The sequence below is a fragment of the Pseudoflavonifractor sp. 60 genome (assembly GCF_009911645.1).
Classification (GTDB): Bacteria; Bacillota; Clostridia; order Oscillospirales; family Oscillospiraceae; genus Lawsonibacter.
This window is the reverse complement of record NZ_QWKI01000127.1, coordinates 1-42,552: the sequence shown is the minus strand read 5'-3', so window position 1 is coordinate 42,552 and position 42,552 is coordinate 1. Positions and strand designations below refer to the sequence as shown.

The following is a 42,552-nucleotide window of genomic DNA, read 5'->3' as shown; positions in this document are numbered from 1 at the left end:
TCCCTCGTCCCGCCCGCAGGCGGCCTGGCCCCTTTGAAAAGGGGCTCCGCGAAGCGGTGGGGATTGACTGGCTGGCATTACTTCGACTTGAAATCTGAGGTAGAGGACAGTGCCCCCAGGGACAATCCCCCGCCCCAGTGTGTACACTGGGCATCCTTACAATTTAAGCTCCAGCTTTTCCAGCGCCTCCAGGGCCCGCCGGGAAATTTCTGCGTTTTTATTCCGCTTCCCCTTCACCCGGTAGCCCAACTGGGGAATGAGGCCAAAATTGATATTCATCGGCTGAAAGTTTACCACACTCTGGTCACTGATGTAAAGAGCCAAAGCGCCCATTGCAGTCTCCCGAGGAAAATCAATGGGCGGTTTTCCCTCCAGCCGCCGGGCCAGCTCCAGAGCCGCCAGACACCCGGAGGCGGTGGACTCCACATAGCCCTCCACTCCGGTGATCTGCCCGGCAAACATCAGCCGCTCCCGGCCCTGTACCCGGTAGTAACGGTCCAGCAGGCGGGGGGAGTCCAGGAAGGTGTTTCGGTGCATCACTCCATAGCGCACAAACTCCGCGTTTTTCAGGGCGGGAATCATGGAAAACACCCGCTTCTGCTCCGGCCACTTCAAGTGCGTCTGAAAGCCCACCATATTGTAGATGGACCCCTGGGCGTTGTCCTTGCGCAGCTGGACCACGGCAAAGGGCTCCTTCCCCGTCTTGGGATCCCGCAGGCCCACCGGCTTCAGGGGCCCGTAGCACAGGGTATCCCGCCCCCGCCGGGCCATCACCTCCACTGGCATACAGCCCTCAAACACCCCCGCGTCCTCAAAGCCGTGGACCTCCGCCTCCTGGGCTGTGGTCAGCTCCGTCCAAAAGGCGTCGTACTCCTCCCGGGTCAGGGGGCAGTTGATGTAGTCCGGCGTCCCCCGGTCGTAGCGGGAGGCGAACCAGGCGCTGTCCATGTCCACACTGTCAAAGGTGACCAGGGGGGCGGCGGCGTCAAAGAAATTGAGGTATTTGCTGTGGGGGAACAGTTTCCCAATCTCCTCCGACAGCGCCTGAGAGGTCAGCGGCCCAGTGGCGATGATGACCTGCCCCTCCGGGGGAATTTCCGTGACCTCCCCCTCCGCCACGGTGATGTTGGGGTTGGTCCTGATTGCTTCGGTGATGGCGGCGGCAAAGGCGTGACGGTCCACCGCCAGGGCGCCCCCCGCCTCAACCCGGTGGGCGTCGGCGCAGGCCATAATCAGGGATTTGCACTGGCGCAGCTCCTCCTTCAGCAGGCCCACCGCGTTCTCCAGCTGGTCGGAGCGCAGGGAGTTGGAGCACACCAGCTCTCCGAAGTACGCCGTGTGGTGGGCGGGAGTCATTTTTTGGGGTTTCATCTCCCGCAGCTCCACCGGAATCCCTCGCCGGGCCAGCTGCCAGGCCGCCTCGCTCCCCGCCAGACCCGCGCCGATGACAATTACTCTGTCCATGTCGGTTCCTCTTTTGTAAAATCACAATGGGGCGGCTGGCCGCCGCCCCACATGTTTAGTCTTCCAATGTGGTCTGCAAATCGTTCAGAAGGGCTTCCAGCATTTTCTGCTTCTTATCTGGGTCAGTCTCAGCAATCGCGTCCTTCAAATCCCGGATAATCACTCTCAGAAACCCATTAAACTGCTTATCTGTCTGTCCCATGTTGTCAGTCCTCCTTGTATCAGAATAACAGTATTATACACGCTAACACGTTTCCTGTCAAAGGAAATGATAATTTATTCCGCTTTCTTCTTGGCGGTGGTCTTTTTCGCGGCCGTGGTCTTCTTGGCCGTTGATTTTGCAGCCGCCGTCTTGGCAGCGGGCTTTTTTGTTTTCTCCGCGGCGGCCTTAGCGGTCTTCTTGGCGGCGGTCTTTTTGGGCTTCTCCTCCGCCGTCTCTGCCTCCCCCTCCGCGGGCTGGGCCGCCGGCTTCCGCCAGCCCCCCCGCTTCTCCTCAGGGGTGAAGTTGGAGCAGGTCTCGTTAATGCAGTAGGGCTTCTTGGCCCCCCGGCCCGCCTTCTTGAACATGGTGTGGCCGCAGAAAGGGCAGTTGTCCTTGGTGGGCACGTCCCAGGTCATAAAGTCACACTTGTTGGTCTCCTCCTTGCCGGTGTGCCGCTCGCAGCAGTAGTAGGTGTACTGCTTGCCCGTCTTCTTGCTCTTGCCGGTGCGCTTCAGCAGCCGCCCGCCGCACTCCGGACACTTGCCCGGCATCTCCACCACCAGGGGCATGGTAAAGTCGCACTCCGGCCAGCCGGGACAGGCCAGGAAGCGGCCAAAGCGGCCCGACTTGATGACCAGATTCTTGCCGCACTGGGGACAGATCTCCTCTGACACCTCGTCGGGGACCTTGATGCGCTCGCCGTCCAGGTCCTGCTCCGCCTGCTTCAGCTCGGCGTCAAAGTCCTTATAGAAGTCGCTGAGCACCGCCTTCCAGTCGGCGGAGCCCTCCTCCACCTTGTCCAGCCGCTGCTCCATCTGGGCGGTAAAGGCGTAGTCCACAATGTCGTTGAACTTCTCCTTCATCAAACCGGTAACCACCTCCCCCAAAGGGGTTGGCCGCAGGGCCTTGCCCCCCTCCTTCACCACATACTCCCGGTTCAGGATGGTGGAGATGGTGGGGGCGTAGGTGGAGGGCCGGCCAATACCCTGCTCCTCCAGCGCCCGGATGAGGCTGGCCTCGGAGTACCGTGCGGGGGGCTGGGTAAAGTGTTGGTCCTTTGTCAGCTTCTTGTGGGTCAGCGGCTCCCCTTCCTTCAAGTCGGGCAGAGGTGAGGTCTTCTCCTCCTCTTCCTCGTCCTTTCCCTCCTCGTACACAGCGGTGAAGCCGGAGAATTTCAGGGAGGAGTGGCTGGCCCGGAAGATATAGCCGCTGTTCTCCACGTCAATGGACAGGCTATCATAGACGGCGTTGGCCATCTGGCAGGCCAGGAACCGGGACCAAATCAGCTTGTACAGCTTGAACTGTTCGGTGGTCAGGTCCTTTTTAATATCCTCGGGGACCAGGGTCACGTCGGAGGGACGGATCGCCTCGTGGGCGTCTTGGGCGCTGCCCTTGGTCTTATACTTCCGGGGCTGGGCGGGGCAGTAGGATGCGCCGTACCGCTGGCCGATAAAGCTCCGGGCGGCGGTCAGCGCCTCGTCAGACAGGCGCAGGGAGTCGGTACGCATATAGGTAATCAGACCCACCGCTCCCTGGCCGGCGATGTCAATGCCCTCATAGAGCTGCTGGGCAATGGACATGGTGCGGGCGGGGGTCATGTTCAGCTTGCGGCTGGCCTCCTGCTGGAGGGTCGAGGTGGTAAAGGGAGGGGCGGGCTGGCGGTTCTTCTCCTGCCGCTTCACCCTGGCCACCGACCAGCGCCCCGCCGCCACGGCGTCCACCACCGCCTGGGCCTCTTCCTCGCTGTGGAGCTCCATCTTCTTCTCTCTGCCGTGGAACTGGGCCTGGAAAGCGCCCAAATTTGGGGCAACCCGCTCCAAATCCGCCTGGATAGACCAATATTCCTGAGGATTGAAGGCTCGGATCTCATTTTCCCGCTCCACCACCAGGCGGGTGGCCACCGACTGAACCCGCCCGGCGGACAGTCCCCGGCGGATCTTCTTCCACAGCAGGGGTGAGAGCTGATAGCCCACGATCCGGTCCAGGATGCGCCGGGCCTGCTGGGCGTCCACCAGGTTCTGGTCGATGGCCCGGGGGGAGGCGATGGACTGGTTCACCACGTTTTTGGTGATCTCGTTGAAGGTCACCCGGTAGGTCTTGTCGTCGGGGATGTTCAACAGCTCCTTCAGGTGCCAGGAGATGGCCTCCCCCTCCCGGTCAGGGTCGGTGGCCAGATAGACCTTGCCGGAGCGCTTGGCCGCCTTTTTCAGGTCGCTGATTACGTCCTCCTTTCCCTTGATGGGCTGGTAGTTGGGGACAAAGCCCCCCTCGATGTCCACGCTCAGCTTACTCTTGGGCAGGTCCCGGACATGGCCCATGGACGCCTTTACCTCATAGCCCGGCCCCAGATATTTGCCAATGGTCTTGGCCTTGGACGGGGACTCCACAATCACTAAATCTGTCTTATTCGCCACTTTGGATTTACCTCCAGAGAATTACTTATTGAACCCTTCCAGCTCCACCAGTGCCCGAAACCGCCTGCCAGGCCGCTCCTCCACCGCGCCGTCCACCTGAAGCATGGTGAGGGCGGTGAGGACCCGGCGGGCAGGGATTTGCGTTTTTTCCACCAGCTCGTCGGCGTTGAGCTCTCTCTTTGCCAGGGCGGCCAGCAGCTCCGTCTGGTCGTCGGTAAAGCGCTCCCGCTGCTCCTGCCGGGAGATCACCGGCTGACGGGGCGGCGGCTTCTCCTGACTGTGCTCCTGGGGCTTGTCCGTCTGCCGGGCCGCCCGCTGCTCCGGAGACAGGGCGGGCCGCCAGGTCAGCTTGTCGGGGCAGTGCTCCCAGAGCTCCTCTAAAATATCCCGCTCGTCCTCCACCAGCTTGGCCAGCTTGCGCTTAATCAGCCAGTTGGTCCCTCTGGCGCACCGCTCCTCCAGGCCGATGGGAACAGCGTACACCTCCCGGCCCTGCTCCAGGGCGTGGTTGACGGTGAGCATGGTGCCGCTGTCCCGCTCACACTCCACTGCCAGCACTCCCAGAGTCAGACCGCTGATAATGCGGTTCCTGGGCTTAAAATGCTCCCCTCTGTGGGGCGTCCCCGGCGGATACTCTGAGACAAGAGCCCCCACGGCGGCCACGTCGTGGTACAGGTCTTGGCTCTGCCTGGGGTAGGGGATATCCGCGCCTCCGGCCAACAGAGATACCACCGGTCCGCCCGCCATTAGAGCGCCCCGGATGGCGCTGCTGTCGATCCCCTGGGCAATACCGGTCACCACCAGCGCTCCCCGGGAGGTCAGGCCCATGGAAAAACGCTCCGCCCGCACCTGGCTGACCTGGGCGGGGCTCCGGCTCCCCACAATGCCGATGGCCGCCTCCTCATCAAAGCGGAAGACCCGCCCCTTGATATACAGCACCGCCGGAGGCTGGGCAATCTGCCGCAGCCGCTGGGGGTAGCGGGCATCCTGGAGGGTCATCACTTCAATGCCCAGCCGGTCACAGTCATCCAGGATGCGCTTGGCCCCGTCCAGACTCTTGTCCAGCAAGGCCTCTCTGGCCTCGGGGGACAGAGGCAGGTCCTCATAGTCCTCTCTACGCCCGTAATACGCCCGCTCCGGCGTGTCAAAGCAGTCCAGCACGGTCAGCAGGCCCTCGCGCCCCAGTCCCTTCCGGGTCGTCAGCCACAGCCAATATACTACCATTGTTCCACCCCTCCGCACACTGTTCCCCCGGTGGAGAGCCCCTTTTTCTCTAAAATCGCTCTTTACAAATCTTCCCGTTCACGGTATGGTTATACTCTAGGAAAGGGAGCGATCTTATGTCTTCACGTCAAGCCCTCCGCCCCTGGCTGGTCTGCCTGGGCGGGGCCATTATGCTGTTCTCTGTGATGGGGCTGGGGAGCAATGTCTACTCCGTCTATCAGCCCTTTATCATCGCCCAAAACGGCTTTACCAACACCCAGGCCGCCTGGATCATCACGACTCGCAGTCTGTTCATTGTGCTGGGAATGCTCACCGCCAACGCCCTCTGCGTCCGGGTGGGTATCCGCCCCGCAGTGACGGGGGCCATGCTCCTGCTGGCGCTGTCCCGCTTCCTCTTCGGCGCGACCGGCTCTCTGCCCGCCTATCTGGTCGCGGCGGCCACTACCGGCTTGGCCTACAGCTGGGCGGGAATGATCCCCTTGTCTCTGCTGATTAACAACTGGTTTCAGGACCGGAATGCCTTCGCCCTGGGACTGGCCTCAGCGGGCAGCGGTCTGGCCACTATTCTGGTCCCCACCCCTCTCACCTGGCTCATCCAGACCGGAGGCTTAAAGGCCGCCTTCTGGACCGAGGGGGTCTTTGTGCTGGCGCTGGCCCTGCTGGTACTGATACTGGTGCGGGATGAGCCCGGATCTCTGGGCCTGGCGCCCTATGTTCAGGGCGGGACTGCCGGCCACCCCCCTGTCCACCACCCCGCCCCCGGGGGGATGACTCCCCTGTACTGGGGACTGTACCTCACGGCGGTCTTTCTCACCGGAGCCCCTACCGGGATCGGCATCAGCAATGTGGGGGTCCTCTACCGCACTGAGGGCTACAATCCAAGTACGGTGGCGGCTCTGGTCTCCTGCGTGGGGCTGGCCCTGATGGCGGGCAAGATCCTCTATGGTGAGCTGGCCGACCGTCTGGGGGGCAGGCTGGCCAGTTATATCTTATATGTGGTGGCCCTGGCGGCCTACGGACTGCTCTGTCTGGCCCCCAACGGCAGTGAGCTGTGCGCCTTTGGGGCCGCCGCCCTCTTCGGCCTGGCCCTCCCCCTGAGCAATGTATCCTACTCCATCTGGGCCAAGGATTTTCTGGGGGACGCGGGTTTCTCCAGGGGGCTGAAGTGGAGTCAGAGCCTCTACGCCCTGGGCATTGTGGTCTTCGGCCCCGTCCCCGGCTGGCTGGCCGACCGGACGGACAGCTATGTGGCCTCCTACCAGCTGTTTCTGGGAATGATGGCCCTGTCTTGGCTGTTCATCATCCTGGTATACCGCAGGACCGGGGCCGGCGGGCGGCCTACAGCTTCCCCCGCCCCATCTCCCACAAAATAACCGCCGCCGCCACCGCCGCGTTCAGGGACTCGCAGCGCCTGGACATGGGGATTTTCAGCGTCCCGGCGCAGGCCGCCAGCACCTCCCGGGAGACCCCCCGCCCCTCGCTGCCGATGACCACGGCGGCGCTGGACAGGTCCGCCTCCCGCACATCGGCGGTATTCTCCCCCAGGGCGGCGGCGTACAGGGGGATGCCGGCTTTGCCCAGCAAATCGGTCAGCTCCTCCAGGGTACACTGGTAAATGACCTGGCGGAAGTGGACCCCCATGGCGGCCCGGACGGCCTTGGGGCTGTTGGCGTCGGCACAGCCGGGGAGGAGAAACACCGGGCCGCAGTTGAAGGCGTCCGCCGTGCGCAGAATGGTGCCCACGTTCCCCGGGTCCTGGACGCCGTCCAGCACCAGGCACTGTCTCCAGGTCAGATAGCGCTCCGACTCCCGCTTCAGCTCCCCGGGCAGGCGGAGGGTCGGGGCCGCGCAGGAGAACACAACCCCCTGGGGGGTCTTCATGGGGCTGACCGACTCCATCACGCTCTCGGTGACCTGGATCTCCCGGGCCGTGCAGTCGTCGTAGACAGGCAGCTTTACCCCCTGGGTGTAGAGGACGGTGTGGATGCGATGTCCCCCCCACAGGCTGGCCTCCTCCAGCAGCTTGGGGCTGTCGCACAGCATCTCCCCCGTCTCCTCCCGATAGGCCCGGGAGGAGGCCAGCTTGCGGAAGTGGGTACAGATGGGATTCTTCCGGCTGGTAATTTGTTCCACGTCGGTCCCTCCTTTGGAGATTCTTCCTTATCATAAAGGTATCCCCCCCGGTTGTCAAGGGAAGTTTTTTGACAAAACACTGGAAATCCGCCCCGGCGGCCCAGCGCCTTTATGCCATTTCCCCCTGAAATACCGTGCGGGCGGGACCGGTCATCAGGACCCGATCTCCCCGCCGCTCCAGGGTCAGAAAGCCCCCGGGAAGCTGGGCCTTCACCCGGTTTTCACAGCGGTTTTCCCCCAGAGCGGCCCCAAAAACGGCGCAGGCTCCGGTGCCGCAGGCCAGGGTAATCCCGCTGCCCCGCTCCCACACCCGAATGTTCAGCCGTCCCCGGTCCGGCACACTGGCAAACTCAATGTTCCGCCGCTCCCCCAGGGCGGGGCTGCACTCCAGAAGGGGCCCCAGCCGCGCCAGGTCAATTTCATCCGGGTCTCCGCAGAAAATAACCCCGTGGGGGTTTCCAGCCTGGGCGGGAATCACGGAAAAGGTCTCCCCCGCCGCCTCCAGGGTCATGGCGGGAAAGATCTGCACCGGCCCCATGTCCACCGTCACCCGGTCCACCTGGCCTCCCAGAACGTGGAGCTCCAGCCCCCGGGGGCCGGCGTCGGTGTCGATGGTGAGGCAGGTCTTGCGGGTCAGCCCTCTGTCGTACACATACTTGCCCACACAGCGGATGCCGTTGCCGCACATATTTCCCCGGCTGCCGTTGGCGTTGTACATCTCCATGGTGAAGTCGCCGTCCTGTCCCGGCTTGATACAGATCAGTCCGTCCGCCCCCACGCCAAAGTGCCGGTCAGACAGCCGGCGGGCCAGGCCGGGCAGGTCCTCCGGACTCCCCTCCAGGCAGTCCAGATAGATGTAGTCGTTGCCCAGGCCCTCCATTTTCGTAAAGCGCATGGCTCGCGCCCCCTTTCGCTGTCAGCCTATGCGTACAGCTCTCCAGAAAGACCGGGGGCGGCTGCGCCGCCCCCGAAAGAATGCTCAATATACCACTAAATATTTTTCCAGCTCCCAGCTGGACACCCGGGTCTGGTACTCGTCCCACTCCTTGGTCTTGCCCTCGATGTAGTGCCGGGCCACATGCGCACCCAGCACATCCAGAATCAGGGCGTCCTTCTCCATCTCCTCCAGGGCGTCCTTCAGGGTGTCGGGCAGACAGTAGATGCCGTGGCTCTCCCGGGTCGCGTCGTCCATGGAGTAGATATCCCCGGTGATCTCAGGGGGCGGAGTCAAGCCCCGGGCGATACCGTCCAGACCGGCGGCCAGGCACACGGCCACCGCCAGATAGGGGTTGCAGGAGGGGTCGGGGCTGCGCAGCTCGACCCGGGTCGCCTGGCCCCGGGCGGCCGGGATGCGGATGAGGGCAGACCGGTTGGAGGCCGACCAGGCCCGGTAGCGGGGGGCCTCATGTCCCGCCCCCAGCCGCTTATAGGAGTTCACCAGAGGGTTAGTAATGGCGGTAAAGCCCTGCACATGGTCCAGCAGGCCGGCGATGAAGGAGTAGGCCGTTTGGGACAGCCCCCGCTCTCCGTTGGGGTCGCAGAAGACATTTTTGCCGTTTTTGAACAGGGACATATTCAAGTGCATTCCGTTGCCGGCGATATCGTAGATGGGCTTTGGCATGAAGGTGGCGTGGAGGCCGTTTTTCCGGGCCAGACTCTTGGTCATCAGCCGGAAGGTCATAATCTTGTCGGCCCCGTCCAGGGCGGTGGTGTACTTGAAGTCGATCTCGTGCTGGGCCACGGCGCACTCGTGGTGGCTGGCCTCGATCTCATAGCCCATCTGCTCCAGGGTGTGGCTGATCTCCCGGCGGGTCGCCTCCCCGTGGTCCAGGGGGCCCAGGTCAAAGTAGCCCGCCTCGTCCTTGGTTCGAGTGGTGGCGTGGCCGTCCTCATCGGTCTCAAAGAGGAAAAACTCCAGCTCCGGGCCAATGTTGAAGTCGTCAAAGCCCATGGACTCCGCCCGGCGCAGGACCCGGCGCAGCACACCCCGAGGGTCGCCCACGAAGGGGGTCCCGTCGGTATTGTACACGTCGCAGAACATACGGGCGGTGCGGCCCCCGCTCACATTGTCCGGCAGGATGATGAAGCTGTTCAGGTCGGGATACAGGCACTGGTCCGACTCGTGGATGCGGGTAAAGCCCTCGATGGAGGAGCCGTCAAACATGATCTGGTTGTTCACCGCCTTCTCCACCTGGGAGGCGGTGATGGCCACGTTCTTCATCTGGCCGAAAATATCGGTAAACTGCATCCGGATAAACTCGATCTGCTGCTCTCGGACGATGCGGATAATGTCTTCCTTGGAATAGGCCATAAGCTGAAAACCCTCGCTTTCCTTTTATTGGTTCTTAGTATGGCATTTCCGCCCCGGGATTGTCAAGGAAATTTGTTGACAAACCGGCAAAAAAAAGATAAACTGTCTCTTGCTTTATTGACTGAAAAGGAGCTGACTGCACCGATGAAACAACCCTTTGTAACCCTGGAGCAGCTCCAGGAGATGGTAAAAACTTACCCGACCCCCTTCCACCTCTACGACGAGAGGGGCATTCGGGAGAACGCCCGGGCGCTGCGCAGCGCTTTCGCCTGGAACCCGGGCTTTCAGGAGCACTTCGCCGTGAAAGCGACCCCCAATCCCCAGATCTTGAAGCTCCTCCGGGAGGAGGGCTGCGGCGTGGACTGTTCCTCCCTCACCGAGCTGATGATGTCCCAGCGCTGCGGCTTCGCCGGGGAGGAGATCATGTTCTCCTCCAACGACACCCCAGCCGAGGAGTTTGCCCTGGCTCACCAGCTGGGCGCCACCATCAACCTGGACGACATCACCCATATCGACTTTTTGAAGAATACCATTGGGACGATTCCGAAGAAAATTTCCTGCCGGTATAATCCGGGCGGCGCCTTCACCCTGGGAGAGAGCAAGGAGGGCTTCCAGGTGATGGACAACCCCGGCGACGCCAAGTACGGCATGACCCGGCCCCAGATGACCGAGGCGTTCACCCGCCTGAAGGAGCTGGGGGCGGAGGAGTTCGGCATCCACGCCTTCCTGGCCTCCAACACCATCTCCAACGAGTACTACCCCGCCCTGGCCGCCATCCTCTTCCGGCTGGCGGTGGAGCTGAAGGAGGAGACCGGCTGTCATATCACCTTCATCAACCTGTCCGGCGGCGTGGGAGTCCCCTACCGCCCGGAACAGCCCGCCAACGACATCGCGGTCATCGGCGAGGGGGTCCGCAGGGCCTACGAGGAGATTCTGGTCCCCGCCGGCATGGGAGACGTGGCCATCCACACCGAACTGGGCCGGTTCATGCTGGCCCCTTATGGCCATTTGGTTACCCAGGTCCTCCACCAGAAGCACATCCACAAGGAGTATATCGGCGTGGACGCCTGCGCCGCCAACCTGATGCGCCCCGCCATCTACGGGGCCTACCACCATATCACCGTCATGGGCCGGGAGGACGCCCCCTGCGACCATAAGTACGACGTCACCGGTTCCCTGTGCGAGAACTGCGACAAGTTCGCCGTGGACCGGATGCTGCCTGAAATCCACATCGGCGACCTGCTGGTCATTCATGACACTGGCGCCCACGGCCACGCAATGGGCTACCAGTATAACGGTCGCCTGCGCTCCGCCGAGGTGCTGCTCCAGGAGGACGGCTCTACCCGCCTTATCCGCCGGGCCGAGACCCCCGAGGACTACTTCGCCACCGCTATCTGGGACTGACCTGCCGCCGCCCCAGGGCATCCAGCTCTTGGACCAGATCCAGGGCCGCCTGAAACAGGTACGCATGTTCCATGTTGCTCTGCTCCATGACCTGGTCCAAGAGCTGATCCAGTTCCTCACGCTGACTGTCGTTCAGAAAGGACACCACCCGCTCCTCCTGTAATTCCGCGGCCAAACAGCACGCCCTGTACCGTTCATCCTCCATCAGGCCCTTCATGCGCCGGTCCAGCACAAACTCATACAGGCATTGAGTTAAGTCGTCCATCATAGTCCTCCGCCTTTTTCGCCCCAAACAGGGTGATTTTGTGCTATATCATAATCGCCCCATATGGGCTTGTCAAGGGGGTAAATGAAAAATGTTGAAATTACCTGAGCAACTTCATTCTCTTCGTAAGGAACGAAATCTGCGACAGGAGGACGCTGCCAAGGAATTGCATATCTCTTTAAATTCTTACTGCCGCTATGAGCGCGGAGAGCGGGAGCCTAATGCCTCTGTTCTGGTCCAAATGGCGGACTTCTACAACGTCACGCTGGACTATCTGGTGGGGCGCAGCGAGGAGAGGTGAGGGCATGAGCATCATGGCACAAGCGGCAATCGTGTTTGGCCTCTGTCTGATCTCTGAGGGCATCGCCGCGCTGCTCCCCGTGTCCTTCCCGGCCAGCGTCATCGCCCTGCTTCTGCTGGGGCTGCTGCTGTTTTCCAGGGCGCTCAAGCCGGAGCACATCCAACAGCTCAGCACCTTTCTGGTGGCCAACATGGCCTTCTTCTTCCTCCCCTCCTGCGTGGAGATGATGGAGCACGCCCCGGCCATCCTGCGCCAGCTGCTCCCCTTTCTGCTGGTGGTGCTGGTGACCACGCCGGTGGTCTACGGCGTCACCGCATGGACAGTTCAGCTGCTGGTGCGGCGTCTGAGAGGAAGGGGGGTCCGCCGGCATGTCTGACGCGCTGCTCACCTCCCCCTTTCTGGGGCTGACCCTCTCCGCCGCCGCCTGGTGCGCGGGGTGCTGGCTGCAAAAAAAGACGGGGCTGCTGCTGTGCAATCCTCTTCTGGTGGCCGCCGCCCTAATCATCGGAGTGCTGGCTCTGTTCCGGGTCCCCTACTCCGCCTACGCCTTGGGAGGCGACTTTATCAAGCTGATGCTGGGGCCGGTCACCGCCGTATTGGCCCTAAACATCTATAACCAGCGGGAGATTTTAAAGGAAAATTTCCTCCCCGTATTGGCCGGATGTCTGGTGGGCAGCCTCACCAGCGTGGGCAGTGTGCTGCTACTGTGCCGGCTGTTCCGGGTCGAGGAGGCCCTCACCGCCTCCCTCCTGCCCAAGAGCGTCACCACCGCCATTGCCATTGGCATTGCGGAGAGCCAGGGCGGCGTGGGCGGCATTGCGGCAGCGGCGGTGATTATCACCGGACTGGCGGGGGCGGTGCTGGCCCCCCTCTTCGCCAAGCTCTTCCACATCACCGAACCGGTGGCGGAGGGGCTGGCCATCGGCGCTTGCAGCCACGCTCTGGGCACGACCCGGGCCATGGAAATCGGCCAGACCCAGGGCGCTATGAGCTCCATCGCCATCTGCGTCTGTGGAATTTTCACCTCCCTCCTCGCCCTCTTTCTATAAGCATAAAACCGCTCTGCAATCCAGCAGAGCGGTTTTTATGAAGGATTCAGCGCCTCTTTTTACTGAAAATATCCTCCAGGATCTTCCAGTCATCATCCTCAATGGCGGGCTTCAGGGGTTCGGGGATGGGCTCCGGCTCGACAGTGGGCTGCTCCATAACGGGCTCCGGCTCCGGAGTGACAGGAGCAGGGACGGCGTCAGATCCCTCCGGCGCAGGGATGGGGATGGGCTGGTTCTCCGCAAAGCCGGTTGCAATAACGGTGACCCGAATCTCGTCCTCCAGACTCTCGTCGAAGGTGGTGCCAAAAATCACGTTGTCCGTCTGGGCGGCCTCACCTACCAAGTTGGCGGCGATCTCTACCTCCTCCAGACCGATATCCATAGCGCCGGTAACGTTAATCAGCACGCCGGTTGCGCCGCTGATGGCCGTCTCCAGCAGGGGGCTGGAAACCGCCATACGCGCGGCCTCCTCCGCCTTGTTTTTGCCGGCGGCCCGCCCCACACCCATATGGGCGCGGCCCGCATTTTTCATAATGGAGGACACATCGGCAAAGTCCAGGTTCACCATACCCGGCACGTTAATCAGGTCGGAGATGGACTTGACCGCCTGCATCAGCACATCGTCTGCAATCTCAAAGGCGTTGGCTAGGGTGATTTTCTGGTCGCTGGCCAGCTTCAGCCGTTCGTTGGGGATAATGACCAGGGAATCGACCCGGTCCCGCAGCTCGGTAATGCCCGCCTCAGCCTGGCGCATCCGCTTGGCCCGCTCGAAGTGGAAGGGCTTGGTCACCACGCCCACCGTCAAAATGCCCAGCTCCTGGGCCACCTCCGCCACAATGGGCGCCGCGCCGGTGCCGGTGCCGCCCCCCATCCCGGCGGTGATGAACACCATGTCGGTGCCCTCCAGCGTCTCAGAGATCTGCTTGCGGTTCTCCTCGGCGGCCTTGCGCCCAATCTCAGGGTTGGCCCCTGCGCCCTTGCCGCCGGTCAGCTTCTCGCCGATTTGGATCTTGATGGTGGCGCTGGAGGTCATCAGCGCCTGCTTGTCCGTGTTGACCGCAATAAATTCGACCCCCTCGGTCCCCGACTGCACCATACGGTTGACCACATTGTTTCCGCCGCCGCCAACACCGATCACCTTAATATTGACTACGCTCTCCGGGCCGATATCCAATCCAAACGCCATTGCCTTTCCTCCTATGTAAAAGCGGGTTCATCCCAACTGCTTGTGGGGTTCCCCATCGAGTTTACAAGATTTTGTTTCATTGTATCGCAGTTTTTTCCTCAGGTCAAGAGGAAATCCCTAATCCGGTAAAAGTTTCCAACATTTTTTCTCCGCAATTTCCCCTTTCTTTCCCTCGGTCCGGCTTGTTTTTCCTGCAATCTCAGGGTTTCCGGTGATTCCGCCCAAATTCTGAAATTTCACTGCGCAGGGGCGTATACCGCGTTGTAGCGCTCCTGGGTCAGGTCGATGGACCCGGCCGCCTCCGTGCTGTACTGCTCCTCAATTTGGAGGCGCACCGCCTGCATCAGCCGCACGTCGTAGTTAAAATCGGCGTTCAGCTTCATCTTGACGTCAAAGCGATCCAAATAGCGCAGGGTCAATTGAGTTTTTCCCAGCTGAATGGAGGACACCTGTCCCAGCGCCTCCTCCTGCACCAGCGCCTCCAGCAGGCCGGTCAGTGCAGCCAGCCGGGTCTCCTCCGACTCCGCCGTCTCCAGCATCCGCCCCGCCTCCGGCGCTATGGCGGTCAGGCCGGTGACCGTAATGGCCTTGCTGTCCGACGGGGCGGGCTCCAGCAGCTTGCCCTTCACGCTAATCAGCCAAGCCTCTCTGGCCAGAGGGGGCGGCTCCCCCTTGGGATTCTGCTCCGCCAGCTCCTTCTGAATGGCAATGGCCTCGTTGGGGTCGGGGACCGCGATTTTGGCCACCGCCTCCCACTCGGTCACCGCAATGGCGATGGTGTTGGGCAGCCGCCGGTCAATGGTCAGGTTGCCGATATAGGGCAGGCTGGTGCGGATATTCTGATCGATGCGCACCTTATTCAGACCATAGAGGTTGTCGCCCAGCTCAATACCGGAGGCCGCGATAATCTCCTCGTCGGTGTAGCGCTGATTGCCTGTCACCTCCACTGCCTCCACCCGGAAAAACACCGTAACCCCTACTGTCAGCGCAACCCCCACTGCTACAACGCAAAGGAGCTTGAACAACGGCCCAAACCGGCCCCTGTTTCTTCTGCGTGTCCTGCTGCGGTGGCTGTATCTTGCCATGGTTCTCTCCTTTGATCCCCCGCCCGGAGGCGGGAGATCATGGTATTTGTCTAATGTCTGCCCCCAAGGTGCGCAGGTTCCGGTCCAGCGCCTGGTAGCCCCGTCGGATATGGCGCAGCTCCGAGACCTGACTGGTGCCCTCGGCGGCCAGAGCGGCCACCACCAGCGCAGCTCCGCCCCGCAGGTCGGTGGAGCGGACGGCCGCCTCATGGAGCTTCCCGACCCCGGAGACCATAGCAGCCCTGCCCGCAATCCGGATATCCGCACCCATGCGGCGCAGTTCATCCACGTGGCGGTAGCGGCTGTCAAACATGTTCTCCACAAACAGGGTGGCCCCCTCGCCCCCTGCCAGCGCGGCCATCAGGATCGCCTGGGCGTCGGTGGGGAAGCCGGGATAGGGGGCGGTACGTACTGTGGAAATGCCGTGCAGCGGGCCGCAGCTGGTCAGGACAGCCCAGTCCGGCCCAGTGCGCAGGGTACAGCCCGCCTCCCGCAGACAGGAGAGCACAGCGGTCAGGGTCTCGGGCGGGACGCCGGTCACCTCCACCTCTCCTCCCGCAGCGGCTGCGGCGCATAAGTAAGTGACGGCGGCAATGCGGTCCCCCATGACCCGGTACTGGGCCGGGTGGAGGGGCGCTCCCCCCTCAATGGAAAGCCGTTCCGTGCCCGCCCCCGTCACACGGGCCCCCATGGCCTGGAGGAAGCCCTGGAGGTCGATGATCTCCGGCTCCTGGGCAGCCCCCACAATGGTGGTCACCCCTGCGCACCCGCAGGCGGCCAGCATAGCGTTCTCGGTGGCCCCCACACTGGGAATGGGCAGGTAAATCTCCCGTCCCTCCAGCTTTTCTCTGCCCTGGCAGCACAGGACTCCCTGCTCCTCCATAATCTCCGCCCCAAGGGCCCGCAGGGCGGTCAGGTGCAGGTCGATGGGCCGGGGTCCCAGCTCGCAGCCCCCGGGGTAAGACAGCTCCGCCTCCCCCAGCCGCGCCAGCAAGGCCCCCAGGAAAATCACCGAGGAGCGCATTTCCCGCATGAGGCACTCCGGAATGTCGCAGCGCGTCAGGCCGGTGGTATCAATGACAACGGTGTCCCCCTCCCGGTCGGCCCGGCACCCCAGCAGCCGCAGGATATCCAGGGTCGTGGACACGTCGGACAGGTCGGGACAGTTTTGGATCACACTCTGCCCGGAAGCAAGCAGGCAGGCGGCCAGAATGGGCAGCACGCTGTTCTTGGCCCCGTGGATGGCCAGGGACCCGGACAGGGAACGGCCGCCCGTAATTTCATAATAGCTCATGGGATAGCCTCCTAGTTCAGGATTCGGGCTATCCTATGCAAAATTGCGGCATTCCGTGCGTGGCGACCGTTTCAGCCTACCTCATGATCCCCCGCAGGGTCTCATAAATCTTCTCCGCCGCGTTGGGGACGGCCATAGCACGCAGAGCGGCGGCCATTTTCTCCCGGCGGTCCCGCTCCCGAAGGAGGAGGACGGCCTCGTCATACAGGGTATTGTCTACACAGTCAGCCTCCCGCAGCAGCACCGCCGCCCCCTGGTCCGCCAGGACCCGGGCGTTTTTCTCCTGGTGGTTGGCGGTGACATTGGGAGAGGGCACCAGCACGGCAGGCTTGGCAATGGCGGTGAGCTCCGAGATGGTGGAGGCTCCCGCCCGGCACAGCACCAGGTCGGCGGCGGCCATCACCAGGGGCATATCGTAAATATACTCCCGGACCTCAACGCCGTTGTCCCCCAGCTTCAGCCCCCGGCGCAGCAGCTCCTCCTGCATCCAGGGGTAGTCCCGGCCTGCGCCGTGGATGTGCCGCCAGGGCGCGCCCTCGTAGCACTCCTTGGCGATAAAGTCTACCATCTTCTGGTTCATCACCTCTGCCCCCAGAGAACCCCAGTAGGACAGCAGCAGAGGCCGGTCGTCGGGGAAGCCCAGCTTGGCCCGGGCCTCCTGCCTGGTGTACCGGAAGAAATCACCCCGCACAGGGGTCCCGGTGACCACCACCTTCTCGGGATCCTCGTAGTGGCTGCGGCTCTCCTCAAAGCCCACCATCACCCGGTCCACCACCTTGGCCAGAGCCTTGGTGGTCAGCCCGGGAACGGCGTTGGACTCATGGACGGCGGTGGGGATACCCCGGCGGGCGGCCTCGTTGACCACCGGGTAAGAGGCGTAGCCCCCTGTCCCTACCACCAGGTCGGGCTTGAACTCATCCAGAATCACCTTGGCCTGCTTATGGGACTTGTGCATATTCATCAGCGTCCCCAGGTTGTGGGCCACGTCCGCCGGAGCCAGGGAGCGGTGGAAGTTGGTGATGGTCACCGTTTTGATTTGGTAGCCCTCCTTGGGGACCAGCTTGTTCTCCATGCCCCCGTCCGCCCCCACAAAGAGGACCCAGCAGCCGGGGTGCCGCTCCTGGAAAATGTGGGCCAGCGCTACCGCCGGATTGACATGGCCGGCAGTGCCGCCGCAGGTAAACAGTACATTCATACACTACACCTCGATTCAGATAGGAGATATTTCCGTCCGCTTTCCCCCTATCTCTTATCTCCCTCAGTCCTTGCGCGGAGCCGGTATTTGCCGCGCAATGCTTAAAACAATTCCCATTTCGCCCAATTGTATCATCAGGGCGGTGCCGCCGTAGCTGAAAAAAGGCAGAGAGATACCGGTATTGGGGATCAGGCCGGTGACCACGCCGATGTTGAAGAACACCTGGGCAGCCAACAGAGTAATGATACCCACAATGGTCAGCATTCCAAACTTATCCCGGGCGTGGAGGGCCAGCCAGTATCCCCGGAGGATCAGCAGGGAAAAGAGCAGCAGGATCAGGCAGGCCCCCACAAATCCCAGCTCCTCAACCCCAATGGAGAAGATCATGTCGTTTTCCGGCTCGGGAACAAAGCCATATTTCTGATTGCTCTCCCCCAGTCCCCGCCCCAGCAGGCCGCCGGAGGCGATGGAGTAGATCCCCTGGCGGAACTGGTAGCCGTCGCTCTGGGCCTCCGCCCCCCAGGGGTCCAGCCAGATGGTCAGCTTGCGGGTGAGGTAGTTGGTCTGTGTGGCAATAATCCACAGGCCCAGGCCGCCCACGCCGCCGGCCAGGAAAAACCACCGCAGACTGATGCCCGACACCAGCAGCACCGACGCCGCCCCCAGAGCGATGAGGATGGTACCCGACATATGAGGCTCAAAGACCACCAGCACCAGCACCAGCAGCAGGGTCACGCCGTAGGGGACCAGCTCCAGAAAGCCCACCTTCTCCAGAAAGTTCAGGGCCCGGCCCGTATTGGTGCGCCGGGTGAAGCGCAGCTGCTTCTCTGTGTCCCGCTTGCTCAGCCGGGCGGCAAAGAAGAGCACCACCGCGATCTTTGCCACCTCCGAGGGCTGAAAGGTGGGGCCGGCCACCAAAAACACCTTCAGCCAGCGGCGCACATCGTTGATCCGCACCTGGATGCCGGGCACATAGCACAGCACCAGCAAAACAATGGAGATCCCCAGCAGAATTGGAGCCATCCAACGAAAGCGCTGGTAGTTGATCTTGGAGATGACATACATTCCAAGCAGTCCACCCCCGGCGTACATGGCCTGGCGGGTGATGTAAAAGTAAGGATTGTTGTTTACCGGGGGCTTGGAATCCCGCAGCGCCGTATAGTAGGAAGCAGAGAAGAGCATAATCAGCCCAATGCCCAGCAGCATCAGCACCAGCATGAGAAAGGGCAGGTCCAAGGGCCCACGGGCCAGCTGCTCCTCCATGGTCAGATCACGTTTTGCTTTGCGCGCCAACAGGCGGACACCTCCTTACATCGCATCAATTCATTCTGCCCACAACGACTCGGCGCTTCTGGCCTCGCTCCGGTCCATCCGCACTGTTCACGACGGCTCGGGCGCTTCTATTTTGTCACGCCTCGCCTGTTCGCTACGCGCGGCTTCCCTGCGTCTCGGGACACAAACCCAATCGCTCCGCAGGCTCCGCGCTTCTGGGTTTGTATCCCTCGCTCCGGTCCATCCGCGCTGCTCACGACGGCTCGGGCGCTTCTTTTTACATCGGATACCGATACATGACGCCCAAAAATCCCAGGCAGCACAGGGCCAGGGTGACCCCGGAGAAGACACAGAACAGCTTGGTCTCGCTCCAGCCGCCCATCTCCAGGTGGTGGTGGAGGGGCGCCATACGGAAAAAGCGCTTGCCGTGGGTCTTTTTGAAATAGGCCACCTGGATGATGTCGGACAGCACCTCAGCCACATAGACCAGTCCAATAATAGGGATCACCAGGGGGATATCCAGGGCGAAGGCCAGGCCGCACACCATCCCCCCCAGGAACAGAGAACCGGTGTCACCCATAAAAATCTTGGCCGGATGGAAGTTATACAACAGGAAAGCGGCCAGTCCCCCCGCCAGCGCCGCTGACAGAATGGCCATATCGCTGCGGCCAAACCAGGCGGAGGCTGCCATATAGAACAGAGCCACAGGGATGGTGACGCCGGTGGCCAGGCCGTCGATACCGTCGGTGAGGTTGACGGCGTTCACCGTTCCCACCATCACGAAGGCGGCAAAGACCATGTACACAACCCAGGGCAGAGGGATGGTCACGCCGATGAAGGGGACAAACAGGTTGGGAGTCAGGTAGCCCTCCCCCCGCATGAGCACCGTGAAGGTAATGGCCGCCGCCAGCTGGAGCAGGAATTTCTGGGCGGCAGTGAGGCCCTCGTTGGCGTGGTGGCGCAGCTTCTGAAAGTCGTCAATGAAGCCGATCACCCCAAAGACCAGGGCAAAGAGGAACACATACAGGTGCTTATAGTTGCCCCCTCGGATCTCCTCCCAGCCCGCCACAACACAGGCCGCTCCAATGGCCGCAATGAACATGATGCCCCCCATGGTGGGGGTACCCTGCTTGGACATATGCCAGCTGGGTCCATCCTCCCGAATGGACTGCCCCGCCTTCAGCCGCCGCAGCAGCGGAACCAGCAGCTGGCCCAAAATCGCCGCTACTCCAAAGGCCACAATGAAGCTGAGAATGAACGTCATATCTGAAATCCTCCCGGTCTTTCTCTTTTGAAACGCGCAGCTCCCTGCGCAAGGCACAGAATTATATCACATCCGCGGGGACTTTTCCAGTCTTTTCTTGCCGCGTTCTGGCGGTTTGGAAATATTCCGCCACAATCTCCCGCTCATCCATATGGTATTGCACGCCATTGATCTCCTGGTAGGTCTCGTGACCCTTACCCGCCAGCACAATGACGTCCCCCGGCCCTCCCCGATCCAGGGCCCAGCGGATGGCGGCGGGGCGGTCGGCCTCCACATAAATGGGAGAATTTCCCTCCTCCATACCGCTCAGGATATCATCTATAATGGCCTGGGGGTCCTCGGTACGGGGGTTGTCAGAAGTGACCACCGCTAGGTCGGCCAACTCCCGGACCACGGCCCCCATCACAGGCCGCTTGGTCCTGTCCCGGTCGCCGCCGCAGCCGAAGACGCAGATCAGCCTGCCGGCAGTGAAATCCCGGGCAGTATTGAGGATATTCTCCAGGGCGTTGGGGCTGTGGGCGTAGTCGATAATCACGGTATAGGCCCGGGGGACGGGGACCACCTCCACCCTGCCCTTAACCCCATGGAGGTTGGGCATGACCCGGGTCATCTCCTCCAGCTCCAGCCCCAGACACAGCCCTGCGGACAGGGCGGCCAGGGCGTTATAAATGGAGAAGCCGCCGGGGATAGGCAGATGGACCCGGGAAAGCTTGCCCAGAGTCAGGGCCTCAAAGTCCACATGGCTGGGAAAGAGGCGGATATTTTTGGCGGACAGGCCGGCCCCGGTTTTGTTCTCGGAGTAGGTAAAGATGGGGCAGGCTACCCGCTGGGCGTACCACCGGCCCGCCTCGTCATCCAGGTTGAGCACAGCCCGGCGGCACTGGTCAAAGAGCAGCCCCTTGGCGTCCCGGTACTCCTCCATGGTGTGGTGGTAGTCCAAGTGGTCCTGGGTCAGGTTGGTAAACACTCCCACGTCGAAGGTGAGCCCCGCCGTGCGGTGCTGGACCAGGGCGTGAGAGGAGGCCTCCATGACCACATGGGTACAGCCTGCGTCCGCCATCTGGCGCAGAAGAGCCTGGAGCTCATAGCTGTCCGGGGTTGTACGGTGGGCGGGCAGCTCCAAGGGCCCGATCATGTTCCGGTTGGTGCCAATGAGCCCCACTCTGGCCCCGCTGGTTCGTTCCAGCAGCTCCTTCAGCAGACTGGTGGTGGTAGTCTTGCCGTTGGTGCCGGTAACGGCGGTCAAGCTCATGGAGTCCCCCGGCCGGCCAAACCAGTTGGCAGAGATGAGGCCGAAGGCCAGGCGCGGGTCCTCCGCCGTCAGCCAGGGCCCGGGGCAGTCCGGGGGATGCTGGCACAGTACGGCGGCGGCCCCTCTGTCTAGGGCCTCCTGGATGAAGCAGTGGCCGTCTGTCTTGTCTCCGGACAGGGCCGCGAAAAGCGCTCCAGGATGAATGCTTCGGGTGTCGCAGGATATGGAAGAAATTTCCATTTCCTGTTCGGGATTCCCCCCCGTGAGGGGGACGCCGGCCAAAAGGTCGCGCAGTTTCATGGTGTCACCCCTCATGGGTGAGTTTCATTCTTTATAAGTTTTGCGTTTTGTCCTCGCCGGACAGGCGTTACTTTTTCCTCGCTCTGACCGATCCGCAATTCCGCAGGTACTCCACCCGGTAACGCAGACGCCTCTATCTCATATATCCTGCGTATCTCACGCTCAGTTGTCCCGCACCGCGTCAAAGAACCTGACGTCGATGACACTGCCGATGGCGGCCACGTCCCCTCCGTCCACGCTCTGGCGTTCGGCGGTGGTGCTGTTGCTGTAGTAGACAGATACGCCGGACGCCCGCATAAAGAAGCCGGCCTTTTCCAGGGTACTCTTGGCGGCCTCATAGGTCATGCCGGTGACATTGGGCACAGGAGCGGACTCCTCTGGGACGGCGTCCCCCAAATAGAGGATCACGGTAGATCCGCCTGGGATACTGGTTCCGGCGGCCGGGATCTGCCGGGAGACGGTATCCCCTGACCCGATGGTGCGGAATTTCAGATTCCTGTCTTTCAGGGCCGACTCCGCCTCCCCCACCGGCACACCGGTCACCTTGGGCATGGATACGTCCACGGCGGCGGACTCGTCCGCATTGTAAATCTTCTCAACGCCCATATAGTCCAGGATCTGGGCAATGAGGGAGCCCGCCTTGGGGGCTGCCATGTGGCCGCCGCTGATGTACACGCCGGTGGTGGAGAATTTCCCCCCCGGCTCACTGGGCTGGGGGCAGTCGTAGGCGATCAGGACGATCACCTGGGGGTCGTCGGCGGGGGCATAGCCCATGAAGGAGACCAGGGTACGGTCCTTGATGCCCGTCTCAGAGGATCCGGTCTTGCCGCCGATGCGGTAGCCCGCCACGTAGGCGTTCTTGCCGGTCCCCTGGGAAACCACCCGCTCCAGAATATCCGCCGCCCGCTGGCTGGTCTGCTGGCTCACCACCTGGCGGACCACCTCGGGCTGGGTGTTCTGGACCACAGTGCCGTCCCGGGTGCTGATGGACTGGACCACATAGGGCTTGACCAGATTGCCCCCGTTGATGACGGCGGCAAAGCCACAGATCATTTGCAGGGGGGTCACCTCAAAGTTCTGTCCGAAGGAGGCCACCGCCAGGTCCACATTGCTCATTTTATTCCGGTCCCAGATGGAGCCTGCCAGGCTGGCCTCACCGGGCAAATCAACCCCTGTCTTCTCACCCATACCAAAGGCCAGGTAATAGTCGTAGAATTTGTCGATGCCCAGGCGGCTGCCGATTTCAATAAAGGCGGGATTGCAGGAGTTTCCCACCGCCTCGGCCAGGGTCTGCTGCTTGTGTCCGCTGCGCTGGGAGCAGTGGATGGGCTCGTCATAGCCGGGGACCATCACTGATCCGGAGCAATAAAAGGTGTCGCTCTCGCTGACCACTCCCTCCTCCAGGGCGGCGGCCAGCACCAGGGCCTTGAAGGTGGAACCGGGCTGATACCGGGAGTCGATGGCCCGGCTGCGCCACTGGGTATTCAGGGCGTCGGACTTGGCCTGACTCTCCGCCTTCTCCATCAGCTCGCTGTCGGGCAGATTTTCCTCGTTGTTGGCCTTCAGCTTTTCAAAGATCTTTTGGGCGTTGGGCTCCAAATTCTCCAGAAGCAGGTCGTTAATAATAGTAGAGTAGTTGTTTGGGTCGAAGTCCGGGGAGCTGGCGATACCCAGAAGGGCCCCCGTCTTGGGGTCCATGGCAATGCCGAAGGCCCCCTCCCGCACGTCAAACTCCTCAATGCCCTCCTCCAGGGTTTTTTCCAAATAGGACTGGATGGTGGTGTCGATGGTAAGGGTCAGGTCGTAGCCGTTAATGGCGTCGATGTAATTGGCGTAGGCGTTGTACCGCTCGGTGCCGCCGGCGGTGCGGGTCGTGGTGACCCGGCCCGCGGTCCCCTCCAGTACGTCGTTATACACCGCCTCAATGCCGTAGGCCCCCCCCTTGCTGTTCACAAAGCCCAGCGCCTGGGCGGCCAGGCCGGAGTAGGGGTAGTAGCGCTTGGTGTCGGGCTCCTGGTAGAGGAAAGTGGAGGATTTGTGCTCCACAATGTACTCCTGGAGGGTCTTGTGCTCCTCCTCTTCAATGCCCTTCTTCACGACCCAATAGTAGGACTTGGTATTGCGGACCTGCTTCTCCACCGTCTCCCGGTCCAGGTCGGGGAAAAGGGCCATCAGTTCTCCCACCATCTGGTCCTGACGGGCAGAGACCTTGGCCTGATAGACGTCGTCCTCCAGGGGCTTGCCGTCCTCGTCCTTGTTGGATACGCTCTTCACCAGGTCGTTGGCGGAAAAAATCAGGTTATACACCGTGGCTGACATGGCCATCACGTTGCCGTTTCGGTCGTAGATGTTGCCCCGGTCGGCGGTGATGGGGTAGTCCAGGGTCTGCTGGTCACTGGCTTTCTTTTGGAACTCGTCATGGTGGACGATAGCAATGTCATACAGCTTCCAAACCAGAGGGACAAACATCAGCACGCCGCACAGCACCATCAGGAAAAAGGTGCGGTTGATAATGGAGCGCTTGGAGTGGGTCCCACGGGTCGCTCCAGTGGGGACGGCCATACGGCTCATGGAGCGCTCCCGTCCGTTTCTCATAAAAGGTCCTCCTTTCCGGGTTCTTCACATAAAGAGCGCAAGAAATTTTCTTTCTTGCGCCCTCATTTCTTCTATACCGGGCTAGCCGCTGCCCTCCGGCGTCAGGCACACCCCAACTATATGGCCGCTTCAGCGGAAATATTCTATAATGCCGTCAAACATATCCCGAATTCCGTCCCAGAGGCCCCGGAAGCCCGCGTTCAGTCCCTCCTCCTGGTAGAGGGTCACGGTATCGGGGGCGGAGAGATCGATATAGACCACCTGATCGCTGGTGGGCCGGACCATGCTATCCCCCACCGCCTCCTGGATGGTGGCCAGATCGAAGACCTTCTCATACTCGGCGGACAGGGTGCTGTTCCGGCTCTGCAAATTGGACAGCTCCTTGCGCAGGGAGACCATTTCGTCGTTGGCCACCGTCAGCTGCACATAGCTGGTAATCAGCATGGCCGCAAATATGACCACCGCCAAAAAGCCCACCACCGCGAAGGGGGCCACCTGTCCAGCCTGGCGCACACGGGCCTGGATACGCTCGTAGCGCTGGACCGGCTGGCGCTGTTTGGGCTTGGGAGCCCGGCGGAGCTCCTCCTCCCTCCGGGGGGCGCGCACCGCGTTCCCGTCGTAGGCCGGGGAGTAGGCCGCGCCGCCGTAGGCATTGTATCCGGTTGTGCTGCGGCGTCGGTTGGCGGCCATAGATTCTTCCCCTTCTTGTACAATATTCCCTCAGCGAGGGTCCTTCAGCTTCTCCGCAGCCCTCAGCTTAGCGCTGCGGGCCCGGGGATTTTCCGCAAGCTCCCGCGCAGTGGGGAGGATGGGTTTCTTATTCACTAACTTGATCTCCGGCGTTTTGCCGCACACGCACACAGGAAAATCAGGCGGGCAGGTGCAGCCTCTGGCAAAATCAGCCAGGCCAGTTTTCACAATGCGGTCCTCCAGGGAGTGGAAGCTGATGACCGCCAGCCGCCCGCCCCGGTTCAAACGGGGGACGGCCCGCCGCAGCATCCGTTCCACGCTGGCCAGCTCGTCGTTGACGGCGATGCGGATGGCCTGAAAGGTGCGCTTGGCGGGGTGCTGCTTCTCCCGCAGGGCCTTGCCGGGCATGGCGCCTCGGATGACCTCCACCAGCTCCAGGGTCGTGGCGATGGGCTTGTCCTCCCGGCGGCGAACAATGGCGGAAGCGATTTGGGGGGCATAGCGTTCTTCCCCAAATTGAGAAATAATTCGTCTTAACTCCTCCTGGGACCAGCCGTTTACAATGTCCCCGGCGGTCAGCCCCTCGCTGCGGTCCATGCGCATATCCAGGGGGGCATCCGCCAGATAGGAGAAGCCTCGGGACCCGTCGTCCAGCTGGGGAGAGGAGACGCCCAAATCAAAGAGCATTCCATCCACTCCGACCAGGGACAGCCTGTCCAAAATCTCGTCGATCCGGTCAAAGTTGCTGTGAACCAGAGTCACCCGGCCCATCCAGGGGGCAAGCCGCTCCCGTGCTGTGTCCAGGGCCACCTGATCCCGGTCCACACAGATAAGCCGGCCTGTGGTCAGCCGCCGGACAATCTGCTCGCTGTGGCCTGCCCGGCCCAGCGTGCCGTCCAGATAGACGCCCTCCGGAGCAATGCGCAGGGCCTCTATGCACTCCTCCAACAGAACGGGGCGATGGATCAATTCACTCATATCAGAACCCCAGCTGAGCCATACAGGCGGCCATCTTCTCCGGGGTCATCTCCTCCTCTTCCTGGGCGTTCCAGACGTCCGCGGACCAAATCTCCGCCCGGTCGTGGACGCCGATGATTACGGTCTCCTTCTCCAGACCGGCGTATTTCCGCAGCTTCTGGGGAACTACAATCCGCCCCTGACTGTCCAGCTCGCACTTGGCGGCGTTAGCAAAGAGAGGGCGCATTACCTTGGACTGGCTCATGGGCAGGGAGGCGAATTTCGCGGTGAAGCGGTCCCAGGTGGACTGGGGGTAGATGGCCAGGCAGGCGTCCACGCCCATGGCCAGGTAGAAGGTGTCTCCCAGCTCCTCCCGGAGCTTGGCAGGGATGAACAGCCGGCCCTTGGCATCGATATTGTGCTCGTATGTGCCGGTCACCGCCCTCCACCTCTCCTCCACTTCAATGCAGCAGAAGGGGAAATTCCTCCACTCCGCCCCACTCTGTGTTTCAGTATAAATCCTGTTGACATAAAAAGCAAGTTCTTTTTTCTTTCATTTTTGTCCTAAATATCGGGTTTTACATGAAAATCTTTTGTTTTTCTCCTGTAAAACGTATGTTCTATTTTGTTTTTGCTGAAAGGGGCGTCTCTCAATACCACAATATATTCTTTATTTTTTTATTTTAAACACTATATATTGTATCCCGCTGGGCATTCCCTCCCCTGCGCTCCCGGAGTGGGGGAGAAAAAACATGAGCAATAAGTGCCAGAAAAAAATTTTCTCCAGAATACCCCCTTTTCTGACAAAGCGGCCTGTGGTATACTGGGGGCAGCTCAGCGGAAACCCGGAGTTTTAAGGAGGAAGCAATATGCTGTATACAAATTGGGAGGAGCTGGAACAGGCCTGTATGTCCTGTCAGAAGTGCGCCCTGGCCGATACCCGCCACAACGTTGTCTTTGGTATGGGCCCCCGGGACGCAGAGGTAATGTGCATCGGCGAGGGCCCCGGCGAAAACGAAGACCTCCAGGGAAAGCCCTTTGTGGGCCGGGGAGGCAAGCTGCTGGACGATATGCTGGAGATGATCGACCTGAGCCGGGAAAAAAATGTGTACATCGCCAACATGGTCAAGTGCCGCCCGCCTCAGAACCGCGACCCCCTGAACACCGAGCAGGAGGCCTGCATCGACTATCTGCGCAGCCAGACCGCCCTGATCCGGCCCAAGATCATCATCTGTCTGGGCCGCATCGCCGCCTGCAAGCTGATTAAGGAGGACTTCAAGATAACCCGGGAACACGGCCAGTGGTTTGAGAAAAACGGCGTGTGGATGACCGCCCTCTTCCACCCCGCCGCCATCCTCCGGGACCCCCGCCGCCGCCCGGAGACCTTTGAGGATTTAAAAGTCATTCAGGCAAAAATTCGAGAGATCTGCGACCATACTTATTAAAAGGAGAACCCGCCGCCCGCGTATATCCCCGGACGCCCTGGGCCATACTAGGTCCGAGGTGATAATATGGATGTGAATATGAACGCGGCGGTAACCTTTGGGGAGCTGCTCCAGAAAAATCCTCAGGCCTCCGCTTTCTACGACCGCTGCACCCCGGACCAGCGCCAGGCCATCCTGCTCCAGCTGGGGCAGATGACCAGCCAGTCCCAGCTGCGGGCCTTTGTGGACAACCTGCCCAGCGCCGCCCTGTAAAAATTCAGCCGCCCGCCTCCCTGAGAGGCGGGCGGCTTCCGCTGTCAGCCCCAGCCGCCGGTAAAGGCGGGGATGCAGTCAGTGTCCTGGACCACAAAGATCTCATAGAGATGGGACAGGGCGTCCCAGGTGGCGGTGTCCATACAGCCGGTCTGAGGCAGGCCCGCCGCCCTTTGCAGCCAGCGGATATTGCCCGCCGACGCGGGGCCGTTGCAGCCGTCGGCCTGGCAGGGTATAATGCCCTCAAACTGCTTGGCCAGAATATTGAACATGGTTTGGGGCACAATCAGATACTCCTTGGACTCCCCCTCGTGGACCTGAATGCCCTCGGAGGGAAAAATGCGGGTGGCCCGGGCGTAGCTGTTCTTGGACTCCTGAGCCAGCCAGGCGTCCCGGATTTTGTCCCAGGTGGCCTGGTCCACAATCCCGGTGACGGGCAGTCCCGCCTCCCGCTGAAAGCGCATCACCGCCTCCAGGGTACGCTCTCCAAACACGCCGTCCACCACCAGCTGGGGCAGAAATTGATAGGTCGCTGACAGCTGCCGCAGCATATATTGCAGACTGCTCACCGGATTGGCCAGCATCTCCCGCTCCAGCAGCTCCTGGCCCAAATCGAAATTCATGCGCTCACTCCTCTCTGTCCGTTTTTCTGGCCGTCCGCCTGGCCCAAATTCAGGGGACTGCCCTGATACTGGCCCAGCCGGGGGGTCTCGGCCCAGCGGTCCGGCTCCTGCTCCGGGGCCGCAGGCGCCATAACGGGGACGGCGTCCTCTCCCAGAGACTGGGCCCGCACGGTGTCCCGGCTGAGGGAGTAGTTAGCGGTCACGAAGCTGTCATAGATGGAATTCCAGGTCCGGTCATCCACCACGCCGCTGGGAGTGATGCCGGCCCAATTCTGATAGGTGCGTACCGCCCGGCTGGTGACGGGACCAAACACACCGTCCATGGCCGGGGCGTACAGCGTGTCGGAGAACTGGGCCAGCAGAGAGAGCATATACTGCAAAACCTCCACCTCCGGGCCGGAGTCCCCCTCCTCCAGCCGGCCGGGAAACTGGAACTGGACGGCGTAGTAGGTCTGACCCTTGCTCACCAGCTCCGCCAGCTGGAGAACGCCCACATAGAGGTATACCATCTTATACCAGGTGGCCTTGCCCACAATGCCGTCCACCGTCAGGTTGAATATCCTCTGGAACGCGCGCACGGCACTTTCGGTGGCCTCGCCGAAGGCGCCTGTCGAGGGCACCTTGGGAATGGCGGGGTAATTTTGGGAAATACGGTTGAGCATGGCCTGGACCACCGACACATCCGGCCCCGCCGACCCCCGCCGCAGCGGGGTCCCGGGGTAAGAGGAGGTGAGGTCTTGAATGGGGGCGTCCACCACCAGCTCAATGTCGTTCCCGTAGTAGTGGTAGAGAATATCCATGGAGTTGGCCCCCTGCTGGGCCATCTCCTGGCTGCCCCACTGGGACAGGCCGTTGCAGGTGGAGGTGGTGCCGTTGCAGAACTTAGCGGCCAGCGGCTCCACAAAGCCCTGGCGGCGGATATAGTCGTTAAAAATCTCGTCCACCATCTGGCTGATGTTCTCAAACACGTTCCGCCCCCGGACGAAGGCCTGATCGTACTGGGTTGTGGAGGTGATTTGGAAGTCATAGCCCTGGCTGGGGTAAAACTCGGTGTAGACCCGGTTCAGCGCAAAGGAGATGATGGCCAAAATATTGGCCCGGATGGCAGAGGGCTCCCAGGTGGGGTAAATTTCGCTGGAAGCCACATTTTTTACGTAGTCCGGAAAGGTCACCGTCACGTTTTCCGCCCACTGGTCGGGCAGGCCCAAGTGAACCGTAATGGTGCGGGGGACATATGGAATGATGACAGGCATACCTTCACCTCACAGGGACTGGGCCGGGATATCCCGCTCCCCCCGCTGCTGAAGGCTGCAAAGCCCCTGGGGCAGGGGAATCAGCTCCATATCCTGTATGGTCTCCACACCGGGGAAAATCTGCACGCCGGCTACCTGGAGCATGGCGTAGCCCGGCTGCTCCGCCCACACGTCGCACAGGGCGAAGGGGGCGCCGTTCCCGGGCAGACCGCCGGGCGAGGTGCTCTCCCCCAGGGCGGGGGCGTCGATGGTCACCGGGCGGATCAGTCCGCTGCTGTCGGTGCTCTGTATGGAGAGCAGCTTGTATTTGCCCTCCTCCCCCGGCGCGGCCACCACCACGGCGGCCCCCTCCAGGGGAATCTGCGCCTGGGAGGTGTACACCCGGACGCTTAGTGTTCCTGTTGCTTGCATTGTGATACCTCCTAAAAAACGGCGAACTGCTTCCGCCGTTTATCCCATCCTATGCGGAGGGTCGTTTCCCGGTCCCTGCTTGCAAACTCTCCCTTGCCTGTGGTATAATAAGAAAAAGTGCAAAAGGAGTGAGACGTATGGCTCTGCCCCAGGAGGAACACTACACCTACGCCGACCTGCTGTCCTGGGAGGACGACCCAACCCGCTATGAGCTGTATGACGGCCAGCTCAGGGCGCTTTCTGCCCCAACCCACATCCACCAAATGATTCTGACCGAACTGCTGACGCAAATCCACGCCTATTTAAGGAATAAACGCTGCAAGATTTACCCCGCTCCCTTTGACGTCCGCCTGTTCGAGGAACCGGAAGACGTCCCAGGCACTGTTTACACCGTGGTCCAGCCCGACCTCTCCGTTGTGTGTGACAACGACCGCCAGGTGGACCGCCGGGGCGTCCACGGCGCGCCCGACCTGATCGTTGAGATTCTGTCCCCCTCCACCAAGCAGTATGACTGCCTGGTGAAATATAAGCTGTACCAGCAGGCTGGGGTCCGGGAGTACTGGATTGTGGACCCGGACAAAAAGCTGGTGCTGGTCTATACCCTGGTGGACGGCCAGTACTACGTGCCGGAGGTCTACACTGCCAAGGATACCGTGCCGGTGGGGGTACTGGAGGACTGCCATGTGGATCTGAGCTCCGTTTTTTCGGAGGAATAAGCCAGCGGGGGCATAAGCTCCCGCTTTTTGTCTTGCATTACCGCATCGTTTATAGTAAGATGTGATATTGGAAAGGGGGAATAGCCCATGAGCATGACAGCCGTCAAGGCGGTGGACCCCCGCAGTCCGGCTCACCGGGCGGGAGTTCGAGTGGGGGAAACGCTGACCCACATCAACGGCAACCCGGTTGTGGACGTGCTGGACTACAAATTTTACAGCTACGACCCCCGCCTGGTGCTGACGCTGCGTTCTCCAGAGGGAACCTCCCGCACCCTGCGAATCCGCAAGGGGGAGGGGGAAGATCTGGGGCTGGAGTTTGAGACCTACCTGATGGACCGGGCCCGCTCCTGCGCCAACCGCTGCATCTTCTGCTTTGTGGACCAGATGCCCCCGGGAATGCGCCCCTCCCTCTACTTCAAGGACGACGACGCCCGGCTCTCCTTCCTGCTGGGCAACTACCTCACCTTAACCAACCTCTCCCCCCGGGAGGTCCAGCGGATCATCGACCTGCGCATTTCCCCCATCAATGTGTCGGTCCACACCACCGACCGGGCGCTGCGCTCGGAGATGCTGAACAATCCCCGGGCAGGGGAGGGCATTGACATCATGGAACGGTTTGCCGCCCACGGCATCACCATGAACTGCCAGATTGTCTCCTGCCCCGGCATCAACGACGGCCCGGCCCTGGACAGGACTCTGACCGACTTGGCGGCTATGTTCCCGGCGGTGAACAGTATTTCGGTGGTCCCTGTGGGGGTGACGAAATACCGTGATGGGCTGTACCCCCTGAACACCTACACCAGGAAGACTGCCGCCACCCTCATCGGCCAGGTGGAGTCCTTCGCCGCCCGGCATCTGGAGGCAAAGGGGACCCGGCTGGTGTGGTGCTCCGACGAGTTCTACCTGCTGGCCGGGCGGGACCTGCCCCCCGAGGACTACTTTGAGGACTTCACCCAGCTGGACAACGGGGTTGGGATGCTCACCCTGCTGTCCCGGGAGTTTGCCCGGGCCTTGGAGCTGATGGAGCCCGAGGAGCTGGCGGGCAGCACTCCTTTCTCCATCGCCACCGGCCTGTCCGCCGCCCCATTTTTGGAAAAATTAGTGGCGATGGCCCGGGAGAAATGTGGTACAATAGAGGGGAGGGTCTTCCCCATTGTCAACCGCTTCTTCGGCGAGACCATCACCGTGGCCGGGCTGGTCACCGGGGGCGACCTGATTCAGCAGCTCCGGGGAAAGGACCTGGGCCAGCGGCTGCTCATCCCCGCCAATATGCTCCGCGCCGGGGAGAACATCTTTCTGGACGATGTGACCACCGATGATGTGGAGCGGGAGCTGGGCTTGCCCGTCATCCCCGTCCCCCAGGACGGCTACCAGCTGCTGGACGCCATCTGCGGCATTGAACTGACTCCGGAGACCCAGCGCCTGGCCTGGGAAAATGAGGAATTTTACCGGTATAATCCGTAAAGGAAGTGACGCCTATGAAACCCCTGGTTGCCATTGTGGGCCGCCCCAACGTGGGCAAGTCCATGCTCTTCAATAAATTATGCGGACAGCGGCTGTCCATTGTGGAGGACACCCCCGGAGTGACCCGGGACCGGCTGTACGCCCAGTGCGAGTGGAGAAACCGCACCTTTGACATTGTGGACACCGGCGGCATTGAGCCGGGCACCGACGACCAGATTCTCTCTTTCATGCGGGAGCAGGCCGAAATCGCCATCTCCACCGCCACGGTGATCGTCTTCGTCTGCGACATCAAAACGGGCATGACCGCCTCCGACCAGGAGGTGGCCAATATGCTGCTGCGCTCCGGCAAGCCGGTGGTGCTGGCAGTAAACAAGGCCGACCAGACGGGACGGGAGAACCCGGATATCTACGAGTTCTACAATCTGGGCCTGGGCGACCCCATCGCCGTCTCCGCCGTCCACGGTCACGGTACCGGCGACCTGCTGGACGCCTGCTTCGAGTTTTTCCCCCCCGAGGAGGAGGAAGACAGCGAGGACGACGTGGTCAAGGTGGCGGTCATCGGCAAGCCCAACGTAGGAAAATCCTCCCTGGTGAACAAGATCTTGGGGGAGGAGCGGGTCATCGTCTCCAACGTGGCGGGCACAACTCGGGACGCAGTGGACAGCTTCTTTGAGAACGACAAGGGCAAATTTCTGTTCATCGACACCGCCGGAATGCGGAAGAAGTCCAGAGTGGACGACCGCATTGAAAAATTCTCCGTCCTTCGGGCCACCATGGCCATTGAGCGCAGCGATGTGTGCCTGATTATGATTGACGCCCAGGAGGGGGTCACCGAACAGGACACCAAAGTGGCCGGCCTGGCCCATGAGGCGGGGAAGGCCTGCATCATCGTGGTCAACAAGTGGGACGCCATCGAAAAGGACGGCAAGACCATGGACAAGATGCGCCAGGACGTAATGCGGGACCTGTCCTATATGACCTACGCCCCCATCGTGTTTATATCCGCCCTCACCGGACAGCGGGTTGACCGCCTCTTTGAGCTTATCAACTACGTGAACAACCAGGCCGCCATGCGCATTACCACCGGAATGCTCAACTCCCTGCTGGCCGATGCCACCGCCCGGGTCCAGCCCCCCACCGACAAGGGGCGGCGGCTCAAGGTCTACTATATGACCCAGGTGGGCATCAAACCGCCCCACTTCGTCTGCTTCTGCAACGACGCGCGTCTGTTCCACTTCTCCTACCAGCGGTATCTGGAAAATCAAATCCGCTCCACCTTCGGCCTGGAGGGAACCCCCGTCCGCCTCACCGTCCGGGAGCGGAGCGAGAAGGAGGGGTAAGGAATGCTGACAGATATTTTATACGATGTTATGATGGACCTGATTTTTGGCTCTGTCATCACCGCCGCTATCGCTTACCTCTGCGGCTGCTTCAATGGTGCGGTCATCGTCTCCAAGTACATTCTCCGGGACGATATCCGAAACCACGGCAGCGGCAACGCCGGACTGACCAACTTCTACCGCACCTTCGGCGGGCCGCTTACCCTGGGAGTTATCTCCTGCGATGTGCTGAAAGCAATCGCGGCTGTTCTGTTGGGCGTGTGGATATTCTCCTGCTTTGACTTCACTGGCTTTGACCTGATGTATGCCAAATACTGGGCGGGCCTGTGGTGCCTGCTGGGGCATATGTTCCCCTGCATGTTCCACTTCAAGGGAGGCAAGGGCATCCTGTCCGGCGGGACCATCGCCATCATGCTGGACTGGCGGCTGGCCCTGCTGGTGTGGGGCGGCTTCCTCATTCTGGCGGTCCTGACCCGGTACGTCTCCCTGGGCTCCGTCTTCGCAGCCGCCGCCTTCCCCATCGGCACCTGGCTCTTTGTCAGCCGAGACCCCGTTATTATGGCTCTGGCCCTGTTTTTGGGCGGGCTGGTGCTGTACATGCACCGGGCAAACATCCATAGACTGCTCACCGGCACCGAAAATAAATTCAGTCTGCATAAAAAGAAATAGAAGCAACATGAGGGCCTGCACAGAGGAACCCGGCGTCCTGCGGGAGATTCGGGAAAACCCCATACCCAGGAGGGAAGCCCTGTCCGTCTCACCGTCCGGGGGCGGAGCGCGAAGGAGAGCTGGATATGTATGATAAACTGACAGAGCTTTTTCGCCCCATCTATATTTTCATTATGGCAATCGCCGCAATTGAGATTCTGTTCTGGCTGGCTGTCATTGCCTTGACTGCCTATTTCCTGGGCTGCTTCAATGGCGCCGTAATCATCTCCAACTATATTCTGCATGACGACATCCGCACCCACGGCAGCGGCAGCGCCGGACTGACTAATTTCTACCGCACCTTCGGCGGACCGTTGACTCTGGGGGTTATTCTCTGTGACGTTCTCACGGCTGTCCTGGCAGTTGGATTTGGTGCTTTTGTTTTCTATTTTATCCTCCTTGTAACCCGCCCGGACTATATGATTTTCGCCAAATACTGGGCGGGCCTGTGGTGCCTGCTGGGCCACATGTTCCCCTGCATGTTCCGCTTCAAGGGGGGTAAGGGCATTCTCTCCGGCGGGACCATCGCCATTATGCTGGACTGGCGGCTGGCCCTGCTGGTGTGGGGCGGCTTCCTCATCCTGGCGGTCCTCACCCGGTACGTCTCCCTGGGCTCCGTCTTCGCAGCCGCCGCCTTCCCCGTGGGCACCTGGCTCTTTGTCAGCCATAACCCCGTTATGATGGCCCTGGCCCTGTCTTTGGGCGGGCTGGTGCTGTATATACACCGGGCAAATATCCATAGACTGCTCACCGGCACTGAACATAAATTCAGCCTGCATAAAAAGAAATAGAAGCAAAACGAAGTTTTGCGCAAAAGTTTTTCTTTTGTTTCTTTTCTTTTTTCAAAAAGAAAAGAAAAAAACGATTTTGGGAGGAAAACGGTATGAAAATCACAGTCCTTGGCAGCGGCGCCTGGGGCACGGCTCTGGCCCTGCTGCTGCTGGAAAACGGCAACGACGTGACCCTTTGGTCCTACACCGAGGAGGAGTCCAGGGTCCTGCGGGAGACCCAGGAAAATCCCATGCTCAAGGGGGTCCCCCTGCCCCGGGAGCTGAACCTTACCACCGACATGGCCGCCGTGAAGGGCTGCGGGCTGGTGGTGGTGGCAACCCCCTCCTTCGCCGTGCGCTCCACCGCAAAACAGCTGAAGGAGCTGGCCGACCCGGGCACCATTCTGGTCTCGGTGTCCAAGGGCATTGAGAAGGACTCCTCTCTGCGCCTGAGCCAGGTCATTGAAGAGGAGGTCCAGGGGAAGTGCCCGGTGGTGGTGCTGTCCGGGCCCTCCCACGCCGAGGAGGTGGGCCGGCGCATCCCCACCGGGGTTGTGGTGGCCTCCGAGGACCTGAGCATCGCAGAGCAGGTCCAGGATTTGTTTATGAATCAGCGCTTCCGGGTCTACACCAGCGACGACAAGATCGGCACCGAGATCTGCGCCGCCCTGAAAAACATCATCGCCCTGTGCGCTGGCTGCTGCGACGGCATGGGCTACGGCGACAACACCAAGGCCCTGCTGATGACCCGGGGGCTGGCGGAGATGGCCCGTCTGGGGGTTGCTCTGGGGGGCCGGAAGGACAGCTTTACCGGTCTGGCCGGGGTTGGCGATCTGATCGTCACCTGCTGCTCCATGCACTCCCGCAACCGCCGCTGCGGCATCCTCATCGGCCAGGGCAAGCCGGTGGACGAGGCAGTCAAGGAAATCGGCGCGGTGGTAGAGGGCTATTACGCCGCCGCCAACGCCCGGACCCTGGCCCGGAAGGCGGGGGTGGAGATGCCCATTGCCCAGGCCGCCTACGAAGTGCTCTATGAGGGCCGGAATGTCCACGCTGTCATCACCGACCTGATGCAGCGGGCCAAGCGGTCCGAGCGGGACGAGTCCTATCTGTAATCCGTCGCGGACGGCACTCTCAGCGGCGCGCCGGCAACGCCCGCGCCTCACAGAACGGGAAGGTGAAGCAAATTGGAAAAACTCTATGAAAAGGACCCCTTTTTAATCAAATTCCAGGCCCAGGTCCTCTCCTGCACTCAGGGAAAAAAGGGCTTCGACATTGTGCTGGACCGCACCGCCTTCTACCCCGAGGGCGGCGGCCAGCCCTACGACACCGGACGGCTGGAGGTCTCCGAGACCAGGGTCCAGGTCCTGGAGGTACATAGCCGCAGCGGGCAGGTGGTCCACACCTGCGACAAACCCCTGGAGGAGGGGACTGCCGTCACCGGCATCATCGACTGGGACCGCCGCTTCGACCTGATGCAGCAGCACTCAGGGGAGCACATCGTCTCCGGTCTGGCCCACGCCCTGTGGGGATGTGAAAATGTGGGCTTTCACCTGGGCGCGGAGGTGGTCACCATCGACCTGTCCCTCCCCCTCACTTCGGAGCAGTGCCTTCACCTGGAGGAGGACGCCAACCGGTATATCTGGCTGGACATCCCCGTGGAGATCAGCTTCCCCCCGCCGGAAAAGCTGGCCGCACTGCAATACCGGAGCAAGAAGGAACTCAGCGGTCAGGTGCGCATTGTGGAGTTTCCCGGCGCGGACTGCTGCGCCTGCTGCGGGACCCATGTGCGCTCCTCCGGGCAGGTGGGCCTGATCAAGCTGCTGTCCTCCCAGAAATTCCGGGAGGGCGTGCGCATTGAGCTGGTGTGCGGCAACAGAGCTCTGCGGTATCTTAATCAGCTCTTCCAGCAGAACAGTCAGGTCTCTCACCTGCTGTCCGCCAAGCCCCTCCAGACCGACGCGGCGGTGGAGCGGCTGCTGGAAGAAAACGCCGCCCTCAAGAGCCGCGTCCTGGACCTGGAGGAGGCCCGCTTTGCCCAGCTGGCCGCACAGTACGCCGGGCCCGGGGACGTGGTTCTCTTTGAGGAGGGCCTCACCCCGGACGGCCTGCGCCGGCTGTGCGACGCGGTACTTCACGCCTGCGGCGGCTCCGGTTTCTGCGCCTGCTTCTCTGGAGATGATTCCTCTGGCTACAAGTACGCCATTGGCCAGCTGGGCGGCGAGCTGAAGGAATTCACCCAACAGCTCAACCAGGCCCTCCATGGCCGGGGCGGCGGCAAGCCCGACTTCGTACAGGGCTCTGTCCAGGCCTCTCAGGCGGAAATCAAGTCCTTCTTCCAGGGGAGAAACACGTGAACCGCGTCTTCTGTCTGGTGGGCAAGAGCTGCTCCGGCAAGGACACCCTCTATGCCCATATTTTGGAGCGGTACCCTGAGTTGGTCCCCGTCATTCCCTGCACAACCCGCCCCCGCCGCCCCGGAGAGGTGGAGGGGCAGACCTACCACTTTGTCACAGAGGAACGGCTGCGCCAATATGAGGAGGAGGGCCAGGTGGTGGAGAAGCGGGAGTACCACACAACCCAGGGGCCGTGGACCTACTTCACCCTGCGGTTTGCGCTGGACACCGACCGGCTGCTTATCACCACACTGGAGGGGGCCCGGGCCCTGATGGACTGCTACGGCCCCCAGGCGGTACGGGTCGTCTGCCTCCAGGTGGACGACCGCACCCGCCTGCTGCGGTACATCCACCGGGAGAGCCGCCAGCAGCGCCCCGACTACGCCGAGGTATGCCGCCGGTTTCTCGCCGACCAGGTGGATTTTTCCCAGGAGCGGCTGGACCAGTTCCCCCGGCTGGACTTCATCGACACCGGCGGGGACATTGATTCATGCCTGAAGCAGTGGGAAGGGATTTATCAAAAGCAGTGACCTCCGCCCGGCCCGGCGCATAGGATACCACGGACTTCGATCCAACAGGAGGTGACTTCCATGGTAACTATGATCGCCACCGTCGTTCAGGCCTGGGGCTCCCAGGTGCTGGTGAACGACCACAGCAATGGACAGGAGGTGCTGGTGAATACACAATACTCCACCGCCAACCTGGCCGCCGGAGATCAGGTGCGCATCGTCTATGACGGCATTATGAGCGCCAGCCTGCCCCCCCAGATCAGCGCCCAGAGCATCTGTGTGCTGCGCAGCTACTAAGCATAGCAAAATCCCGCCGTGCCCTTTTCGGGTGCGGCGGGATTTTCACTTGACCCCTTAAAAATAGGTCCAGTAGTCCTTGTAGTTGTCCTGGAGCAGCCGGGGCGTATCCAGACCGTAGGGGCACTTGGAGGCGCACTTGCCGCAGCGGAGGCAATTCTCGATCTTCTTCATCTCCCCCTGCCAGTACTCGGTGAGGTAGTCGGCAGCGGGCATCCGGCGCAGCATCAGGGACATACGGGCGCACTGGTTGATTTGAATGCCCACAGGACAGGGCATACAGTAGCCGCAGGAGCGACAGAAGTCGCCAGTGAGCTCCGCCCGGTCCTTGTCAATGACGGCCTGGAGCTCCGCCGTCAGCGCTGGGACCTCCTGCACGCAGGCCAGGAACTGGTCCAGCTCCCACTGGTGCTGGACCCCCCAGATGGGGACCACGCCCTCCTGCCGGGCCATCCAGGCGGCGGCAGCGGTGCCGTTGGACAGCAGACCGCCCGCCATCCCCTTCATGGCCACAAAGCCCATCCCCTGCTTCCGGCAGCTTTCCACCAGCTCTCCCTCCTGAGAGCCGGAGAGATAGCTGTAGGGGAACTGGAGGGTCGCATACAAACCGGAGGCCACCGCCTCCCGGGCTACTGCCAAGCGGTGGTTGGTAATGCCGATATGGCGGATCTTCCCCTGCTTCTTGGCCTCCAGAGCGGCATCGTAGAGCCCATCCTCCCCACCGGGCTGGGGACAAAAGGCGGGGTTGTGGAACTGGTAGAGGTCGATATAATCGGTGTTCAGCATTTTCAAGCTGGTCTCCAGGTGCTCCCTCAGCTCCGCTCCGGTCTGGGCGTGGGTCTTGGTGGCGATGACCAACTGATCCCGAATGCCAGCAAAGGCATAGCCCATCTTCTCCTCGCTGTCGGAGTAGGCCCGGGCGGTGTCAAAGTAGTTCATCCCCCCGTCTACCGCTTTCCGCAGCAGACGGGCGGCCTCCTCTTTTGAGATACGCTGAATGGGCAGACAGCCAAAGCCGTTTTTCTCAATCTCTATGCCGGTGGAGCCCAGCTGGATCTTTGTCATGGGTATTCCTCCTTTATTACGGGGCGCGGTCACCTCAGTGCGCCCTGTTTTTTGTTCGGTGACGGCGGCGGGATGGACTGCTCCCCCCGCTCCTTCTCCATCCTGGCTTCCTCCATCCCAAGAGGTTGGATATTCAACTCTCTGACTTCGCCGGGAAGTTTTGTCATGATAGATGAAATTCATTGACAAGACAGAGGAGCCATAGTACAATATCACTATGACGCTATATAGGCATTTTCAGTGTGTACAACCATTACAGCCAAATTATGATACAAACGCTTATACAGGAGTATTGGGATCGGGCAGTCAGCAAAGGGAGGCAATGATATGAAGAATAACCGGATGCTGCGGGCAGTCATCATGGTTGCCATCGCAATTTTGGCGGAAGTTGGCATGACTGTGTTAAGCGCCTTTCCCCCGCTCTCCCTGGCCTATCAATGGGCGGAACAAAATGATTTAAAAATAATATGGTACGGGATAGAAGCGGGGATTATATCACTGTGCCTGCTGTATTATGCAAAGCGGTAAGCCAACATACTAAATGAGGGCAGCGAGGGCGAACGAGTTCCAAGGAGCGTTCGCCCTCGCTTTATATTGCGGGCCGAAGTTACATCCCCTTCAGCTGTTCCTTCAGCTTGGCCACCAGCTCGGTGAGCTGAACGGCCCGCTCCTTCTCCGCCTCCACCACCTGGGCGGGGGCCTTGTTGACGAAGCCGGGGTTGTTTAGTTTCGTATTCAGCTTGTCCAGCTCGGCAGACTGCTTTTTTAGTTCCTTCTCAATCCGCTGCTTCTCCTTCTCCAGGTCCACCAGCTCACCCAGGGGGATGAACAGCTGGGCGGCGTGAGTGACCACTGCCACCTTCCCGGCGGCGTCGGGGGCCTGGTTCGCGGGGACAATCTCCACCTCACTGGCGTAGGCCAGCTTTTTCAGGAAGGGGACCCCCAGGGTGAAGGTCTCGGTCTCCATGGTGGCCACGGTGAGGCGGGCCTTCTTGGAGGGGGGCACGTTCATCTCGCTGCGGCGGCCCCGAATGGCACGAATGGCATCCATGACCAGCTCCATGGCCTTCTCCTCCTTGGGGAAGTTCATAGCCTCGCTGGAGACAGGCCAGTCCTGGAGCATGAGGAAGTCTCCCTCCTTCACTCCGTCCCCGTGGGGCAGGGCCTGCCAGATCTCCTCGGTGATAAAGGGCATAAAGGGGTGGAGCAGCTTGAGCATTTCTGTCAGCACCCAGCACAGCACCTGTTGGGCCCGGACCTTGCTGTCCTCGTCCTCCCCCTGGAGGCGGGTCTTGGTCAGCTCGATATACCAGTCGCAGTAGTCGTCCCAGATAAAGTCGTAGATCTTCTGAGCGGCCACACCCAGCTCGTACCGGTCCATGTTCTCGGTGATCTCGGCAATGGCCCGGTTCAGCTTGGAGAGGATCCACTTGTCCTCCAGCTCCAGCTTTTCGGGCAGGGCGCACCGGTCGATGGTCAGGTTCATCATCAGGAAGCGGCTGGCGTTCCAGATTTTATTGGCGAAGTTGCGCATGGCCTCGCAACGCTCGGTGTAGAAGCGCATATCGTTGCCGGGGCTGTTGCCGGTGACCAGGTTGAAGCGCAGGGCGTCGGCGCCGTACTTGTCGGCAATCTCCAGGGGGTCAATGCCGTTGCCCAGGGATTTTGACATTTTCCGGCCCTTGTCGTCCCGGACCAGACCGTGGATGAAGACGGTGTGGAAGGGGGGTTTTCCGGTGTGCTCGCAGGCGGAGAAGATCATCCGGGCAACCCAGAAGAAAATGATGTCGTAGCCTGTCACCAGCACGTCGGTGGGGTAGAAGTAGTTGAAATCCTCGGTGTTGTCCGGCCAGCCCAGGGTTGAGAAGGGCCACAGGGCGGAGGAGAACCAGGTGTCCAGCACGTCCGGGTCCCGCTCAATGTTATGACTATGGCAGTGCTCGCACTCGGTGGGGTCGGTTTCGCTGACGGTCACATGGCCGCAGTCCGCGCAGTACCAGGCGGGGATCTGGTGGCCCCACCACAGCTGGCGGGAGATGCACCAGTCGTGGACGTTCTCCATCCAGTTGGTATAGGTCTTGGCGAAACGGTCGGGGACAAATTTGGTCTCCCCCTCGTTGACAACCCGCAGGGCCTCCTTGGCCAGGGGCTCCATGCGGACAAACCACTGGGCGGAGATCAGGGGCTCCACGTCGCTGTGGCAGCGGTAGCAGGTGCCCACGTTGTGGGAATAGGGCTCGATCTTCTCCATGAGACCCAGGGCCTCCAGGTCGGCCACCACCGCCTTCCGGGCCTGGTACCGGTCCATCCCCTGGTACTTGCCGCCGTTCTCGTTGACCACGCCGTTGTCGTCCAGGACCCGAATGGTGTCCAGGTTGTGGCGCAGGCCCACCTCAAAATCGTTGGGGTCGTGGGCGGGGGTCATCTTCACGCAGCCGGTGCCGAAGTCCATCTCCACATACTCGTCGGCCACAATGGGGATCTCCCGGTTCATCAGGGGCAGGATGCAGGTCTTGCCCACCAGGTGCTTGTACCGCTCGTCGTTGGGGTTGACGGCCACGCCGGTGTCCCCCATCATGGTCTCGGGGCGGGTTGTGGCCACCACCAGATAGCCGGAGCCGTCGGCCAGTGGGTAGCGCATGTGCCACAGGTGGCCGGGCTTGTCCTGGTACTCCACCTCCGCGTCGGACAGGGCGGTGACGCAGTGGGGGCACCAGTTGATGATCCGGGAGCCCTTGTAGATCAGGTCCTTCTCATAGAGGCTGACGAACACGTGGCGCACCGCCCGGCTCAGCCCCTCGTCCATGGTGAAGCGGGAGCGCTCCCAGTCGGCGGAGATGCCCAGCTTCTTCTGCTGCTGGACGATCCGGGCGCCATACTGGGCCTTCCAATCCCACACCCGCTCCAGGAACTTCTCCCGGCCCAGGTCATAGCGGGTCAGGCCCTCTTTTTCCCGCAGCTCCTCCTCCACCTTCACCTGGGTCGCAATACCCGCGTGGTCGGTACCGGGGAGGTACAGCGCGGCGCAGCCCTGCATCCGCTTATAACGGATGAGCATATCCTGGAGGGAGTCGTCCATGGCGTGGCCCATGTGGAGCTGGCCCGTCACGTTGGGGGGCGGCATCACAATGGTAAAGGGTTTCTTCTTGGGGTCCCGATGGCCCTTGAAGCAGCCGTTGTTCTCCCAGGTCTGGTAGATACGGGCTTCCACCTCCTGGGGCTCATAAACCTTGGGCAGTTCTTTTTTCATTTCCAAGCTCCTTTGTAATTTATTGTGTTATATGATAATGACAGGCTTGCCACCGCGCTCGTCTATGAAGCGGCGGAAAGCGTCCGGAACACCGGAGGTAAAACAGTCCTTGCGCAGGATCAGAAATTGGCCGGAGGTCAGCTGGAGGAAAAAGGCGGTTTTGCTCTCGTATACCCCCTGAACTCCCTTGTAGGAG

Annotated in this window: 41 protein-coding genes; 17 read left to right on the top strand and 24 right to left on the bottom strand. The window is 61.4% G+C overall.

Annotated features, from left to right (window positions below; genetic code table 11):
* Positions 1-156: 156 nt before the first annotated feature.
* The 4 genes from trmFO to D1646_RS13800 all read right to left on the bottom strand — a co-directional run bounded on the left by trmFO (position 157) and on the right by D1646_RS13800 (position 5,304).
* A complete protein-coding gene (gene trmFO / locus D1646_RS13810) occupies positions 157-1,464 on the bottom strand; it encodes a methylenetetrahydrofolate--tRNA-(uracil(54)-C(5))-methyltransferase (FADH(2)-oxidizing) TrmFO (RefSeq protein WP_160637015.1) in 1,308 nt (435 codons plus the stop codon).
* Between the two features lie 55 nt (positions 1,465-1,519).
* The gene (locus D1646_RS22735; RefSeq protein ID WP_201754683.1) at positions 1,520-1,666 is read right to left on the bottom strand and encodes a hypothetical protein; all 147 of its coding nucleotides are present in this window, start codon (positions 1,664-1,666) and stop codon (positions 1,520-1,522) included.
* 74 nt (positions 1,667-1,740) lie between these two features.
* Positions 1,741-4,080, bottom strand: coding sequence for a type I DNA topoisomerase (topA, locus tag D1646_RS13805; RefSeq protein WP_160637014.1), 2,340 nt, complete (start codon positions 4,078-4,080; stop codon positions 1,741-1,743).
* Positions 4,081-4,101: 21 nt separating this feature from the next.
* Positions 4,102-5,304, bottom strand: a complete 1,203-nt coding sequence (locus tag D1646_RS13800) for a DNA-processing protein DprA (protein ID WP_160637013.1) — start codon at positions 5,302-5,304, stop codon at positions 4,102-4,104.
* A 116-nt stretch (positions 5,305-5,420) separates the two neighbouring features.
* On the opposite strand from D1646_RS13800, the gene D1646_RS13795 reads away from it, so the two are divergent.
* Positions 5,421-6,677 carry an MFS transporter gene (locus D1646_RS13795; RefSeq protein ID WP_160637012.1) on the top strand — a complete coding sequence of 419 codons (1,257 nt, stop codon included), beginning with the start codon at positions 5,421-5,423 and terminating at the stop codon, positions 6,675-6,677.
* Here the strand turns inward: D1646_RS13795 and D1646_RS13790 are convergent.
* The 3 genes from D1646_RS13790 to glnA form a co-directional block, all read right to left on the bottom strand.
* A complete protein-coding gene (locus D1646_RS13790; protein WP_160637011.1) occupies positions 6,643-7,437 on the bottom strand; it encodes an RNA methyltransferase in 795 nt (264 codons plus the stop codon). The two genes, D1646_RS13795 and D1646_RS13790, sit on opposite strands and share 35 nt — an antisense overlap.
* A gap of 109 nt (positions 7,438-7,546) precedes the next feature.
* Positions 7,547-8,332 (bottom strand): diaminopimelate epimerase, encoded by a 786-nt coding sequence (gene dapF / locus D1646_RS13785; RefSeq protein WP_160637010.1) that lies wholly within the window; start codon positions 8,330-8,332, stop codon positions 7,547-7,549.
* A gap of 84 nt (positions 8,333-8,416) precedes the next feature.
* The gene (gene glnA, locus D1646_RS13780) at positions 8,417-9,748 is read right to left on the bottom strand and encodes a type I glutamate--ammonia ligase (RefSeq protein WP_160637009.1); all 1,332 of its coding nucleotides are present in this window, start codon (positions 9,746-9,748) and stop codon (positions 8,417-8,419) included.
* Positions 9,749-9,892: 144 nt separating this feature from the next.
* Here glnA and D1646_RS13775 point away from each other — a divergent pair, with 144 nt between their 5' ends.
* Positions 9,893-11,152 (top strand): diaminopimelate decarboxylase, encoded by a 1,260-nt coding sequence (locus tag D1646_RS13775; protein WP_160637008.1) that lies wholly within the window; start codon positions 9,893-9,895, stop codon positions 11,150-11,152.
* Here the strand turns inward: D1646_RS13775 and D1646_RS13770 are convergent.
* Positions 11,139-11,420, bottom strand: a complete 282-nt coding sequence (locus D1646_RS13770; protein ID WP_160637007.1) for a hypothetical protein — start codon at positions 11,418-11,420, stop codon at positions 11,139-11,141. The two genes, D1646_RS13775 and D1646_RS13770, sit on opposite strands and share 14 nt — an antisense overlap.
* 88 nt (positions 11,421-11,508) lie before the next feature.
* Between D1646_RS13770 and D1646_RS13765 the strand changes: the two genes are divergently transcribed.
* The 3 genes from D1646_RS13765 to D1646_RS13755 are packed head-to-tail and all read left to right on the top strand — an operon-like array spanning position 11,509 to position 12,767.
* The gene (locus tag D1646_RS13765; protein ID WP_160637006.1) at positions 11,509-11,718 is read left to right on the top strand and encodes a helix-turn-helix transcriptional regulator; all 210 of its coding nucleotides are present in this window, start codon (positions 11,509-11,511) and stop codon (positions 11,716-11,718) included.
* Between the two features lie 4 nt (positions 11,719-11,722).
* Positions 11,723-12,094: a CidA/LrgA family protein gene (locus D1646_RS13760; protein WP_160637005.1), complete on the top strand. Its 372-nt coding sequence runs from the start codon at positions 11,723-11,725 to the stop codon at positions 12,092-12,094.
* Positions 12,087-12,767 carry an LrgB family protein gene (locus D1646_RS13755; protein ID WP_160637004.1) on the top strand — a complete coding sequence of 227 codons (681 nt, stop codon included), beginning with the start codon at positions 12,087-12,089 and terminating at the stop codon, positions 12,765-12,767. The genes D1646_RS13760 and D1646_RS13755 overlap by 8 nt, the downstream gene beginning before the upstream one ends.
* Positions 12,768-12,813: 46 nt before the next feature.
* Here the strand turns inward: D1646_RS13755 and ftsZ are convergent, their stop codons facing one another.
* From ftsZ to mraZ, 11 genes are all read right to left on the bottom strand, one after another.
* On the bottom strand, positions 12,814-13,953 hold the full coding sequence (ftsZ, locus tag D1646_RS13750) for a cell division protein FtsZ (RefSeq protein WP_160637003.1): 1,140 nt from the start codon (positions 13,951-13,953) through the stop codon (positions 12,814-12,816).
* A gap of 236 nt (positions 13,954-14,189) precedes the next feature.
* Positions 14,190-15,038, bottom strand: coding sequence for an FtsQ-type POTRA domain-containing protein (locus D1646_RS13745; RefSeq protein ID WP_160637002.1), 849 nt, complete (start codon positions 15,036-15,038; stop codon positions 14,190-14,192).
* A 37-nt stretch (positions 15,039-15,075) separates the two neighbouring features.
* The gene (gene murA / locus D1646_RS13740; protein WP_160637001.1) at positions 15,076-16,332 is read right to left on the bottom strand and encodes a UDP-N-acetylglucosamine 1-carboxyvinyltransferase; all 1,257 of its coding nucleotides are present in this window, start codon (positions 16,330-16,332) and stop codon (positions 15,076-15,078) included.
* Between the two features lie 76 nt (positions 16,333-16,408).
* Positions 16,409-17,527: an undecaprenyldiphospho-muramoylpentapeptide beta-N-acetylglucosaminyltransferase gene (gene murG, locus D1646_RS13735; protein ID WP_160637000.1), complete on the bottom strand. Its 1,119-nt coding sequence runs from the start codon at positions 17,525-17,527 to the stop codon at positions 16,409-16,411.
* Positions 17,528-17,590: 63 nt separating this feature from the next.
* Positions 17,591-18,820 carry an FtsW/RodA/SpoVE family cell cycle protein gene (locus D1646_RS13730; protein ID WP_243154175.1) on the bottom strand — a complete coding sequence of 410 codons (1,230 nt, stop codon included), beginning with the start codon at positions 18,818-18,820 and terminating at the stop codon, positions 17,591-17,593.
* A 256-nt stretch (positions 18,821-19,076) separates the two neighbouring features.
* Positions 19,077-20,063 carry a phospho-N-acetylmuramoyl-pentapeptide-transferase gene (mraY, locus tag D1646_RS13725; protein ID WP_160636999.1) on the bottom strand — a complete coding sequence of 329 codons (987 nt, stop codon included), beginning with the start codon at positions 20,061-20,063 and terminating at the stop codon, positions 19,077-19,079.
* Between the two features lie 61 nt (positions 20,064-20,124).
* A complete protein-coding gene (locus D1646_RS13720) occupies positions 20,125-21,615 on the bottom strand; it encodes a UDP-N-acetylmuramoyl-L-alanyl-D-glutamate--2,6-diaminopimelate ligase (protein WP_160636998.1) in 1,491 nt (496 codons plus the stop codon).
* A gap of 162 nt (positions 21,616-21,777) precedes the next feature.
* Positions 21,778-24,210 (bottom strand): penicillin-binding transpeptidase domain-containing protein, encoded by a 2,433-nt coding sequence (locus D1646_RS13715; RefSeq protein WP_243154174.1) that lies wholly within the window; start codon positions 24,208-24,210, stop codon positions 21,778-21,780.
* Between the two features lie 129 nt (positions 24,211-24,339).
* Positions 24,340-24,900, bottom strand: a complete 561-nt coding sequence (locus tag D1646_RS13710; protein WP_160636997.1) for a hypothetical protein — start codon at positions 24,898-24,900, stop codon at positions 24,340-24,342.
* A 30-nt stretch (positions 24,901-24,930) separates the two neighbouring features.
* Positions 24,931-25,878, bottom strand: coding sequence for a 16S rRNA (cytosine(1402)-N(4))-methyltransferase RsmH (gene rsmH, locus D1646_RS13705; protein ID WP_160636996.1), 948 nt, complete (start codon positions 25,876-25,878; stop codon positions 24,931-24,933).
* 1 nt (position 25,879) lies between these two features.
* On the bottom strand, positions 25,880-26,296 hold the full coding sequence (gene mraZ / locus D1646_RS13700) for a division/cell wall cluster transcriptional repressor MraZ (RefSeq protein ID WP_160636995.1): 417 nt from the start codon (positions 26,294-26,296) through the stop codon (positions 25,880-25,882).
* Positions 26,297-26,726: 430 nt separating this feature from the next.
* Between mraZ and D1646_RS13695 the strand changes: the two genes are divergently transcribed.
* A complete protein-coding gene (locus D1646_RS13695; protein WP_160636994.1) occupies positions 26,727-27,302 on the top strand; it encodes a uracil-DNA glycosylase in 576 nt (191 codons plus the stop codon).
* A 66-nt stretch (positions 27,303-27,368) separates the two neighbouring features.
* Positions 27,369-27,554: a YdeI/OmpD-associated family protein gene (locus tag D1646_RS13690; protein ID WP_160636993.1), complete on the top strand. Its 186-nt coding sequence runs from the start codon at positions 27,369-27,371 to the stop codon at positions 27,552-27,554.
* A gap of 44 nt (positions 27,555-27,598) precedes the next feature.
* Here the strand turns inward: D1646_RS13690 and D1646_RS13685 are convergent, their stop codons facing one another.
* From D1646_RS13685 to D1646_RS13675, 3 genes are read right to left on the bottom strand one after another with little or no spacing between them, the layout of a single operon-like run.
* A complete protein-coding gene (locus D1646_RS13685; RefSeq protein ID WP_160636992.1) occupies positions 27,599-28,177 on the bottom strand; it encodes a peptidoglycan-binding protein in 579 nt (192 codons plus the stop codon).
* Positions 28,174-29,430: a peptidoglycan-binding protein gene (locus D1646_RS13680; RefSeq protein ID WP_160636991.1), complete on the bottom strand. Its 1,257-nt coding sequence runs from the start codon at positions 29,428-29,430 to the stop codon at positions 28,174-28,176. The genes D1646_RS13685 and D1646_RS13680 overlap by 4 nt, the downstream gene beginning before the upstream one ends.
* A 9-nt stretch (positions 29,431-29,439) precedes the next feature.
* The gene (locus tag D1646_RS13675) at positions 29,440-29,841 is read right to left on the bottom strand and encodes a spore cortex-lytic protein (protein WP_201754682.1); all 402 of its coding nucleotides are present in this window, start codon (positions 29,839-29,841) and stop codon (positions 29,440-29,442) included.
* Between the two features lie 137 nt (positions 29,842-29,978).
* Between D1646_RS13675 and D1646_RS13670 the strand changes: the two genes are divergently transcribed.
* From D1646_RS13670 to D1646_RS13630, 9 genes are all read left to right on the top strand, one after another.
* A complete protein-coding gene (locus D1646_RS13670) occupies positions 29,979-30,557 on the top strand; it encodes a Uma2 family endonuclease (protein WP_160636990.1) in 579 nt (192 codons plus the stop codon).
* Between the two features lie 87 nt (positions 30,558-30,644).
* Positions 30,645-32,021: a DUF512 domain-containing protein gene (locus D1646_RS13665; RefSeq protein ID WP_160636989.1), complete on the top strand. Its 1,377-nt coding sequence runs from the start codon at positions 30,645-30,647 to the stop codon at positions 32,019-32,021.
* Positions 32,022-32,035: 14 nt separating this feature from the next.
* The gene (gene der / locus D1646_RS13660; RefSeq protein WP_160636988.1) at positions 32,036-33,361 is read left to right on the top strand and encodes a ribosome biogenesis GTPase Der; all 1,326 of its coding nucleotides are present in this window, start codon (positions 32,036-32,038) and stop codon (positions 33,359-33,361) included.
* A gap of 3 nt (positions 33,362-33,364) precedes the next feature.
* Positions 33,365-34,030 (top strand): glycerol-3-phosphate acyltransferase, encoded by a 666-nt coding sequence (locus D1646_RS13655; protein ID WP_160636987.1) that lies wholly within the window; start codon positions 33,365-33,367, stop codon positions 34,028-34,030.
* A gap of 125 nt (positions 34,031-34,155) precedes the next feature.
* Positions 34,156-34,860, top strand: coding sequence for a glycerol-3-phosphate acyltransferase (locus D1646_RS13650; protein ID WP_160636986.1), 705 nt, complete (start codon positions 34,156-34,158; stop codon positions 34,858-34,860).
* Between the two features lie 92 nt (positions 34,861-34,952).
* Positions 34,953-35,954, top strand: coding sequence for an NAD(P)H-dependent glycerol-3-phosphate dehydrogenase (locus D1646_RS13645; RefSeq protein ID WP_160636985.1), 1,002 nt, complete (start codon positions 34,953-34,955; stop codon positions 35,952-35,954).
* A gap of 72 nt (positions 35,955-36,026) precedes the next feature.
* On the top strand, positions 36,027-37,196 hold the full coding sequence (locus D1646_RS13640; RefSeq protein ID WP_160636984.1) for an alanyl-tRNA editing protein: 1,170 nt from the start codon (positions 36,027-36,029) through the stop codon (positions 37,194-37,196).
* Complete coding sequence (locus D1646_RS13635) at positions 37,193-37,765, top strand: guanylate kinase (protein WP_160636983.1); 573 nt, start codon at positions 37,193-37,195, stop codon at positions 37,763-37,765. The genes D1646_RS13640 and D1646_RS13635 overlap by 4 nt, the downstream gene beginning before the upstream one ends.
* Positions 37,766-37,825: 60 nt before the next feature.
* The gene (locus D1646_RS13630) at positions 37,826-38,041 is read left to right on the top strand and encodes a DUF3221 domain-containing protein (protein WP_160636982.1); all 216 of its coding nucleotides are present in this window, start codon (positions 37,826-37,828) and stop codon (positions 38,039-38,041) included.
* A 57-nt stretch (positions 38,042-38,098) separates the two neighbouring features.
* On the opposite strand, the gene D1646_RS13625 is transcribed toward D1646_RS13630, so the two are convergent.
* On the bottom strand, positions 38,099-39,106 hold the full coding sequence (locus D1646_RS13625; protein ID WP_160636981.1) for an aldo/keto reductase: 1,008 nt from the start codon (positions 39,104-39,106) through the stop codon (positions 38,099-38,101).
* Between the two features lie 327 nt (positions 39,107-39,433).
* Between D1646_RS13625 and D1646_RS13620 the strand changes: the two genes are divergently transcribed.
* On the top strand, positions 39,434-39,634 hold the full coding sequence (locus D1646_RS13620; protein WP_160636980.1) for a hypothetical protein: 201 nt from the start codon (positions 39,434-39,436) through the stop codon (positions 39,632-39,634).
* A 79-nt stretch (positions 39,635-39,713) separates the two neighbouring features.
* Here the strand turns inward: D1646_RS13620 and D1646_RS13615 are convergent, their stop codons facing one another.
* Positions 39,714-42,356 carry a valine--tRNA ligase gene (locus D1646_RS13615; protein WP_160636979.1) on the bottom strand — a complete coding sequence of 881 codons (2,643 nt, stop codon included), beginning with the start codon at positions 42,354-42,356 and terminating at the stop codon, positions 39,714-39,716.
* Positions 42,357-42,552 lie beyond the last annotated feature (196 nt).

Bases quoted from the DNA above. Each gene is read 5' to 3' on its own strand.
- D1646_RS13715 (WP_243154174.1), bottom strand. From the start codon at position 24,210: ATGAGAAACGGACGGGAGCGCTCCATGAGCCGTATGGCCGTCCCCACT.
- D1646_RS13775 (WP_160637008.1), top strand. From the start codon at position 9,893: ATGAAACAACCCTTTGTAACCCTGGAGCAGCTCCAGGAGATGGTAAAA.
- D1646_RS13645 (WP_160636985.1), top strand. From the start codon at position 34,953: ATGAAAATCACAGTCCTTGGCAGCGGCGCCTGGGGCACGGCTCTGGCC.
- D1646_RS13685 (WP_160636992.1), bottom strand. From the start codon at position 28,177: ATGAATTTCGATTTGGGCCAGGAGCTGCTGGAGCGGGAGATGCTGGCC.
- D1646_RS13770 (WP_160637007.1), bottom strand. From the start codon at position 11,420: ATGATGGACGACTTAACTCAATGCCTGTATGAGTTTGTGCTGGACCGG.
- D1646_RS13615 (WP_160636979.1), bottom strand. From the start codon at position 42,356: ATGAAAAAAGAACTGCCCAAGGTTTATGAGCCCCAGGAGGTGGAAGCC.
- D1646_RS13680 (WP_160636991.1), bottom strand. From the start codon at position 29,430: ATGCCTGTCATCATTCCATATGTCCCCCGCACCATTACGGTTCACTTG.
- murG (WP_160637000.1), bottom strand. From the start codon at position 17,527: ATGAATGTACTGTTTACCTGCGGCGGCACTGCCGGCCATGTCAATCCG.
- mraY (WP_160636999.1), bottom strand. From the start codon at position 20,063: ATGACGTTCATTCTCAGCTTCATTGTGGCCTTTGGAGTAGCGGCGATT.
- D1646_RS13630 (WP_160636982.1), top strand. From the start codon at position 37,826: ATGGTAACTATGATCGCCACCGTCGTTCAGGCCTGGGGCTCCCAGGTG.
- D1646_RS22735 (WP_201754683.1), bottom strand. From the start codon at position 1,666: ATGGGACAGACAGATAAGCAGTTTAATGGGTTTCTGAGAGTGATTATC.
- D1646_RS13665 (WP_160636989.1), top strand. From the start codon at position 30,645: ATGAGCATGACAGCCGTCAAGGCGGTGGACCCCCGCAGTCCGGCTCAC.
- D1646_RS13755 (WP_160637004.1), top strand. From the start codon at position 12,087: ATGTCTGACGCGCTGCTCACCTCCCCCTTTCTGGGGCTGACCCTCTCC.
- D1646_RS13765 (WP_160637006.1), top strand. From the start codon at position 11,509: ATGTTGAAATTACCTGAGCAACTTCATTCTCTTCGTAAGGAACGAAAT.
- der (WP_160636988.1), top strand. From the start codon at position 32,036: ATGAAACCCCTGGTTGCCATTGTGGGCCGCCCCAACGTGGGCAAGTCC.
- D1646_RS13760 (WP_160637005.1), top strand. From the start codon at position 11,723: ATGAGCATCATGGCACAAGCGGCAATCGTGTTTGGCCTCTGTCTGATC.
- ftsZ (WP_160637003.1), bottom strand. From the start codon at position 13,953: ATGGCGTTTGGATTGGATATCGGCCCGGAGAGCGTAGTCAATATTAAG.
- D1646_RS13800 (WP_160637013.1), bottom strand. From the start codon at position 5,304: ATGGTAGTATATTGGCTGTGGCTGACGACCCGGAAGGGACTGGGGCGC.
- D1646_RS13625 (WP_160636981.1), bottom strand. From the start codon at position 39,106: ATGACAAAGATCCAGCTGGGCTCCACCGGCATAGAGATTGAGAAAAAC.
- D1646_RS13650 (WP_160636986.1), top strand. From the start codon at position 34,156: ATGTATGATAAACTGACAGAGCTTTTTCGCCCCATCTATATTTTCATT.
- murA (WP_160637001.1), bottom strand. From the start codon at position 16,332: ATGAGCTATTATGAAATTACGGGCGGCCGTTCCCTGTCCGGGTCCCTG.
- D1646_RS13655 (WP_160636987.1), top strand. From the start codon at position 33,365: ATGCTGACAGATATTTTATACGATGTTATGATGGACCTGATTTTTGGC.
- D1646_RS13720 (WP_160636998.1), bottom strand. From the start codon at position 21,615: ATGAAACTGCGCGACCTTTTGGCCGGCGTCCCCCTCACGGGGGGGAAT.
- D1646_RS13620 (WP_160636980.1), top strand. From the start codon at position 39,434: ATGAAGAATAACCGGATGCTGCGGGCAGTCATCATGGTTGCCATCGCA.
- D1646_RS13795 (WP_160637012.1), top strand. From the start codon at position 5,421: ATGTCTTCACGTCAAGCCCTCCGCCCCTGGCTGGTCTGCCTGGGCGGG.
- dapF (WP_160637010.1), bottom strand. From the start codon at position 8,332: ATGCGCTTTACGAAAATGGAGGGCCTGGGCAACGACTACATCTATCTG.
- D1646_RS13690 (WP_160636993.1), top strand. From the start codon at position 27,369: ATGGATGTGAATATGAACGCGGCGGTAACCTTTGGGGAGCTGCTCCAG.
- D1646_RS13675 (WP_201754682.1), bottom strand. From the start codon at position 29,841: ATGCAAGCAACAGGAACACTAAGCGTCCGGGTGTACACCTCCCAGGCG.
- D1646_RS13695 (WP_160636994.1), top strand. From the start codon at position 26,727: ATGCTGTATACAAATTGGGAGGAGCTGGAACAGGCCTGTATGTCCTGT.
- D1646_RS13745 (WP_160637002.1), bottom strand. From the start codon at position 15,038: ATGGCAAGATACAGCCACCGCAGCAGGACACGCAGAAGAAACAGGGGC.
- D1646_RS13710 (WP_160636997.1), bottom strand. From the start codon at position 24,900: ATGGCCGCCAACCGACGCCGCAGCACAACCGGATACAATGCCTACGGC.
- rsmH (WP_160636996.1), bottom strand. From the start codon at position 25,878: ATGAGTGAATTGATCCATCGCCCCGTTCTGTTGGAGGAGTGCATAGAG.
- trmFO (WP_160637015.1), bottom strand. From the start codon at position 1,464: ATGGACAGAGTAATTGTCATCGGCGCGGGTCTGGCGGGGAGCGAGGCG.
- glnA (WP_160637009.1), bottom strand. From the start codon at position 9,748: ATGGCCTATTCCAAGGAAGACATTATCCGCATCGTCCGAGAGCAGCAG.
- D1646_RS13670 (WP_160636990.1), top strand. From the start codon at position 29,979: ATGGCTCTGCCCCAGGAGGAACACTACACCTACGCCGACCTGCTGTCC.